Source organism: Corallococcus sp. CA041A, assembly GCF_003612075.1.
In the GTDB taxonomy this organism is placed as follows: Bacteria; Myxococcota; Myxococcia; order Myxococcales; family Myxococcaceae; genus Corallococcus; species Corallococcus exiguus.
This window is the reverse complement of the sequence record NZ_RAWF01000035.1, coordinates 1-48,125: the sequence shown is the minus strand read 5'-3', so window position 1 is coordinate 48,125 and position 48,125 is coordinate 1. Positions and strand designations below refer to the sequence as shown.

The following is a 48,125-nucleotide window of genomic DNA, read 5'->3' as shown; positions in this document are numbered from 1 at the left end:
GGGAGGGCGGACGCGGGCGTGGTGTACGCGACGGACGCGGCGCAATCGAAGAAGGTCCGGGTGGTGTTCACGGTGCCGGAGGGGGATGCGCCGCGCATCGTGTATCCGGCGGCGGCGCTGACGCAGGGCAAGGCGCCGGAAGGCGGTCTCGCGTTCGTGCGCTTCCTCCAGACGGAAGGAGCGCGGAAGGAGTTCCGCCGGTTGGGTTTCCTGGACGCGAGCGCGGCGAAGGCGGCGCCGGATGCAGGTGTGCTCCAGAACGCCCCGTCCGGGACTCGCGGCGGGATGCCTGACGCGGGCAAGGGGCATCCCGCGCCGTGATGGGCGAAGGACTGACAGGGCTGGTGCTGTTCACGGTGGCGGTGGCGGCCCTGTCCACGGCGCTCATCCTGGTGCCGGGCGTGGCGGCGGCGTACGCGCTTGCGCGCTGGAAGGGCCCGGGGCGCGGCGTGGTGGAGACGCTGTTGGCGCTGCCGCTGGTGCTGCCTCCGACGGCGGTGGGCCTGGTGCTGCTGGAGTTGCTCGCGCGGGACTCGGCGCTGGGACGGTTGCTGGATGCGCTGGGCGTGGAGGTGGTGTTCACGCCGAAGGCGGTGGTGCTGGCCAGCGCGGTGATGGCGTTCCCGCTGCTGGTGCGCTCCGCGCGCGCGGGCTTCGAGGAAGTGGATCCCCGGCTGGTGGCGGTGGCGCGCACGCTGGGGGACACGCGCACGCGAGCCTTCTTCCGGGTGACGTTGCCGCTGGCGTGGCGCGGGGTGCTCACGGGCGCGCTGCTCGCGTTCTCACGGGCGCTGGGTGAGTTCGGCGCGACGGTGCTGGTGGCGGGCAACATCCCAGGCAGCACTCAGACGTTGTCCCTGGCCATCTTCCAGCGCACGCAGGTGGGGCAGGACGCGGAGGCGCTGAAGCTCGCGGGCGTCTCGGTGGTGCTCGCGTTCGGGGCCATGTACGTGACGGAAGTGGTGACGCGGCGGCGCGGAGCGCGGGGGCTCGCGTGAAGCCCAGGCAATCCGGGCCGGCGGCTTCGAGACGCCACATGTCCGCGGAGGACGTACGAGGCGCCACGCGAACAGGAGGCGCACGTCCGTGATGGAGCTGTCCCTCAGTCTGCCCCTGGCGCGCTTCACGCTGGAGGTCGAAGCGCGCTTCACATCCGCGTCGGTAGCGGTGTTGGGGCGCTCGGGCTCCGGGAAGACGTCACTGCTGGAGGTGCTCGCGGGCCTGCGGCGAGGCGCCACGGGGCGCGTCGTGGTGGATGACCGCGTGCTGCTCGACACGGCTGCGGGCATCGACGTGCCGCCCGAAGCGCGCCGCATGGGCTACGTGCCGCAGGATGCGTTGCTCTTCCCGCACCTCACCGCCGGACAGAACGTGCGCTTCGGAGTGCGCGCCGGAAGGCCGTCACGCGTGGACGAAGCCGTGCACCTGCTGGAGCTGGAGCCGCTGCTGCACCGCTACCCGGTGACGCTGTCCGGTGGCGAGAAGCAGCGGGTCGCCCTGGCGCGGGCGCTCGCCACCGACCCGGCGCTGCTGCTGCTCGATGAACCGCTGGCCGCACTGGACATCGCATTGAAGGAGCGCGTGCTTCCGTACCTGCTGCGAGTGCGCGACGAAGCCCGCGTGCCCCTGCTCTACGTCACCCATCAGCTCGGCGAAGCACGGGCCCTGGCCCGCGAAGCCCTGCTCCTGGATGGCGGCACGGTGAAGGCCGTAGGCCCCGCGGACACGGTGCTGGGTACCGTGGCGCGAGGCCTGCTCACCGGTGAGCCCGAGGAGAACATCCTCGAAGGCGCGCTGGAGCGTCCCGAATCCGGAGGCACGCGGCTGCGAGTCACGGACGGCCTGTCCCTCTGGGTGCCGGATGCGCCGGAGCTGCCCCAGGGCACCCGTGCCGCCTATGCCATTCCCGCCGAGGACATCCTCCTGTCCACCGGACCGCTGAGCGGCGTCTCCGCGCGCAATGTGCTCGAAGGCACGGTGACGAAGCTGGAGGACGCAGGGGCAGGGGAGTGCGCGACCCACGTGGACGTCACGGGCGTGCGCTGGGTGGTCCGTCTCACGCATGTCGCCGTGCGCGAGCTGCACATCGCACCGGGCCTGCGCGTGTACCTCGCGGTGAAGTCCTCCGCCTGCCGCCGCTTGGCGGGACGGGCTTCCTAGTCCCCGCGCGCTTCCGCCTCGAACCGCCGGTGGGAGGCCTCCATCCGCACCAGCGCGTCCACGAGGCTGCGCTCGATGTCCTCGCGCTGGGCCTGTACCAGGGCTTCCGGAAACCCCATGCGCTCCAGCAGGTTCAGCTGCATGTAGAACTCCTCGCACTGCCGGTGGCCGCTCTTGCTATCCAGGTACTCGCCTGCCCGCAGGAGGAAGTCACCCCAGGCGATGGACCCGTCACGGTGGCGAAGGAGCAGGCTCGCCAGGTGGTCCGCGTCCTCCACGTCCCGCTCCTCGACAGTGGCCAGCTGCGCAATGCCCGGCATGTCGAGGAGCAACCCGTGCGCCCTGTCGATCCCGGGCACCGTGCACAGCTCCAGCAACCAGAGCGGTGGGGCGTCCAGCTTCATCACCCACGCATCCGCCCAGGCGATGAGCCGCTGGAGCCCGATGTGCCCCGTCCTCACCATCACCGCGATCCGCGCGACGGCGACCGGGTCGAACGGGGTGCCATCCCTCACCGCTTCGCTCCCGTCTTCTTCGCCCCGCCGCGTCCCGCCGGCTTCGCGTGGTAGCCCTCCACGCGCATGCCCAGCTCATGGACCACGGACATCGCCGTGTCCTGCGGGATGCGCGTGTCCTTCAGCTTGTTGCGCGCGGGGTCCAGCACCAGGCCCGTGGCCCCGGAGAAGTCCGCCCGGGTCAGCGTGCAGCCGCGGAAGTTGCTGCCGGTGAGGTCCGCGCCGGTGAAGTCCGCGTCCGTCAGGTCCATGTCGAAGAAGTTCGCCTCCCGCGCCACGCAGCGCACGAAGGACGTCTGGCGCAGGCTCAGCCCCACGAACGAGCTGTAGGGCATGGCGCACTCCTCGAAGTTCGCCTCCGGGTTCGCCGCCACGCCCGTCCAGTCGATGCCCATCAGCTTCGAGCCCTCGAAGCGCACGTCCCGCAGCCGGATGGCGTTGAAGTTCGCGCGCGTCAGGTTGCAGCCCTGGAACGCGCACGCCTCCAGCAGCGCCTCCTTCCACCGGCTCTCCTGCAGCTCACAGTTCACGAAGGTGCACCGGTAGAACTCCTTGTCACCCAGGTCGACGTTCTGGAGATCCAACCCCTCGAACGTCTCCTTCTCGAACGAGTCCTCCTGCTGGAGCCGCTTCACCACCGCGCTGTCGTCCTGGGCCATGGCGGCTTTATACCGGCCCGCCGTCACGCGTGCGCGGTGTGCAGCGTCCGCTCCAGCCAGTCGAAGACGCGCTCGTCCCGCAGCGCTGGCGCCGCGGGCTCGCAGTGCCAGCTGGCGCCCTCTGACTCCGTGAAGCGCAGCAGCGTGGAGCCCTTCAGCGCGGCGTGCAGTTCCTCGGACTGGCCCGGCCAGAACTGCTCATGGTCCGGCGAAGTAATGAGCATTGGACAACCCACGCGCGCGAGTATCTCCGCGTCCAGGTGCATCGCCTCCGCCGCCTTGTACGCGTCGAACGGCGAGCGCGTCCCATGGGGCGCCATGCGCCACTGGAGCTCCGCCCGCTCGGCGGGGAAGTCCTTCAGTCCCTCGGCCATGGACGCATCGAAGGTCTCCTTCTCTCCGGCATCCAGCAGCCGCGTCATCTCCGGAGGCAGGTGCTCGCGCCACGAATCCCCCACCCGCATCACGCCGGGATCCGCGACCGCCGCCGCCACGCGGTGCTCGAACGCCACCGCGCGAGGCACCTGGTAGCCCGCCTGGCTGACGCCGAGCAGCGCGATGCGCTGGGGATCCACCTCCGCGCGCGTGAGCAGCCAGTCCATCACCGGCGTCACCACGCGCTCCCAATCCGCGCGGAAGGGCAGCCCCTGCCGGTGCAGCGCCGCGCCCTGGCCCGGCCCGTCGAAGGTCAGCGCGTTCCAGCCGCGCTCCACCGCCGCCGCGCCGCCGTCCTTCCACATCGACGTCACCGGCCCGTCGCTGCCGTTGTTCATGATGAGGGTGGGCCTCGGCCGGACGTGTCCATTCGCTGGCCGGAAGAAGTACCCCTCCAGCGACATGCCTTCGTAGGGAATGGAGACCCGCTCGACGGGCGGCTCGAACAACGCGGCCGCGTGGTCCCAGCAGTCCCGGTGCCGCAGCCACAGCGCGCGGAACCGCTCTGGCCGCGAGGTGCCGGGCGCGCAGGCGGAAGCTTCATGGAAGTAGGTGCTCGCGCGCAGGAACGCCGAGCGTGCACTGGCGCGGTGCCCGTGGGCTGCGCTGGCGTGGGCCTGGCGCTCCAGCCGTTCGGCCAGGGCGGTGAACTCCCGCACCCACGCCTCTCGGTCCCCGTCCGGAATCCCATCCAGCGTGACGAGGACCTCTCCCGCGTCGGAGAGCCCCCGGTACGCGGCGCCCAGCAATCCCAGGCGGGCGAACTCGAACCGTCCATCCTTGAAGTGGCGTTCCATCCCGGGAGGATGGCGCTCCCTCCCCGGCGGGGCCCGCCACGGGCATCAGGGCCCACCAGCGTCCGCCTCCCCGACCGCTCCACCGCGAAGGGCCCGGCCCCCAGGGAGCACCGGGCCCTCCACGGCCTTCACGCTACTTGGCCACCAGCACCAGCACGCCGCGGCCGCACACGCCGTAGCTCGTGGCCTCGCCGCCAATCAGCACCATGCTGGCCGGGTTGAGCACCACCTGGTTCGGGCCCTCGGCCCACGAGCACGTGTCAGTCACGCGGTACCACTGCTTGCCGTTGCCCGGCCACGGCAGCAGGAAGTTCACGTTGGCGGACCAGCCGTTGTACGCGACGTAGATGGCGCTCACCGTCTCACCGGAGAACTCCGTCGCGTCGATGCGGTAGGCCAGCGCATGCTGGGTCGCGTCGTTGAAGTACGCCGCGTCCGGCACGAAGCCGTCCGGCTTGAACCAGCGGTGCTGCTCCATCACGTTCGAGTTGTTGTCGTTCGTCTTGTAGAACTCCGCCGGGCGCAGCGCGGGGTGTGCCTTGCGGAACGCGATGAGGTTCTGGGTGAACGTGCGGAAGTTGGACTGGTCCGTGGTCCACGCGTAGTCCAGCCAGTTCTTGTTCGAGTCCAGGTTGTACACGTTGTTGTTGCAGTACTGCGTGCGCAGGAATTCGTCGCCGCCCGTCAGCATGGGCACGCCCGCGCTCAGCATCATGAACGCCATGCCGTTGCGCGCCGCCTGGCGTTGGAGCGCCGCGTTGCCGCCGTGGTCCCAGCTGTGGTTGTTGTCCTCGCCGCCGTCGGACGGGCCGTAGGGCCACGCCTGGCTGTTGTTCTTGCTGTTGCACGAGTAGATGTCCTTCAAGGTGAGGCCGTCGTGGGCCACCATGAAGTTCACGGACGCCGCCGGCTTGCGGCCGTCATCCGAGTACAGGTCCGACGAGCCCGCGAAGCGCGTGGCCAGGTCCGACGGCTTGATGCTCTCCACGCCCATCTGGTTCTGGTCCTTGCGGAAGGTGTCGCGGAACGCGCCGTTCCACTCGCGCCACTTCGCCGGGAAGTTGCCCACCTGGTAGGAATTGCCGCCAATGGCCCACGGCTCCGCGATGAAGTCCGTGCCCGCGCCGCCCGCCTCCGGACGCGGATCCAGCTGCGTGGTGATTTGGTTGAGCGCCGTGTTCGCGTTGTCGCGGTTGTACTCGTAGCCGCTGTGCGTGGTCGTCTCGTGCTCGTAGATGTTGCCCAGCACCGACGCCAGGTCGAACCGGAAGCCGTCCACGCCCAGCGTGTCCTTCCAGTACGACAGCGAATGCAGGATGACGTTGCGGGCCGTGGGGTTGAACGTGTTGAAGTTGCCGCCCACGCCCGTGTTGTCCCAGTTGAACTTCATGTCCTTCGTCAGGCTGTAGTACGTGGGGTTGTCCAGGCCCCGGTACGACATGACGTTGTACGTGCTCGGGTCGCCGCTGATCCACCCGCCGCCTTCGCCGGTGTGGTTGTAGACCACGTCCACCAGCACCTTGATGCCGGCGTCGTGGAACGCCTTCACCATGCTCTTGAACTCGCGCGTGGGGCCGCCCGGCGTCTGGTCGCACGCGTAGCGGCGGTCCGGCGCGAAGTAGCTGAGGTTCATGTAACCCCAGTAGTTGTCGCCCGCGGTGCTCGCGACCGCGTCGTTGTTGCCGTTGTCCGTCTCGTGCAGCGGCAGGAACTCCACCGCCGTCACGCCCAGCGTCGCCAGCTGCGCGGCCTTCTGGCCCGCGGTCTTGTAGGTGCCCAGGCAGGCGGCATCCAAACCGGAGCCGGTGTCCTGCTTCGTCAGGCCGCGCAGGTGCACCTCATAGACGACGTCGTCCTTGAAGGCGCGCGTGGGCTTGGTGCCGGTGGCCGTTGTGTCCGGCGCGAGCACGATGCCCTTGGGCGCGAACGGACCGCTGTCCTTGTAGCGGTGCAACGGGCCGGACGCGTACACCGTGCCGTCCGCGTTGTTGGGGTTCACCGGGTCGTGCGACAGCTCCAGCGCGTACGGGTCCCACAGGAGCTTGTTCGGGTTGAAGCGGTTGCCCGCGGAGTCCACATCCGCGACGAAGCCCAACGCGCTGTTGGTCGTCGTGTTCCAGGTGGAGACGTACGTCCAGTTGGGGCCCCACGCGCGGTAGCCGTAATAGACGGTGCCGGTGACGCCGTAGCTGTTCTTCAGCGTGGCGACGGAGACGGACTTGGACCAGACCTTGGTCGTCGCGTTCTGCGTCATCACGTACGTCGCGGCCGGACTCGCGCCCTGGGCCGTCTTGTAGATCCACAGCTCGATGCGCGTGGCGCGCGACGAGTAGATGTTGAAGTTGATGTTGGCCTGCGTGGCGTCGTACTTCGCCCCCAGCGTCCAGGAGAGCAGCTCCTGCTCACGCTGCGCGGTGTCCTCCACTGCGGGCGCGGCGGGAGCGGGGACTTCGGCGGGTGTTTCCGGGGAGGCGCAGGAGACCAGCGCCGAGGCGAAGCCCACGGCGACAAGGGGATGCCACCGCGTGAGCCAGGGGCTCCGGCGGTGACGACGGGGAGGGGTCATCATGGATGTGGCTCCAGACGCGGCAAGCGAGGGTCACGACCGCTGCAAGGCCACCGGGCCCGCGACTACCCGGGGCCCGTCCGGTTCACCACCCCCACGACAGTGAAGTCAACCGCACGTTCCCCCACTCGCGCCCCCGGGCCCGCTCGCGTGTGACGCAAGACATGGCCCAGCGCGTCAAGACGTGTGACATCCCTGTTTCAAGAGGGATGTCACACGTCTGGGAAGCCGCTCAGGGGGCGGCGACGCAGGTCTTGCTGGCCCCACACACCAGGTCGAGGGCGCAGTCCTCGTTGCCCACGCACTTCGTGCCCTGGGGGCAGTCGTAGCCGCTGCCGCCGTTCATCCCGCTCACCTTGAAGTTGTTGTTGGCGACCTTCTCCGTCATCGCCTGGTTGCCGATGGAGCCCTTCAGCTTGTGGGCGACGTTCACGGTGATGGAGCCGGTGACGACCGTGGCTCCGATTTCGAACGGCTCCTCCACCGCGTTGATGGCGTCCCGGATGACGAGGGCGATCTGCGTCGCGGGCGTGCCGTTCGCCACGACCACCCGCTGGTTGGCGGCGTTCTTGAGCTTGTTGTCGCGGTCCAGTTCGAAGGTGACCGGCGTGTTGATGCCATCGCTGATGGTGAACGTCTCCTCGTCGACCAGGTTCGAGCTCGCCGTGGCCGTGATGGTGCCCGTCGCAGCCTGGAGCGTCTGCACCTTGCAGTTGGCGCTGCATGAGCCGCAGGCGAGGGTGTTGCCGTCGTCGCAGAGTTCATTCGAGGCGTTGGCGTCCACCACCCCGTCGCCGCAGACGTTGCCCTCGAGCGAGAGGACCGTCTGGCAGTCGTTGCTGCACCGCTTGCAGCTCGCCGTGCCGTAGGCGCAGGCGGTCTCCGTGGTGGTGTTGCCGTCGTCGCAGGCCTCGTTCGCCGAGTCCAGCACGCCGTCGCCGCAGACGTTGCCCGTGACGGAGACCAGTTCCTTGCAGTCGCCGCGGCACACCTTGCAGCTCGCCTGACCGTAGGGGCAGGAGGACTCCGTCTGCGTGTTGCCGTCGTCGCACACCTCGTTCGTGGAGCTGGGGTCCTGCTTGCCGTCGCCGCAGACGTTGCCCGTGAGCGGGAGGAGCGTCTGGCAGTCGCTGCTGCACCGCTGGCAGCTGGCCACGCCGTAGGGGCAGGCGGTCTCCGTGGTGGTGTTGCCGTCATCGCACGTCTCGTGGGCCAGGTCCGCCACGCCGTCGCCGCAGACGTTGCCCTTCACCGCCAGCAGTTGCTTGCAGTCGCCGCTGCACGTCTGGCAGTTGGCCACGCCATAGGGACAGGAGGTCTCCGTGGTGGTGTTGCCGTCGTCGCAGGCCTCGTGGGTCATGTCCCGCTGGTTGTCGCCGCAGACGTTGCCCTGGAGATTGAGCGCCGTCTGGCAGTCACCGCTGCACTTCTGGCAGCTCGCCTGGCCGTAGTCGCACGCGACTTCCGTCTTGGTGTTGCCGTCGTCGCAGGCCTCGTGGTCCGGGTCCTTCGCGTTGTCGCCGCAGATGTTTCCCGTGCGCGACAGGCTCTCCTTGCAGTCGAAGCGGCACACCTTGCAGTTGGCGGTGCCGTAGGGGCAGGCGTCCTCGGTCTCGGTGTTGCCGTCGTCACAGGCCTCGTTGGTGGCGTCCTTCACGTTGTCGCCGCAGACGTTGCCCTGGAGATTGAGCGCCGTCTTGCAGTCGCCGCTGCACGCCTGGCAGGTGGCGGTGCCGTAGTCGCACGCGGTCTCCGTGCGGGTGTTGCCGTCGTCGCAGGACTCCGGGCGGTCCGGTCCGTTGACGTTGACCACGCTGTCGCCGCAGATGTTCGGCTTGCAGGTGCCCAGGCAGTCGTCGTCGTCGCGCGTGTTGCCGTCGTCGCACTGCTCCTTCGCCGCCGTGTTGGTGACGCCGTCGCCGCAGGCCACGGGGGTGCAGTCCACGTCGCAGATGGCGGAGTTGGGCCCGTCGTCGCACTGCTCACCCGCGGCGGTGTTGAGGTACCGGTCGCCGCAGGCCGCGGGCGTGCAGTCCGCGTTGCACGTGCGGGAGTTGCCCGCCGTGTCGCACAGTTCGCCGCGCGTGATGTTGGTGAAGCCGTCGCCGCAGAAGGCGATGGTGCAGTCCGCGTCACAGGCGGGGCTGTTGACGGGGCCGGGGTTGTCGCACTGCTCGCCGGAGGACGTGTTCACCACGCCGTCGCCGCAGGCGCGCAGCGTGCAGTTGGCGTTGCAGTAGGCGGACTCGCCCTTGTCGTCGCACGCCTCGCCCGCGGTCCGGTTGACGATGCCATCACCGCAGACGCGCACGGTGCAGTTGAGGTTGCAGGTGGCGGACTCGCCCTTGTCGTCGCACTGCTCCTCGCCGTCGCGGACGCCGTTGCCGCAGCCTTCCGCGGACCGGCAGTCCGCGCTGCAACCGTCTTCGCTGACGTTGTTGCCGTCGTCGCAGATTTCACCCTTGATGACGTCGAGGACGCCGTTGCCGCACGTCTCGTTGGACTTGCAGTCGGAGCTGCACCCGTCGCCGTTGATGTTGTTGCCGTCGTCGCACTTCTCACCCTTGGCGACGTCCACGTAGCCGTTGCCGCAGCTCTCCTGGGAACGGCAGTCCTCGCTGCACCCGTCGCCGCTGACGGTGTTGCCGTCGTCGCACTTCTCACCCTTCGTGGGGTCGGTGTAGCCGTTGCCGCACGTCTCGTTGGACAGGCAGTCCGCGCTGCAGCCGTCGCCGCTGGCGTTGTTGCCGTCGTCGCACTTCTCGCCCACGGCCGTGTCCGTGACGCCGTTGCCGCACAGTTCGTTGGACTTGCAGTCCGCGCTGCAGCCGTCGCCGTCCCGGGTGTTGCCGTCGTCGCACTTCTCCTTCGTGACCTGGTCCACGACGCCGTTGCCGCAGGTCTCGGTGGATTTGCAGTCGCGGCTACAGCCGTCGCCATCCACGATGTTGCCGTCGTCACACTGCTCGTGGTCCTGGACGACGCCGTCGCCACATTCCGTGGAGATGCAGGTGGCCTGGTTCGCGGCGCACTTCAGGCCGTCCGGACACACCAGCCCGGCGGGGCAGTCCACCGTGGTGGCCTGGAAGCAGGAGGAGAGCAGCAGGAGCGGCGCGGCCAGGAGAAGCAGGGCGCGCGCCATGGAAGAGGGGGAGACGCGTGTCATGCGAGGACCTCTAGAAACGGAACGTGGCCACGGCACCGCCCGAACCCGCGCCGAGGAGCGGCGTGACCTGCACGGTCACCGCCTCCTGGCCCGGTTCGATGCGGTACGGCTTGGGTTGGTTGAGGACGGCGAGCACCGCGCCGGTGACGATGACGGCTCCGCCCACGGCGTACCCGGCGATGGCGCCGGTCTGCATCAGGTTGCCCTGCGAGCGCTCGTCGGCGACGGCGGCGGGCGGTACGCAGCCTCCGCATTCGGTGATGCCGGACTCGAAGGCTCGGAAGTGGTCGCGGGACTGGAGGTGCAGGAAGGTGCTGCCTCCCGCCACGGCCACGCCCGCGCCCATCACCAGCCAGGGCATCGCGGCGGACCAGCGGCGCTTGTAGCGGATGAGATCGTCGGACGTGAAGAGCTTCAAATCCAGCGCCGTCGTCTCACCGGGCAGCAGCGTGCGGCTCTGGTCGCTGGGCACGAAGCCCGCCATCGTCGCGGAGATGCTGTGCGCGCCGGGGCGCACCAGCCCCTCGTAGCGGCCGGGAGCCACGAACAGCGTCTGGCCGTCCATGGTCACCGTGGCGCCGGGCGTGGCGCAGGTGATGTCCACCCGCGCGAGCTGCTTCTCCACCAGCGTCTTGTAGTTGCGGGCGTACTCGTACTTCTCCTTCTCCAGCGGCGCCGGTCCGAAGCGCAGCGCCGCCACCAGGTGTTCGTGCACCTCCACCGGCTGGTCCAGGTTCATCAGCGCCAGCGCGAGGTTGTAGTGGATGGCCGGATGGTCCCAGCGCGCCAGCGCCTGGCGGTACTTCTCCACGGCCTGCACGAAGATGGATTCCTTCAAGAGCGCGTTGCCTTCGCCGAACAGCGCGAGCGACGCGTCCTGATCCGTCTTGGCGATGCCCTTCGCCCAGGGGCGCTCGTCCGCGCCGGGCTGCGAGCCCTCCAGCGTGCTGCTGGCCTGCTCCTGCTGGGACTCCACGGCCTTCGGCGTGGGCGGCGGGGGCATGGGAAGGGACTCGGAGAGGGGCGCGTCCGAGGGGGCCGGCGTGGCCTCGGCGGCGGTGGGCTTGCGCCGCCGCTTCGAGGAACCCGTGCCGGACACCTTCGCCGTGCCGGAGGTCTTGCCCGTGGCCTTCGACGCGGTGGGTTTCTTCTTCGTGCCCCGGGACGCCTTCGTGGTGCCTGTCCGTGGCGCCGGCTCCTGCGCCAGCGCGGGCACCGACTCCAGCGCCAGCAGCACCGACAACACGAACGCGGACCTGCTCATCACCCTGTTCAAGATGCTTCTCACTTCAGGACCTCGATGACCGGACTTCCGAGCTGGGATTGCAGACGGGAGACGCGCTCCTTCTCCCGCTTGAGCAACGTGGAGAGTTCTTCCGCCGCGCGGAGGGCGTCCTCGCGGGCGTCGCGCGCGGAGTCGGCGCTCTCCTCGGCGCGCTTCTTGGCGAACCGGGCGCGCAGCTGCGCTTCCTGGGCCCGCTTCAGCGCGGACACCAGTTCGTCGTTCTTGCTGAGCAGCTCCTGGTTGGCCAGCGCCACCTGCTCGTTGGCTGACTCCGCCGCCTGCTGCGCCTTCTGGCGCTCCAGTTCCTTGGCCTGCACCTCGGCCAGCCGCTGCTTGGCCTCGACTTCCGCGCTGCGGGCCGTGGACTCGGCGGCGCGCGCGATGATCTCCGCCGCCTGGGCCCCCTGGGCCTGCTTCTCGGCCTCCTGCTGCGCGTTGCGGATGACGACGAGCGCCACCACCGCCGCGATGACCAGGAGCCCCAGGAACGTCACGCTGCCGATGAGCAGCACCTGCTTCAGCCGGCGCCCCTTCTTGGCCTGCGCGAACACCGCCGTGAGGAAGTCCTGCTGCAACTGGGGCAGCTCTCCCCGGTAGCGCCGCTGGAAGCGCTGGGCCTCTTCCACCAGCTCACCGCGCCACAGCAGGTGCGCGTCGAAGTTCTTGCCCTGCCACTGCCGGGCCGCGTTGCGCAGCTGCTCCAGGAAAGCGGAGTCCTCCTGGCCCTCGTCCAGCCAGCGCCGCAGCGTGGGCCAGCTGTGCAGGAGCGACTCGTGGACGATTTCGACCGTGGCGCCCGTGGCGCCGCCGCCGGTCTGCACCACCAGCAGGCGCGCCTGCACCAGGTGGTCGATGAGGCGCTGCATCTCCCCCGTGTCCTTCGTCAGCTCGCGCAGCTCGTCCAGGGACACGATGGCTCGCGTGCGCTCCGGAGTGACGAGCCGCAGGAAGAGCGCGCGCACCAGCGTGCGCTCCTGCGTGGACAGGCTCTCCAGCACGCTGTCCGCGTGGCTGGCCAGCGCGCCGGCGATGCCGCCCATGGCCTGATAGGCGCTCTCCGTGAGCAGCCGGTTGGTGACGTCGCGCGCCTCCCACAATTGGGTGGCCGCGAACTGCAACAGGGGCAGCGCGCCCTGGGATGCGTCCAGGTGCTCCAGCATGCTGGACACCATGGCGGGGCTTTCGAACTGGTAGCCCGCGCGCTCCGCGGGCTGCACCAGCGCGTCCTTCAGGCCTTCGCGGGCGGGCGCGGTGAGGAAGAAGAGCCCCTGGCTGAGCTCCGCCATGAAGCGCTCGTCCTCCGGCACGCGGTCCAGGAAGTCTGAACGGATGGAGAGGATGACCCGGATGGGCGTGGTCGCGTCGTCCGCGATGCCGGACAGGCACGCGGTGAAGGCCATCCGGTCCTGGACGTCCGGCACCAGCGTGTAGAGCTCCTCGAACTGGTCGATGAAGAGCAGGATGCGCCGCTTCTCCCGGCGCGCGCGGCTGCGCAGCACGTTGCCCACGTAGCCGGGCTCCGCGCGCAGCCGCTCCACCACCCGCTGCTGCTCCTGGAGGTCGTCCTCGATGGTGGTGGACGAGCTCATCAGCGGCGCGACGATGCTGGCCAGCGCCGACAGCGGACTGCGGCCGGGGCGGATGACCAACGCCTCCCACGGCGTGCCGGACCGCTTGAGCACGGGTACCAGACCCGCGCGCACGAACGACGACTTGCCCGTGCCGGACGGGCCCACCACGGCCAGCAGCGGCCGGTCGTTGATGCGGTTCACCAGCGCGGCGATTTCACGGGTGCGGCCGAAGAAGCGGTCCGCGTCCGCCTCCTGGAAGGAGCTGAGGCCCGCGTACGGGCTCTCATCCACGCGCAGCTCGCGGCTCATGCGGCCGGGGAGGAAGGGCTCCAGCGCGCGCAGCAGCGAAGACGCGTCCGGGTAGCGGTCCTCCTTGCGCTTGAGCAGGCAGCGGTCCACGACGGCCGCCAGCTCCTGCGGCACATCCGGCGCCATGGTCCTGAGCAGGGGCATGGGCTCGTCCAGCATGCCCGTGACCATCAGCTGCGGACCGCGCAGCGGATCCAACGGGTGCTTGCCGGCGAGCATGCGGAACAGCATCAACCCCACGGCCCAGATGTCCGTGCGGCTGTCCACGGCCACGCCAATGCCCCACTGCTCCGGGGACATGAAGGCCATGGTGCCCATGATGGCGCCCTTGCGGGTGAGGTTGGACACGTCCTCGCCCATGCCCTCCACCGAGTGCAGCCGCGGCTGCGCCTGGGGGCCGCCCGCGGGCGCCTCCACGGGCTCGTCACCCTGGAGCACCTTGGCGATGCCGAAGTCGAGCACCTTGATGGCGCCCGAGTCCGTCACGACGATGTTCTCCGGCTTGAGGTCGCGGTGGACGATGCCCTGTTCGTGGGCGCACTCCAGCGCCCGCACCACTGGCACCATCAGCTCCACCGCGCGCGCGGGCGGCAGGCGTTGGTTGCCCAGCACCTTCGTCAGCGGCTTGCCCTGCAGGTACTCCAGCACCATGAACGGGCCGCCGGGGAACTCGCCGACCTCGTAGATGATGACGATGTTCTCGTGGCTGCACCGCGCCGTGGCCCGCGCCTCCAGGATGAAGCGCCGGGTGATGTCGGCGTCCTCGCTGTGCAGGAACTTGATGGCCACCCGGCGTCCCAGCCGCACGTCGCGCGCGAGGAACACCGTGCCCATGCCGCCGGAGCCCAGCTCGCGGATGAGCTCGTAGTGCTGCAGGCGCATGCCCGGGCGCAGCGCGTGTCCCTGGATGGACGGACTGGTGTTGTTGCCGGTGTCACCGGTGTCACCGGTGCCACCCGTGCCCGGACGCGACGGCCCGTCCCAGGTGGACGAGGACCCGGTGTTGGAACGTGACGGCGGCTCCACGGGCGCGGGAGCGGCTCCAAAGAGCGACTCCACGTCCGCGGCCTGTGTCCGGTCCGCGAGGTCCGAGGACACACCCGTTACGCCCACCGCGGGAGGCTCCCGCCGCACGGCACCTGCTTCGTTCTTCATCATGTCCGGCCACTTTTCCCGCGACGCATTCACAGCCATGGCGCGACCCGGACACCTCCGCCCGGTGCATCCATGCGCTGGCTACAGCCCCCCGGCCCTGCCACCACGGGCCGAAATCATACACGGACACTGCATCGCGGACACTTCACGCCCCTGCGTCAGAGGCGTGTCTGTTTTGACCTTGGGGGGGTAGGAAGGCAGACGAGCGCAGGGTGCAACGCCATGTGACATCTGCTCGCACACACGCGCGGAGAGTCATTGCGTCGCCGCGACACGAAGTGTGTCGGCCGCATGCGTGTTCCATAACGCAGGGACTGTTCCCGTGACGCGAGCGGTCAATATCTGGAATCACCAGAGTGAAAGAAGGCGGCTTCCAGTAAAAATCCAATCAATCTGTTTTACTTGATTGAAACAAGGAATCCATGGTTATTTGGATTCCCATGGTTCCTTCCACTCCGACCCAGACGCCCGCATCCGGTCCTTCGCGAGCACGGGGTGTCCCCTGGGTATGGGCGGGTGCGGGCCTGGTGGCCGTGTTGGCGGCCGTGGGGTTGATGTGGCGTGGCGGTGACGACGCGCAGGCGCCAGCGGCGGTGGCGGCCCCCGTTAAAGCCACACAGTCCCGAGGCTCGCAAGGTGGGAGTACGGGCGGGGGAGCGATGGCGGCTGGCGTGGAGGAGGCGGAGGCCGCGGAGCGCCGCTTCTCGGACCAGACGTGCTTCCCGGAGCTGGCGCGCTTCAACGACGGCGTGACGCTGGAGACGTTCCGTGATTGGGCCGCGCCGCTGCTCGCGTCGAAGGATCCGCTCGTCCGCGACTACCTGAAGTCGAAGCTCGCGGAGCTGATTGGCGACGACGCGAAGAAGGCGGGGCAGGTGGTGGACTGGGCCCGGGACGCGCAGGGCGCGGCGTTCCAGGTGTTGCTGTCCGGGCTGCGTGAGTCGGACGCGGTGCAGAAGCCGCAGGTCGCCGCACGGCTGCTGGAGGCGGGGTTGGACAAGGGGCTGCCCATCGAGCGGCGCGCGGGCATGCTCTCCGCGCTCGACACGCAGAAGCACCTGACGCCGGACGCGATGGACCGGATGGCGGAGTTCGCGCGCGACCCGGCGTCCACCGAGGCGGGCTGGGCCGCCACGCGCACGCTGGGCCGCGTGATGGCGCGCGAGTCGGAGAACCTGGGCGACGCGTCGCCGTACCTCGACCGGCTCATCACCATCGCCACGGACGCGCCGGACGAGCAGATCCGCCACCTGGCGCAGACGGCGCCGCTGCACAACTCACCCGTGCTGGACGCGAAGGCCACGGCCCGCTTCGAGCGCATCCTGCGCAGCGAGGGCAACGAGGACGGCCGAGACGCGGCGGCGCAGGTGTTGGCCATGTCCTCCGACAAGGAGAACGTGCTGAAGACGTTCACGGACGCCTTCCAGCGCGAGCAGTCGGTGTGCGTGCGCTGGGCGCTGTTCCGGTTCTCCGCGCGCGTCGCGGGCCGGGACGCCCTGCCGGTGATGGCGAACATGGCGACCGTGGATCCGCGCTTCCAGCCGCTCTACGGCATCTTCGAGACGCTCTACGCCCAGGGCAACGTCGACTTCATCCGCGTCTGGAATGAGCTGCCGGACCAGAACCCCTTCGGCTGCATGGACCGCCACAACTAGGAGCCCCGGCATGTCCCGCTACCTCCAAGGTCTTCGCGCGCTCGGGGGCCTGACGCTGATGTTCGCGTCCCCGGTCGTCACCGCTCAGTCCACGCCCTCCGCCGCGAAGCCCGTGCTGCAGGGAGAGAGCTGTTCGGTCCAGGGGTTGATGGATCAGCTCCGCCAGGGGATGGGCTCCAGCTCCAAGGCCTACCGCGACTACCTCCAGGCCGTGCTGCGCGAGGCCGCCGTGTCGCTGCCCTCTGGCGAACTGCACGCGGCGTTCGACCGGGAGACGGACCCGGTGATGGTGGAGCAGCTGGCCGCGGCGCTGGTGGCGCGCAGCGAGCGCGAGGCGGAGAAGGACGCCATCCAGACCGTGGCCCGCCGCGCCCTAGAGGACCGCGACCCGTCCGTCCGCGCCGCCACCGTCCGCGCCATGCGCCGCACCGGCGCGCTGGAGAAGACGGGGGACATGTACGAGCGGCTCATGCGCGACGGCTCGCCGGAGGTCCGCATGGAGGCGGCGAAGAACCTCATCGAGGACAACGAGCACGTCTATTCCGCCCATCACGGCCCGGCCACGGACATGGCGGTGAACGCGGCGACGGCGTCCACGGATCCGAAGGTGACGGCGAAGATCCTGGAGTCCCTGGACACGCGCAAGATGGGGCCGGAGGCGGGGCAGAAGCTGCTCGGGATGCTGGGCCACGAGAGCGCGGAGGTGCGGCGCTCGGCGGCGCTCGCGCTGGGCAGCGTGCCGGCGGCGCAGATGGGGCCCGCGCGCGAGGCGCTCGTGGGCATGTACCGGGGCGAGCGGGACACGGGAGTGCGCAAGGCGCTGGTGCAGGGCATCGCGGAGCTGGGCTTCGCGGACGCCGTGCCGGAGCTGCGCAAGCTGCGGAGCGTGGACCCCGGCATGGCGCCGGAGATCGACGCGTGGATCCGCGCCCTGGAATCAGGCGTTCAGGAGTGGGGCCTGCTCTTGAGAGAGAAGCAGCGGCAGCAACAGGTCCGTTGAGCGGCACCTCATGGGGCCGGACCCGCCGGCCCGAAAGGAACACCCCCGATGCGTCACATGAAGAAGAAGGCCTTCGCGGCCATCCTGGCCCTCGCGGTTCCCTCGGTCGCGGCTGCGTACTCGTACACCGTGAAGTCGCCCTTTCCGGGCACGGTCACGGCGACGACGAACTACTCCAGCGGCACGTTCCACGGCGCGGTGGACATCTCCAGCGGTCGTTGCAACTACTGGGGCGTGGAGACGGGCGTGGTGGCGTCCCTGTCCTGGAACGTGACCATCCGCACCTCGGGCGTCTATTGCAACGGCACGGGCAGCGGCACGCAGAACGAGGCGAAGCACGCCTTCTCCAACGGCAAGACGTTCCGCCTGTGGCACTTCATCAAGACGTCGGACTCGTTCGACCGCACGTGCAACCGCTGCCAGGTGGGCAACGAGGGCGGTACGGGCAACGCCACGGGCGCCCACGTCCATATGCAGTATGACCAGTCCGGCAGCAACCTGACCGGCTGGTACTCCGGCTACACCACCAAGGGTGAGGCCGTGGACCGCGCGGAGACCATCGGCGTGCTGCAGTAGTTCCGAGGTGACTGCCGGAGGCGGAGCGTCGTGAGGCGCTCCGGCTCCGGTGGGGTCATCGCGGCATGGATGCAGGCACCGGAACCGGAGCGTGTTCCACGCGCGCGGAGGCCGCGATGCAGAGCTGTGCGGCCCAGTACAGCAGCATGACGGCGTAACCCAGGCCTGGCAGGGGCGTGACGAAGAGCCGGATGGAGAGCAGCCCATCGCTGGCGGAGAACAGCAGCGCGCCCAGGAGTGCCAGCCATTGCTCGTGCCGGGGAAGCTCCGGAGCGCTCATCATGGCCGCCGCGCGCCAGCCCATGGTGCAGATGACGGCGACGTAGGCTGTTACCGGTGGCGCCATCCCGCCCAGCCCCGGCCACAGCGCCACGGTGGCGCCCACCGCCAGGAGCAGGAAGGGCAGGGCACGCAGCAGGGACAGGCGCCGCGTCACGGAGACGAACGCGGCGGTGTAGCCCAGGTGGGCCAGCAGGAAGGCGCCCAGGCCCGGAAGGAACAGGTCCGGGCTCACCTCTAGCAGCACGTCGCCGAGCAGAGACAGCGCCAGCCCCGTGAAGATGAACCGCGCATAGCGCCCCCGCGCGGGCCACAGCCACAGCAGCAGGCACACCATGGGCAGCGCCTTGGTGACGAGCCGCGCCTCCCGGAGCCCCACGTCCATGACGAAGAGGAAGCACACCGCGCCCGCGAGGCTCGCCGCCGCCAGGAGCTTCGTCCCACCTGTCCACGACTCGCGCATGGGACTCATGGCTCGAACGTCTGGATTTCAAGTCCGGCGGCGGCGAGCTCCGCCAGCGTGACCTTCTGCTCGAGGTGCTCCAAGGGGCATCCCCAGAGCGCGAGGATGGTCCGGTCCAACTTCTCGGCGAGCTTGAGTGAGGCCCGGGTGTGAGCCATCAGGCTATCCGCGACGTCCTCCGCCATGGGCCGAAGATGCGGCGGTATCTGTCGGTGGAACACCGAGAGTTGGAAGGGGTGGCCTTCAAGAACTCCCGATGCCTCAGAGGCCAGCGCCAGCAGTTTTCTCCGGAAGCGCCAGGCCCGTCCGAGCCCATCCGTGAATGAGGGCGAGTCCATCGCGCCGAGCGCATGCATGAGGTCGCTTCCCAGCGTCGCCTCCGCGAACGCGCGGCGCTGAGGGAGGTGCGCGAGCCCGAACCGTTCGAACAAGGCGAGCCCGAGCGGACGGTACCAGCCCGCCAGATCCTCTCGCTTGATCTCCATCATCCAAGCCAAGTCCGTGCAGATCGTGACGAGGTCCACTGGCTCAAGTGTCGCCTGCGGGTACAGGTAGCAGTAGTCGCGTGGGACGAAAGGGGTCGCTTGCTCCGCAGTCCAGGGCATCCGCCGAAGCTAGCACCCTGAAGCATTCGAGCGAGATGGCCTCAACTCCTTGCATCAACGGCGTGGCTGGAGACTCAAGTGGATGCGCTCCTGTGATGTCTGCGGATAGGTCAGGAAAGACTCGATTGCGGCAAGAATGTTTCCAGTAACTCCTTCCATCACGCAGCCCCGCTGAAGCATACGGACGTCCAGCGGCCCGAGCTGAAGCTTTGCCAGCCGGCCGCTGTTCCAACTCAAAGGGAGAATTTCATGCGTCTGCCATTCGCAGGTCCGCTCGCGCTTACCGCGTTGCTGAGTTGTTCCCCTCCGCCGCTGGAAGAAAGTGGGCCGGCCCCCGCGAACTCTCGCGCGGGTCTGACTGAACCGCAGCCTCAATTGCTTGCGTCCGCAACCAACGCGCCCTCGGACGGACTGGCCTATGTGACCCTCACCGTCACGCCTCGCGACGCGAATGGTGAACCCCTGGGGACGGGGCTCCATGTCGAAGTCCTGAGCAGTGATGGGTCGGTCACGCTGGGTGGCACGGGACCTCCGCCTGCACCGTGAACACGCCGGGCGCGACGTGCCTCACGGCGGTGGACTCTGGCGCGGGGAGCTACGTCGTCACCGCGCGCAGCTCCACGGCGCTGACCGTGCCCACCACGTTCTCCGCCACCGTCACGGACGGCAGCGGCACGACCACGCTGCCGGACACGGCCTCCGTCACGTTCGACTCCACGCCCGCGCCCGCGAGCAACCTGCGCACGGAGCAGTTGGGAGACGGCAGCGCCAACTGTCTGGAGAAGGCGATGGGGCTGGCGCGGCCGGGGGACTCCATCGTCCTCATTCGTGACGCGAGCGACGGCGTGGGTCATGCCCTGGTGCGCAGGCCGGATGGCTCCGTGGTGGACCCCAACCACCCCACGGTGCGCTACGAGACGCTGGGCCAGTGGCAGGCGACGCACCCGCGCTACTCGCAGCCCGTCCCGGTGCCCGCCGGCAAGATGCAGCAGGTCCTCTCCACGCCTCCGGGTCCTCAGCGCGAAGCCCTCATCCAGAAGCTGGGGCTGTCTGGCGTGGCGGACCGGCAGGTGGCGGACGGTGAGCGCTGGGTCTTGCCGAACGGCAACATGAACATCCGGAGTGGGCCGGGCGTGACCTTCGACGACATCGGGGACCTGACGGCGGGCGACAAGCTGAAGGTGATTGGCCAGAACGAGGATGCGTCCTGGCTGAACGTGGAACTGGAGAACGGAACCCAGGCCTGGGTGAAGGCGTCCCTGGTCAAGGAAGAGGTCGTCCCGCCGCCGCCCTATGAGTCCCCCTTCCCCCAATGGATGGCGGATGGCACGCGCCCGCCCGATATCGAGATGCACGTGTGGAACGCGCTGCCGAAGGAGAGCCGCGCGGAGATCATCCAGACCGCCCGCGAGAAGGTGGTGGCGGAGAACTGGCCGATGCCGGAGTTCGACGTCAACGGCCCGCCGCCGCCCTCCTTCAGTTCCATGGCGTGGAGCCACCTGCCCTCGGAGAGCAAGCAGGCCATCTTCCAGCAGGAATGGCAGGCCGCCGTGAGCGAGCAGACCCAGAAGCTCTTCAGTGGTGTGCAATCCGGAGGCGAGGTGCCGGAGCACTCCTTCCTCGGCACGGCCAGCACGCTGGGCCGTGGCAAGGCGGGCGAATGGCGTGAGTTCGCGGTGCATCCCCACTCCGCCGCGCAGTACCTCAACCTCAACTCGATGTGGGGCGGCGACTGGCGCACGGTCCACAAGAACCTGTGCGGCCCGCTGGCCGTGGGCGCGTCGATGGGGGTGCTGCCCCAGGAGGCGTTGACACGCTTCGCGGCCTCCAACGGAGACATAAGCGAGGGCCTGCTCAACACCGGGTACACGACCGGCAAGGACGACCTGATACCGATGTACACGGCCGAGAAATGGACCACGGACTACTCGTCGGGAGACGCGCTGCCTCCCGAGGACTTCGCGCGGTTCCTCGCCGACGGCAAGTCACTGGTCGCGTTGGTCAACATCAACCCGGACGGCGCGGATGGAATGCTGCGCGCCGGGGGCACGGCGCACTTCGTGAACGTCCGCGCGGTGGAGGAGAATGGCAACGGCGACTGGATGGTGCGCGTCTACAATCCCTACCAGAACCGCGAGGAGGTCTACTCGTGGAAGGACTTCAAGGCTTCGTGGACGCAGACCGAGGGCAATAACGCCTACGGCCTGCTCATCGCCACGCCGCCCCCGCCGGACGCCGCGCCGACTCCCTAGCCCGGCGGCGGAGCCCCCAGCGCCACCGCGCCGCGACCCCGACGCTGCTCGCGGACCCACTGCTTGGAGGAGTGGAGCGTGCGCAGCACCCCCCTCAGCGAGGGCTGCTGGCTGGCCATGAGCAGCAGGTAGCTCCACACGGAGCTGCCCCGGCGGTTCAGCAGCGAATGGGCGAACTGGGTCGCGTCCTGGTCCACGTAGCTGGGGACGCTCTCGAACCACTCGGAGCTGCTGCGCGCCGCCAGCTGGATGGCCAGCAGGGAGGCGCGCCGCTCCTCGTCATACGCCTCCAGCGCGGTGGGCACGTCCGGCTGCGTTCGCAGCTGCCGCGCCAGCCCGATGGCGTCCTGCATGGCCAGCTTCGTCCCGGATCCGATGGAGAAGTGCGTGGTGTGCGCGGCGTCCCCCATGAGCACCACGTTGTCGTGGTACCAGCGCTCGTTGGTGATGCGCTTGAAGTTGAGCCACGGCGCCCGGCCCATGCCCTTCAGCTGGTTGAACAGCGACTTGCCCTGGAGCCGGCTCTGGAAGATGCCCTCCAGCTTCCGGAGCGTCTCATCCGGTCCCAGCGCGTCGAAGCCCAACGCCTTCCAGGTCGACTCCTGGCACTCCACGATGCAGGTGCTGGTCTCGCTGTTGAAGCGGTAGCCGTGGAACCAGAGCCAGCCGGCGGGCGTCTCCTCGAAGGCGAAGGTGAAGGCGTCGAACACCTTGTCGGTGCCCAGCCAGATGTACTTGTTGCGTCCCTCCTCCACGTGCGTCTGGAAGTGATGGGCGTGGCGCTGGCGCAGCCGGCTGTTGACGCCGTCACAGGCGACGACGAGGTCCGCGTCCATGAACGCGGAGAGGTCCGTGACGTCGTGCTCGAAACGGACGTCCACGCCCAGCCCCCTCGCCCGGCGGATGAGGATGTCCAGCAGCCGGTCCCGTCCCAGCGCGAAGCCATAACCGCCAATGTGCGTCGCGTACCGGCCTCGCAGGTGCACCTCCTGCGTGTCCCAGCGCGCCGCGGCCTGGGCAATTCTCTGCGCGCTCACCGGGTCGTTGCGGAAGAGGTCGTCCAGCAGGTCATCCCAGAACACGACGCCCCAGCCATACGTCATGCCCGGTGGGTTGCGCTCGACGACGGTGACGTCGTGCTTCGGGTTGGACAGCTTCGCCAGGATCGAGAAATAGAGCCCGGCAGGGCCTCCGCCAACACAGACCATCTTCATCGAATCCCCCCAGCGCGCGAACGGCCCGGATGCTACCGGCCTGTCAGGGAAAACGACGCTGGTCGGAAGCGCTGTCTGTCGTTGCTGGCAGGACAGAAGGGCCAGGGGCGATTCAGGAGCGGACGGAGCGCGGCCTGTTAGGGCATCGCCGCCCGGGCTCAGTGCCCGCGCACCGCGAAGATGGGGTGGGCGAGCTCCCGGGGGAAGTAATTGATGGTCCCGAACTCGTCCCCCAGCTGGTCTCCGCCCACGGCCAGGGGATTGCCGTAGATGTTGCTCAGCATGTTCGCGTCCCGCGAAACCCTCGTCAGCAGCGGGAGGTAGGGATGCTCCTCCTTGTAGACCGCAACGCACAGGTCCTCGTCATAGCGGCGGATGTAATTGATGATCCACAGCCGGTTCATCCGCAAGGAGTAGACGGCATTGCGCCGCGGGTAGCCCGCGTCTTCGTGGGACGTGAACTCAGCGATGTCCGGTTCGATGAGGTGCGCGTCGTGGCTCTTGTCCGCTTCGATGTTGCTTGGGTATTCCTTCAGGTGGAAGAGGAACAGGATGTCCGGCTGGGTTCCGGAGACGTCGTAGACCAGGTGGCAGTGGAAGAGGTCCGCGCGACTGAAGGTGACGGCGCACTTCGTCCAGAGGTGATTGCCGCTCTCCGCCCCGGCCTTCACCGCCTGGAAGAGGCTGACCACGAACGCTTCGATCTTCGGCTGCTTGAACAGTCGCCACTCGGTGCCGACCTTCGCGCCCCACTTGGCGATGTGATTCGCGACGGTCCTCTGCTGGCTGTCCTTCTGCCGGAGCCCCGCGGGGTTGCGCTGGGCGGGGTTGCGATTGCCATCCGCCTCCTGGTCCAGCGCGACGTCGGTGACGACCGTGCTGTGCGCCCCTCCCGCGAGCAGCGCGCAGACCGCGCCAACGTTCGCGTTGCTCAGGGCGGCCATCAGCTCCGCGGGCGGCTTCGGTGGCGTCACCACGTGGACGTAGGCGCTGCTCGTGGACTGCTGCTTCAACAACCGGACGGTGGCTTCCTCGGCCATGGCGTGTCTTCCCTGAAAGGTGAAACGCGCATCATACTCCGAGTGAAGAGGATTTCCGGCTCGCGCGGCGGCGTCTCGCGCCCACGGACCCCGGGGGCAGGTGGAGGTGCTCGTCCAGGAACGCGAGGAAGGCCGCGAGCCGGCGGCCCGGTTCGCGCCCGGCGGTGTGGACCGCGTGCAGGTCGATGTCCGGCAGCGTGAAGCGGTCCAGCGCGGACACCAGGTGGCCGGAGGCGAGCAGTGCCTCCACGTCCCAGGTGGACTTGAGGATGACGCCCGCGCCCGCCAGGGCCCAGTCCTTCAGCACGCCGCCGTCGTTGGCGGTCCGGTCCCCGGACACGCGCACGTGGAAGACGCGGCCGTCCTCGTCGCGGAACGCCCAGCTCGTCTGCGGCGCGCCCGGACGCGCGAGCACCAGGCAGTTGTGGCGCGTCAGGTCCGTGGGCTTGCGAGGCGGCGGGTTGCGGGCCCAGTACGCGGGCGCCGCGCACACCACGCGCCGGCCGGAGACGATGCGCCGCGCAGTCAGCCGCGAGTCCGCCAGCTGCCCGAAGCGCAGCGCCACGTCGATGCCCTCCTCGATGAGGTCCAGCACCCCGTCGCTCAGCACCAGCTCCACGCGCACCCCCGGATGGAGCCGGAGGAATGCGTCCACCAGCGGGGCCACCCGCGCGCGGCCGAAGTCGTTGGTGGCGGTGACGCGCAGGAGGCCGGTGAGGGGACCCTCGCGCCCGCCCACGCCCGCCTCGCTCTCCGCCAGGTCGGTGAGGATGCGCTGACAGTCCGCGCGGTAGCCCTCGCCCTCGGGTGTCAGCGACAGCCGCCGCGTGGACCGGGCGAGCAGCCGCACCCCCAGCCGTGCCTCCAGGCGCTGGAGTCCCAGCGTCACCGTGGAAGGCGCCACGCCCCGGGCTCGCGCGACGGCGGACAAGCTGCCCCGCCGGGCGATGTCGAGGAACAGCTCCATCTCGTCGAAGCGATCCATTGTTCGAAACTATCGAATGCTGGTTTGCACGGCGTGGCCATTGTTTCGGAGGCTCGCGGACCGCATACCCAGGAGCCTCAGGCCGTACTCCTCTTTTCCCGGGACACCCCATGCGCATCGAACTCACTGGAAGGATTGCCCTCGTCACCGGCTCCACGGCCGGCATCGGCCTGGCCACGGCGAAGGGGCTGGCGGCGGCGGGCGCCACGGTCATCGTCAACGGCCGCACGCAGGCGGCGGTGGACCGGGCCATCGCGGCGGTGCGCGAGGCGGCCCCGGGCGCCACGGTGAAGGGCTTCGCGGGAGACCTGAGCACGGCGGAGGCCACCACGGCGCTCGTCGCGGCGCACCCCCACTGCGACGTCCTCATCAACAACCTGGGCATCTTCGGACCGAAGGACTTCTTCGACGTGTCCGATGAGGACTGGAGCCACTTCTTCGAGGCGAACGTGCTGTCCGGCGTGCGGCTGTCGCGCGCGTACCTGCCGGGGATGCAGAAGCAGGGCTGGGGCCGCGTGGTGTTCGTCTCCTCCGAGTCCGCGCTGAACATCCCCACGGAGATGATCCACTACGGCGTCACCAAGACGGCGCAGCTGTCCGTCGCGCGCGGCCTGGCCAAGCGCATGGCGGGGACGGGCGTCACGGTCAACTCCGTGCTGCCGGGGCCCACCCTCTCCGAGGGCGTCCGCACGATGTTCCGCGAGGAGCACGAGAAGTCGGGCCGGTCCTTCGAGGACCTCGCCGTGGACTTCATCCAGGCGAACCGGCCCAGCTCCATCCTCCGCCGCCCCTCCAGCGTGGAGGAGGTGGCGAACATGATTGTCTACGTCGCGTCACCCCAGGCCTCCGCCACCACCGGCGCCGCGCTGCGGGTCGACGGGGGCGTGGTGGACTCCATCGCCTGAGCGCGACGAAAAAGGGACCCTCCGGTCGCGGAGCCGGCGGTGGGGCGTCGCGTGTGCAACAGTGCGGGCAGCCGGTGGGGTTCAGGGACGGGCAGCTCTGGCGATAGTCCATCGCATCCCGCCCCGCGGCTGATTATGCCTGGGGACTCGACTCCCCGGGTGGGACCCTCAGGACTTCATGCCCAGTATGACCCGTCACGATCCCGCGCCATCCCCTTCGTTGAGCGCGGTGGGACGCGCGCTTCCGCCGCACTACGCCAGCCAGGAGCAGCTCATCGCGGCGCTGCGCGACCTGTGGGCGACGAAGCACTTCAACCTGGAGCGGCTGGAGGACCTGCACCGCAACGTGCAGGTGGGCGGCCGGCACCTGGCGCTGCCGCTGGAGGAGTACCCGGCGCTCGCGACGTTCCAGCAGCGCAACGACGCGTGGATCCGCGTGGCCACGGAGCTGTCGGAGAAGGTGGCGCGCGAGGCGCTGTCGCGCGCGGGGCTCACACCGAAGGACGTGGACCATGTCTTCTTCGTCACGGTGACGGGCATCGCCACGCCCAGCGTGGACGCGCGGCTGGTCAACCGGATGGGCCTGCGCGAGGACGTGAAGCGCACGCCCATCTTCGGCCTGGGCTGCGTGGCGGGCGCGGCGGGCCTGGCGCGCGCGTCGGACTACCTGCGCGCGTTCCCGAAGCAGACGGCGCTGCTCATCGCCACGGAGCTGTGCTCGCTCACGCTCCAGCGCGAGGACCTGTCCATCCCCAACATCATCGCCTCCGGCCTCTTCGGTGACGGCGCGGCGTGCGTGGTGCTGCGGGGCGCGGAGGCCCCTGCCGCGGGCCCGCGCGTGGTGGGCTCGCGGTCGGTGTTCTACCCGGACACCGAGCGGGTGATGGGCTGGGACGTGGTGGACACGGGCTTCAAGGTGGTGCTGTCCGCCAAGGTCCCGCAGCTGGTGAAGGAACACATCCGGGGCAACGTGGATGGCTTCCTGGCGGAGCACGGGCTGGCCCGCCAGGACGTGAAGCACTGGGTGGCGCACACCGGTGGCCCCAAGGTGCTGGAGGGCTTCGAGTCCGCGCTGGAGCTGGAGTCCGGCGCGCTGGAGCGCTCGTGGAAGTCGCTGCGGCAGGTGGGAAACCTGTCCAGCGCGTCGGTGCTCTTCGTGCTGGGTGAGACGCTGGAAGAAGCGGACGCGGTGCCGGGCGACTGGGGCGTGGTGATGGCCATGGGTCCGGGCTTCTGCGCGGAGATGGTGCTGGTGCGATGGTGACCGGAACGCAGGCACTGTTCGCGGGCTTCATGGGGCTGCTCGTCGCGGAGCGGCTGTTGGAGCTGGTGCTCTCCAAGCGCAACGCGGCGCGGGCCTTCGCGCGGGGCGGGGTGGAGACGGGGCAGGGGCACTACCGGTTCATGGTCGTGTTCCACACGCTGTTCCTCGTCGCGTGCGTCGCGGAGGTGTTCGGACTCCAGCGTCCCTTCTGGGGCGTGTGGAGTTGGGCGGCGCTGGTGGGCGCGGCGGTGGCGCAGGGGTTGCGGTACTGGGCCATCGGGACGCTGGGCGACCGGTGGAATTCGCGCATCATCGTGGTGCCGGGGCTGGCGCCGGTGACGGGCGGGCCGTACCGGTTCCTGCGTCATCCGAACTACGTGGCGGTGGTGTTGGAGTTGTTCTGTGTGCCGCTCATCCACGGGGCGTGGGTGACGGCGGTGGTGTTCACGGTGGGCAACGCGGCGCTGCTCTACGTGCGCATTCGCGCGGAGGAGGCGGCGCTCGGAGCGGTGTACTCCGAGGCCTTCGCCGACCGTCCCCGCTTCATTCCGGAGGTTCGCCGTGGCTGACATCGTGATGGAGGCGGTGGCGGAGATCCGCCGCATCGCCCGGGAGGAGCTGGAGTTCGAGGGCGCGGTGGAGCCCGCGCACGACCTCTTGCGCGACCTGCACCTGGACAGCTTGGGGCTGACGGTGCTGGCGGTGGGCCTGGAGAATCGCTTCCGGGTGCTGCTGTCGGAAGAGGACGCGCAGGGCGTGCGGACGGTGGAGGACCTGGCGCGGCTGGTGGCGGCGCGGGTCGAGGCCGCGAAGCCGGACGTGGGAGCGCACCCGTGAAGGGGCCGCCCCTGCCGGCGCTGAAGCACGCCACGGTGAACGCGATGCTGAAGGCGACGTCGCACACGTCGCTGGGGCTGGTGTTCGTGGATGCCTCCGAGCACGAGACGTCCCTGCCGTGGGCCCAGGTCTACCGGCGGGCGAAGCGCGCGGCAGCGGGGCTGGCGCGGCTGGGCGTGCGTCCGGGAGACCGGGTGGCGTTGCTGTTGCCCACGTCGCCCGCGTTCATGGATGCGTACTTCGGCGCGCTGCTGGCGGGCGCGGTGCCGGTGCCGCTGTATCCGCCGGTGCGGCTGGGGCGGCTGGACGAGTACCACCGCTCGACGGCGCGCATGCTCCAGCTGACGGGCGCGGTGGTGGTGCTGACGGACACTCGCGTGCGGCTGCTCCTGGGCCCAAGCATCGAGCAGGCGCGGCCCAGGCTGGGCTGTCACACGGTGGACGCGGTGATGCACGGCGACGAGGACCTGGAGGTGGAGGTGGGGCCCGACGCGCTGGGGCTCATCCAGTTCTCTTCTGGCTCGACGGTGGAGCCGAAGCCGGTGGCGCTGACGCACGGGGCGCTGTTGGCGCAGGTGGCGGCGCTGGAGGCGGCGATGCCGGTGGCCCCGGGCGTGACGCCGGTGGGCGTGAGCTGGCTGCCGCTGTACCACGACATGGGGCTCATCGGCTGTGTGCTCGCGGCGCTGTACTACCCGGGCAGCCTGGTGCTGATTCCGCCGGAGACGTTCCTGGTGAAGCCGGCGCTGTGGCTGCGCGCGCTGTCCAGGCATCGGGGCTTCGTGTCGCCCGCGCCGAACTTCGCCTATGGGTTGTGTTTGAAGCGGGTGAAGGACGCGGACCTGCAGGGCGTGGACCTGTCCGGGTGGCTGCACGCGCTCAACGGCGCGGAGCCGGTGTCCGCGGACACGCTGCGTCGCTTCGCGGAGCGGTTCGAGAAGTGGGGCTTCTCCGCGCGGGCGCTGCGGCCGGTGTATGGCTTGTCGGAGGCGTCGCTGGCGGTGACGTTCCCCCCTGCGGGCCGGGGGCCGCGCGAGCTGGGCGTGGATTCGGACGTGCTGGCGCGCGAAGGGCAGGCGCGTGATGGGGCACGCACGCTGGTGAGCGTGGGCACGCCGGTGGCGGGCTTCGAGGTGCAGGTGCGCGGCGAGGACGGCGCGGTGCTGCCGGAGCGTCAGGTGGGTCGCGTGTTCACGAAGGGACCGTCGGTGATGCGCGGCTACTTCGAGGACGCGGAGGCGACGGCGCGAGCGCTGGTGGAGGAAGGCTGGCTGGACACGGGAGACCTGGGCTTCAGCGCGGACGGGGAGCTGTACCTGACGGGCCGCGCGAAGGACCTGGTCATCATCCGGGGCGCGAACCACGCGCCGCAGGCCTTCGAGGATCCGTTGCTCAAGGTGGACGGCGTGCGCACGGGCTGCGCGGTGGCGCTGGGCTTCACGCCCGAGGGCGGCCAGGACGAAGCGTTGCTCATCCTGGCCGAGCGCGCGGAGCGGGGCGCGGACGTGGCGTCGGTGGAGGCGGACATCCGCGCGGCGGTGGTGGAGGCGACGGGTGTGCAGCCGCACACGGTGCGCCTGTTGGAGCCAGGAACGCTGCCTCGAACGTCCAGCGGCAAGCTGCGCAGGAGCGAGGCGCTGCGGCGCTACCTGGCTGGGGAGCTGACGGCGCCGAAGAAGGTGGGCGCGGTGGGGCTCGCGGTGGAGATGGCGAAGAGCGCGCTGGCGATGGTGCGCGCCGAGCACGACTCGTGATGTGGCTGGACACGTGAAGCAGCACGACGTGGTCGTGGTGGGCGGAGGCCCTGCTGGTCTCGCGGTGGCCATCACAGCGGCACGGCGTGGGCTGGACACGGTGGTGCTGGAGCGTGCGTCCACGCCCGTGGACAAGGCGTGCGGTGAAGGCCTGATGCCCTCCGGCCTCGCGGCGCTGGAGCGGTTGGGCGCGCTCGCGCACCTGGACCGGAGCGACAGCTCGCCCTTCGTCGGCATCCGCTACGTGCAGGAGGACGGCAGCACGGCGGAGGGAAAGCTGCCCGCGCCTGGAGGACTGGGAGTCCGCAGGCTGGCCCTGTCCCATGCGCTGGCTTCCCGCGCGCGCGAAGTAGGGGTGGACCTGCGCGAGCACACGCATGTCGTGTCGCACGTGCGCACGCCGGATGGGGTGACGCTGGAGACGCCCGTGGGCCGCGTGTCCGCGCGCTTCCTGGTCGCGGCGGACGGCTTGAACTCACCGCTGCGCAAGGCCGAGGACCTGGACGTGGAGCAGGACGTGCCCCGGCGCTACGGACTGCGGCGCCACTTCCGGCGCGTGCCCTGGACACCCTACGTGGAGGTGCACTTCGCCTCCGGCGTCGAGGCGTACGTGACGCCCGCCGGAGCGGAGCGCGTGGGCATCGCGTTCCTCTGGGAGGACGGAACGGTGCCAGGCCGCGTGGGTTTCGACGCGATGCTGGAGCGCTTCCCCCGCCTCGCGGAGAAGCTCACCGGCGCGGCGCCGGACTCCCAGCCACGCGGCGCCGGACCCCTGGCCCGTGTGGCCCGCACGCGCATCGCGGATCGCTTCGCCCTCGTCGGTGATGCCGCCGGCTACGTGGACGCGCTGACAGGCGAAGGGCTCACGCTCGCCTTCGCCTGCGCGGAGTCCCTGGGCGCGCTGCTCCCGGACGCACTGGCGAAGGGCGCGGGCCGCGACACGTTGCTGCCCTACGAGCACACCTTCCAGCAGGTGTTCCGCAAGTACGCCTGGACCACGCACGGCCTGTTGATGCTCGCGCGCCGCCCGCGTCTGCGCAGGCCCGTGGTGCGCCTGCTGGGCCGAGCCCCCTGGCTCTTCGAGCGCATCCTCGCCGCCGTGGTGACGTGACCTGGAAAGCCCGGACCCCCCGGCACCCGGACGCGGATCCGCACGGCCTGGCCCTTGTTCCACCGCCGCGCGCCGGGGACACTCGTCCCCATGGCATCTGGCCCCGCGGCTTCGCGTCCCTGGTTCGCGTTCTCCCTCGACCTGGCTCCGGCCGCGGCGAGCCGGCACCTGCACGGCCTGCCCCCCGTGCCCGACTTCCCCGAGGGCGAACTCGCCGAGGCCCTGGACGTGGACGTCGTCTATGACGTGCACGTGCCCAACTGGGGCGGCCGGGTCGCACGCCTGGTGGATGCTCCCGGACACCGGCTGTCCGGGCGCCTGCGCCCCGTCGCCACCGAGTCCTGGCCCGTCCTCGCCCGCCTGGAGACCGCGCTCGCCCTGGCCACCGAGGAGCGCCCCGTGAAGGTGCGCACCGCCTCCGGCACCGTGGTGGATGCCCACGCCTTCACCCCCGCCGAGCGCAACGCCTCCACGCAGGGGCCCGTCAGCGAGGCCTTCCTGATCACCCTTGCTGTCGCCGCCGAGCGCGCCCGACTGCCTGCCGCCGTCGTCGAAAAACTCCAGGCCGAAGCCCGCATCGTCCACGCCGTCCAGCACGCCCGGCCCGACGGACACCGCCCTCCGCCCCCCTCGAAGTCCGGCATTAAGTGACAGCCGGGTCCAGCCGGACCGAAAAACGCCCTGCCTGCTGAGAAAAAGGGCGGAGTGACGCAACCGGGTGCCGCGTCACTCCGACGATGAAGAACAGGGGCCCTCCCCGATCGTCACCCCCGCCGGCCCCGAGGACGTTCACCGCATGTCGCTGCGAATCCCGACGGGAGTCTCCACCCCGCGTCCCACGCCCGCGAACGCGGCTGTCCCCACCGCCGCGCCCGCGAACACCGCGGTGCCCGCTGGGGCGGATGCTCCCGTCAGCGCGCCCGCGTCGAATGTCGTGGCGCCCACGGGGGGCAGCTGGAAGCGCTCCGCCACCAAGGAGGTGGCCATCTCCGACCTCCAGCAGAAGTTCGGCTGGACGGACGAAAGCTGGCAGGGGCGCCTGCTGCACGCGGCGGACGAGGGCGTTGATGGAAGCCGGGCCTCGAACGGCCAGGTGTCCGCGGCGGAGCTGGAGTCGTATCTCTCCGCGCCCACGGACGCGCAGTTCCTCACGTCCACGGCCATCCAGCAGCAGCGCGCGGCGCTCGACGCGAAGCTTCAGGGGGGCGCGCAGTCCGCGAAGGTGGACAGCTTCGAAAGCCCCTGGCAGCAGTCCGTGGCGAAGCGCGCGGACCTCCTGGGCGGCAACGGCGATGGTGAGCTCTCCGCGGACGAGCTGACGGCCTACATCAACGCGTCCAAGGCGAACCAGGCCAAGGGCACGGGCACTGCCGCGAACACGCAGTGGGTGCCGGATCAGCAGATGGCCACCTTCCAGAGCCGCGTGGCGGAAGTGGCCGGCGAGGTGGATCCGCTCCAGGGCGTGGGCGGAAGCGGCGCGACGCCCGGCCTGAACCTGGTGAAGGAGTACTCGCGCACGCTGATGGACACGGACAAGAACGTGCCCACGTTCGTGAGCTACATGCTGTCCGCGGCGGACGTGAAGGAGACGCCCGCGGACGTCAGCCGGCTCAACAGCACCTTCGTGCGCGACCCGGAGCTGAAGCAGGGCGGCGTGGTGGACTCCGACTACAACAACACCGGTTTCGACCGGGGACACATGAAGCCGGCCGAGGACTCGCCCACGCAGGCGGCGATGAACGAGAGCCACTACATGACCAACATCGCGCCCCAGCACGGCAACCACAACCAGCAGGTGTGGCGCACGCTGGAGCGCGGCGTGTCGGAGATGATCAAGGAGACCGGCGGCAAGGCCTACATCGTCACGGGCAACCTGTACCTGGACGACAAGGGCAAGCCGCTGCCGCCCGAGTCCCTCCAGACGACGGGCTCGAAGGCCGACCGGCAGATCGCGGTCCCCACGCACAACTTCAAGACGGTGCTCCTGGAGCTGCCCAACGGCAACCTGTCGATGTTCGCGTACATGGTGCCGAACGCGAAGGAAGGCCCGTCCAAGAAGGAGGACATCCTCCCGCTGCTCCAGCAGTCGCGCGTGCCGGTGGACCAGATTGAAGGACTGCTGGGCCAGGACCTCTACGCGCAGCTGCCCAAGGGCGTGCAGTCAAAGCTGGAGAAGGACACGTCCGCCGCGGGCGTCTTCCAGCAGCAGAGCCTCTACGAGTCCGCGACGCTGCTGCGCGCTCCCTGAGCCTCTGTCGGGGGCCGCACGCGCTGGACAGAGGGAACAGGGAAGGCTCAGCGCCGCACGCGGTACCGGAGCCACACGATGCCGGAGTCGCGGCGCTCCACGTGGGTGAGCTCCAGCGCGGCGCCCGCGCCGGTGGAACCCTGGGGCCGGTCGAAGAGGGTCGGAGTGCCGGGCAGGCCGTCAGCGGTGGGGTGCACGAGGAGGCTCACCTCGTCGATGAGGCCCGCGGCGAGGAAGGACCCGTTGATGCCACCGCCGCCCTCCAGCAGCACGGTCTTGATGCCGAAGGTGTCGCCGAGCTTCTCCAGCACGCGGGCGAAGTCGATGTCCTGCTTGCCGCCGAAGACATAGGAGACACCGCGCTCGCGCAGGTGGGCGAGGTGCGCGTCGGAGACGGACTCCGTGAGCACGACGACGAGGTGATCATCGTCGATGGCGCCGGACTCCCAGTTCAGCTTGCCGTGGGCATCCAGGGCGATGGCGTGGGACTCCGCGTCCTTGCGAGCGACGAAGTCCGTGCGGGGCAGGGGAGATGCCGGAGCGGGCTTGGACACGTCCCCTTCCGCGGCGAAGTCCTCCATGGTGATGCGGCCGCACATCCAGGCATCGGCGTCGAAGGTGTCAGCGGTGCGCTCGTATTCACCGCGCATCGACGCCGGGTCGGGCCAGTGCTTGACGACGATGCGCCCGTCGATGGACGAGATCATGTGGCAGATGACATGGGGCTTCATCGGGTGGCTCCGGAGCACGGCCCTCCTTCAGGTGGCGGGCGGCGGAGCGCGGATGGTTCCCGAGGCGCCACGGACTGTCGAACCGATTCCGCGTCGGTCCGTTCACAATCCCGCGAGCCGCTACTGCGTCGCGCCGGGTGAGTCGGAGTCCTCGGCGGTGGAGGCTTCCTTCGACGGAGTGGACTCCCCGGTCTCCGGCGTCTTGAGGGGCTCGGGTTCCGTCTTGCCCACCCGGATGACCACCGGGCCGGATCCAGTGGGCTGGGTCGAGAGCCGGCTCCTTGTGGGCGTCGGACCAATTCCCACGTAGGAGCAGCCGACCAGGGCGAACAGCGGAACAGCGGCGAGCAGTCGGCGCATGAGACGGAAACCCCCGGGACAGGATGGAACGCACGCGCATCCAAGCGGACGTCCTGGTGGGAAGTCCAGCCACGGTGGTGTTCAGCCGGTGGCCGTCGTCCGGGTGAACTCCATCACCCAGTTGGTCTCCCAGGTCTCTCCGTCGAAGGAGAAGGCCTGTTCCCAGCGCGCCCGGTCGTTGCCCAGGCGGGTCCAGTGGAACACGACCTGGACCGTTCGGCCTCCTTCGGTGTCCTCGCCGTAGAAGCGGCCGTGGTCGCCGGTGAAGCCTCCGTGCACGGGTGGCTGGAGCACCGCGTGGCGACTGTCGATCCAGTGGATGGACCAGCGGCGCTCCCGAGCGTCGAACAGGCGCAGGGCCATGCCGGAGAAGCCCCGCTCGAAGACGGTCTCCTCGACGTTGGACAGGCCGCCCAGGTGGGGTTGGCAGCGCATCCTGGACGTGAACTCGTCCCAGTCGTCACTGCCTGTCAGCCGTTGCTTGAGCTTCCGGTTCACGCACGTCCATTCGCCCATGAGGAAGTCGAAGTCGTGCACGTCGCCCGTGGGCAAGGGGGGAAGAGGCTTCATGGAGCGGATCCTTTCAGCGCAGCTCGGAGCGCGCGGTGGGGGATAACGTCAGGTGTTCGAGCGGCGCGCTCAGCCACGGTTGGAGTGGCTCCGCCCAGCCCTTCGCCGCGGATCGGCGGCGCGCATCCGGGAACACGGTGAGCCAGGCGAAGACGTGCTCGCCCGTGCGCACGGGCAGGGCAGGGAAGGTGTTCTCCGCGGGCTCGGTCTGGAACAGGGCTTTCGGCGTGGCGCCCAGCTCCGTGAGCACCGGGCGCACGTGCTGTTCGAAGCAGGTCAGGAATGCTTCATCGGCGGGAGCCTTCAAGTAGCAGAGCGTCACCTCCACCCGGGAGTCCGGACGTGCGTCCGCGCCCGGTGGCGGTCGGGGCGTGCCTGGATGCACGAGGCCCGTGTCCGGTCGCACCGGCCGCAGGAGCAGGACGTTGTCGGAGTCCTGCATGGTCACGTTCGCGGCGTTGCGGTGCTCCTTCCACACCGGGCCGCCGTAGAACGCGCCCAGGGCTTCGCGCCGTGAGGCCATGTCGCGGAAGCCTCGCAGCCACACGAACCGGTCCGGACGGTCCTCGTCGCGGAACTGACCGACGAGGTGCATGCCGGTGGCTTCCTGCGACTCGATGAAGGCCCGTTCGAAGAGCGAGATGAGGACGTCCCGCTGACCGGGATGCAGCGTGTACTGGCGCAGTTCGAGGACCGAGCAGCAGGGTGGCAGGGACGGCATGGGGGCTTCTTGCCAGGGAACTGGTAGGGTCATGAAGACCACTTCCGTCAGAATCGGCCATACCAGTTGAAGACCTCCACCGGCGTCGCGTCATCGCTCCTCCTGCGGCTCGATTCGCGGAGTCATGCGCCGCTCCATGAGCAGCTCTTCGAGGGCATCCGTGCGCGCATCCTCGCGGGGGCGCTGGCACCCGGGCTGCGGCTTCCCTCCTCCCGTCAGCTCGCCACCGAGCTGGATGTGGCCCGCAGCACCGTCCTCCAGGCGATGGACGCGCTCACAGCGGAGGGCTACCTCGTAGCCCAGGCGGGCTCCTGCACACGCGTCGCGCCCGAGCTGCCCATCCTCTCCGGAGACCGGAGCCGTGAACCCGGGCTCGCTGCTGCCGCACGTGCTTCAAGCTCTGGGAAGGGGCCTCGGCTTGCTGCCTCCACACGGGCGTTGAAGGCCTCTCCGGTCGGTGCTCCGCGTCTCGGGGCCGCGCCTCGCGCGTTCCGGCCGGGTGTGCCCGCGCTGGACCTGTTCCCCACCGCGCTCTGGGCCCGCACGGTGTCCCGCGTCCATGCTCGCGCGAGCACGGGGTTGCTCGACGGGGGTGACCCTTCGGGCCATGCGCCACTGCGCGAAGCCGTCGCCATCCATGTGTCCGTGTCGCGGGGCGTGCGCTGCTCCTCGGAGCAGGTCTTCATCACGGCGGGCACCCAGCAGGCCTTCGATGAGGTCCTCCGGCTCGCGCTGAATCCGGGTGACTCCGTCTGGGTGGAGAACCCTGGCTATCCCGGCGCCCGTCGCGCCGTGCTCTCCGCTGGAGGTCGGCCGGTGCCCATCCCCGTGGATGGGGACGGACTCGACGTGGGCGAGGGCCTGGCTCACGCGCCTCGGGCCCGGGTCGCGTTGGTGGCGCCTTCGCACCAATACCCGCTGGGCGTCACGCTGAGCCTGGCGCGGCGGATGGCGCTGCTCCAGTGGGCCGAACGCACCCGCTCGCTGATCATCGAGGACGATTACGACAGCGAGTTCCGCCACCGCGGCCGTCCCTTCACCGCGCTCCAGGGACTCGATGACGCCGGCTGCGTGGTCTACGTGGGCACGTTCAGCAAGTCGATGTTCCCCGGCCTGCGCCTGGGCTTCCTCGTTGTGCCGCCCTCGCTCGTGGACGTCTTCTCCGCCGCTCGCGCCGCCGCGCCCGCGCCCGCCTCCACGCTGGAGCAGGCCGCGCTCGCGCTGTTCCTCGTGGAGGGCCACTTCGCCCGTCACCTGCGCCGCATGCGCGCGGCCTATCGGGAGCGTGGCGAAGCCCTGCTCGAAGCCCTGCACGCAGACTGCTCGGGCGTCCTCACGCCTCGTCCCTGTGACACCGGCATGCAGGTGTGCGCATCCCTTGCCTCCCCACTGTCCGACCTGCGCGTGCGCGATGAGGCCGCGCGTCTGGGCGTGGAGGTCGCGGCCCTGTCCGACTATTTCCTTGGCCGACGCCGCGAGTCCGGCCTCATCTTTGGCTTCGGCGGCGTGCGCCCGGACGCGCTCCGCGAAGGGACTCGCACGCTGGCCCGGGCACTCGAAGCCGCGCGCCTCCGCCCTCCCCAATGGAAAGGACGCACCCGATGAGCGACTCCCTCCCCGTGAAGCTGACCGTCACCCACCGCTTCAAGGACTCCGCCCAGCGCGTCTTCGATGCCTGGACTCATCCCGTGAGGGCCAGCTGCTGGCTCTTTGTCGCGGCGCCGGAGAGGTCGCTGGTGCGCGCGGAAATCAATGCGCGGGTGGGCGGCCGGTTCTGCTTGTCGGACCTGCGCGACGGCGAAGCGGTGGAGCATGTGGGCGAGTACCTGGAGGTCGAACGGCCGCGCCGGCTGGTGTTCACCTTCGCGGTGCCGAAGTACTCGGAGGCTTACGACCGGGTGACGGTGGACATCGTCCCTGACGGAGAAGACTGTGTGCTCACCCTGACCCACGAGATGGGCCCGGACGGCGAGAAGTGGAAGGACAGCACCCAGAAGGGGTGGTCCAAGATGCTGGCTGCGCTGGACTCGTGGCTGTACGAAGCCCCAGCCACCATCCAGTCGCGCTGACATCCCTTCCCGGGCGCGGGCCGTCTACGATGGCGCCATGACCTGGCGTTCCCTCCTCCTCTCGCTGGTGCTGCTGTCCGCATGCGGGCAGCGACGAAGCGACCCCGCGCGCGTGACGGAGGACCTGATGCGCCCCGCGCCCCTGGGAGCCTTCGCCGCGGGCACGCCTCCCGTCTCCACGGAAGACTGCACGGTGCGCACGGCGAAGCAGTGCTTCGACCAGGCGCTCACGCTGCTGGCCACGAACGCGCAAGGCCCGGAGCGGCTGCGCGCGGTGTCCCTGATGGGCAAGGCCTGTGACGGACAGGTGAAGGACGCCTGCTCCTGGCTGTCCCAGCACGTGAAGGAGCCCCGGCGCGTGCGCGGCGGCCCGCCGGACGACCCCGTGTTCCAGGAGGCCTTCGAGCACTGGCGCGAAGGCCGCAAGCACCACGTGCGAGTGACGTGCCGGCTGGTGCAGGGCGGCGTGCCCCAGCAATGCGAGGTGCGGGAAGCGACGTTGCCCCCGGACCTGCTGGCGCAGGCGCTCACAAGCATCCAGGCTTCGCGCTACGCGCTGCCCACCCTCGACGGAGACCCCTTCGAATGCGACTGGACCATCGTCATCAAGTGACGCGGCTGTGGCCGGTGCTGGCCCTGTCGCTGTTCACCGGCTGCTTCGCCGGCACCGTGCACCGGGGTCCGGTGACGGACCACTTCGACGGCGAGTCGTTCCAGAACATCGGTGACGCGCCAAAGCTGTCCCCACTCACGCTGATATCCGCCGTGATGGAGGAGCGGCGCGGCCCCTGGCGCGACTACGCGGAGGAGCCCGCCGGCCCGAAGCCGCCGGAGCGCGTGGGCCCGGGAGCGCTGCGCGTGACGTTCATCAACCACGCCACGGTGCTGCTCCAGGCGGACGGGGTGAACGTGCTGACGGACCCCATCTATTCGGAGCGGGCGAGCCCCGTGTCCTTCGTGGGCCCCAAGCGCGTGCGGCCGCCGGGCATCCGCTTCGAGGACCTGCCGCCCATCGACGTCGTGGTGGTGAGCCACAACCACTACGACCACATGGACCTGCCCACGCTGCGGCGCCTGGAGGCCGCGCACCATCCGCTCTTCCTCGTGGGCCTGGGCAACCGCGAGCTGCTCGTGGACGAGGGCTTCCAGCACGTGGAGGAGCTGGACTGGTGGCAGTCCGCGAAGAGCGGGCCCCATGCGTTGAAGGTGTGGGCGGTGCCCGCGCAGCACCGTTCGAACCGGGGGCTGACGGACCAGGAGGAGACGCTGTGGGCGGGCTACGTGCTGGAGACGTCCGGAGGCCCGGTGCTCTTCGCGGGTGACACGGGGCTGGGTCCGCACTTCGACCGCGTCGCGGAGCGCTTCGGGCCCATGCGCCTGTCGGTGCTGCCCATCGGCGCGTTCCGTCCGCGCGTCCTGCATCCGGTGCACATGGGGCCGGAGGACGCGCTGAAGGCGCACCACGTGCTGCGCTCGGGCACGTCCGTGGCGATGCACTACGGCACCTTCCCCATGGCGTGGGACGGCCAGGACGAAGCGAAGTACCTGCTGTTGCGGCTCCTGCTGAAGGAGGGGGTGCGGCCGCGCTTCTGGGCGCTCGGCTTCGGCGAGGGCCGGGACGTGCCGCCGCTGGCGCCGGGGAATGACGGGCGTGCCGATGCCGGACGCTGACGGCGTGGTGCCGCCGGAGGTGGACGCGAAGGAGAAGATGGACCGGGCGCGCGCGTGCATCCGCGCGGGCGAGGTGGAAGAGGCGATTCCGCTCTGCGACGAGGTGTACCGGCGCTTCACGCTGTCGAAGGTGCCGGCGCTTCAAGTCCAGGTGGCGCGGGCATTGGGGCACCGGGGCGCGGCCATCGCGGAGAAGGGGATGTTCCACGAGGCGCTGGTCCACTTCGACGAGGTGGAGCGCCGCTTCTGGAGCCCGCGCAAGCCGGAGCTCTGGGAGGGCGTCGCGTGGGGGATGTTGTACCGGGCCCGCGGTAACCGTCCGGCCAATGACGTGTCGGCGAGCTTGAAGGCAAGCCTCGGCCGTGCTCGGCGGGCGCCGCGAGTCCCAATGGGGTGAGGTGTCGTGGTGAGGGAGCGTCAGGAGGAGTCGGCGGCGCGAAGCCGCTTCCATTCGTGCGGCAGCAGCTCGCCGATGCGCGCATGCGGGTGTGTCTGGACGCGCAGCAGCACGTCCGCGAGGTACGTCTCGGGATTGACGCCGTTGGCCTCGCAGGTGGCGACGAGAGCGTAGAGGCCCGCGAGGTTCTGCCCCGCGGCCTCATGGCCGACGAAGAGGAAGTTCTTCCGGCCCAGGGCCGCTTTGCGCAGCGCCGCCTCGGAGCGGTTGTTGTCCAAGGGCAGGCGCGCGTCGGAGACGAAGCGCGAGAGGGCGTCCCACTGCTTCAGCGCGTAGGAAAGGGCCTGGCCCATGGGGCCCTTGGGCAGGTGGCGAGGGAGCTGCGATTCGAGCCACGCGCGCAGCGCCGTGAGGACGGGGAGACTTTGCTGCTGGCGCAGCTCTCGGTGCGCGTCCGTGCGCACGACGCCCGCGTCGCGCGCCTGCGCTTCCACCCGGTAGAGGGCGAGAATGAAGTCCAGGGCCTCGCGGGCCTCGGGCGCGGTGGGAAGCGCCTCGAAGAAGCGGCGACGGACGTGCGCCCAGCAGCCGACGCGCACGCGTCCTTCGGGCAGCGTCACCGCGTTGTAGCCGGTATAGGCGTCCACCACGAGGGCACCCCGCGTGCCGCCCAGGACGTCCTTGGGCGTTTTGCCCGCCCGGCCCAGGCTGAAGCGATAGCCCAGCAGCCACTCGCCCTGCTGCGTCTGGGTGAGGAAGGTCCAGAGGTAGCCCTGGCGCGTCTTCTTCACGTCCAGCACGCGCACGGGCGTCTCGTCAGCCCACACCACGTCGGAGGCCGCGATGACTTGCAAGAGGTGCGACGAGAGCGGCAGGAGCACCGAAGCGGCCTGGTGGAAGAGGTCCGTCAGCGTGCTGCGACTCATGGGGACGCCGCCTCTTTCAATCCGCTGCGCCAGCCGATGCAGGGGCATGGCATCGGCGCACTTGGACGTCACCACGTGCGCAAGGAAGCCCGGGCCGTACTCGCCCCTGTCCACCACCCTGGCGGGCGCGGGGGCCGTCACCACGCCCTGGCCGCACACGCACGCGAGGACTTCCTGCACGTGCACCTGGCGCTCGAAGAAGGCGGGCACGTACTCATACACCACCGTCCTTCGGCCCTCGCCCAGCGGCTTCAAGTCCTCGCTTCCGCACGCGGGACAGTGCCGGGCCTCGGGTGGTACCGGATGCCGGACTTCGCGGCTGGGGGCCTCCTCGGCCTTGTGCGCCGCACGCTCGCGCCGGGTCCGCAGGGCCGCCTCGTCCCGCGCTGCTTTCGACGCGGGGCTCACCGCGGCCTGGCGCAGCTCGCTGGCGACGGACGGCATCCGCTCGGCTTTGCGGCCGAAGACGTGGCGTTGCAGCGCCGCCATCTGCCCTTTGAGGGTGTCCAGCTCTCCGCCGATGCGGCCCACCTCGGCTTTGAGTTCCTCGGCTTCTTCCCGCCAGGGGCAGAAGTGGTTCTGGGGCAGCACGCGAGGCACTCTTGAATAACGGCCCGTCCCGGTGCCCCAGTCCGTCTCAGCTGCCCGTGCGCCCGGGAGGCGTCCAGGCGGGCTGCCTCTGCACCTGGGCCACGTCGATGCCGTCCAGCAGCATCGCCAACTGCGTCGAGTCCAGCGCCACCGACTTCGCTTCCGCCTCCACGCGGGGCAGGCGGAATCTTCCCGTCTCCAGTCGTTTGTAGAGCAGCACGAAGCCGCCCCGGCTCCACGTCAGCACCTTGATTCGGTCGCCTCGGCGCGAGACGAAGGCGAAGAGGTGCCCCGAGTAGACGTCCTCACCCCAGGCCGTGCGCACCAGCGACATCAGCCCGTCGATGGACTTGCGCTTATGTGGTGCACCGCATAAGCGCAATTATGCCGAGTCCGGCGTTATGCGGAGCTGAGCGACTCTCCGCGCAGACCACGGTCGATTCTTCCTCGCGTGTCGAGGCCATGAGGGGCTTGGCCAGCTCCGCATAATCGTGAGCCTCCTTTGCCGCCCGCTACGTCGGCGGGCGCAAAGGAGACCTCATGATTAGCGACTACTTCGAAGCACCGTGGCGGCTCGCACAGATGCGCGCCACCTGCGTCGGGCCGTACATCGACGGCTTCTCGACGGCACTCTCCGAGGCGGGCTACTCGCCCTTCACGATTCGCGGCTACCTCCGCGCCGCCGACCACGTCGGACGATGGGCCGATCGCAGCGGCATCGACATCAAGTCGTGGGGCGACGACACCCTGATGCGCTTCGGCCGGCATCTCCCGCGCTGCAAGTGCATCAAGGGTAACAAGGGCATCTTCAGCGATGCCCTTGCAGGAGTGCGCTTGCTGTTGGCCCACCTGCGCGCGTCCGAGGTGATCGCGGCAGCGAAGCCGACGCCGACCACGCCGAAGTACGCGCCGATCTCGGAGCGGTTCGCGGACTGGATGGTGCGCCATCGAGGAGTCGCGCCCAGCACCACGGCGCGCTACCAGCGCACGCTGCAGCCGTTCCTCGGCGCGCTCGGTGACGACCCGGGCCCGTACACCGTGGCCGCCATCCGAGCCTTCGTCAGCGACCAGCTCGGCGACGTCGGTCGCGACGAGACGCGTTCCGCCGTGACGTCCATTCGCGCGTTTCTCAGGTTCCTCGTCGCCGAGGGCCGTGTGCACTCAGGAATCCAGCATTGCGTGCCGACCGTACCCCAGTGGCGGCTCTCTTCGCTGCCTCGCTATCTCGAGGCGCCCGACGTCGAGCGAGTCGTGCAGAGCTGTGACCTGACGACAGGCCACGGTCTGCGCGACCACGCCATCCTGCTTCTGCTCGCGCGGCTGGGCCTACGCGCAGGCGACATCGTCGGGATGACGGTGACCGACATCGATTGGCGAGGCGGTACGCTTCGCGTGCACGGGAAGGGGCGGCGAGAGGTTCGGCTGCCGCTGCCCCAAGACGTGGGTGACGCTGTCCTCGCATACCTTGAGCGCGGACGACCGAGGGCGAGCAGCGATCGCCTGTTCCTCACGGTCTACGCGCCGACGCGCCCCTTCGCCACCTCGGCCACGGTTTCCGACATCGTACGCGTCGCGCTGGAGCGGGCGGAGATTCAGAATCCGCCAAGCCGCGGTGCGCACCTCCTTCGACACTCTGCCGCGACGGCGATGCTCCGCGCCGGCAGCTCGCTCGACACCATCGCGACCGTCCTGCGCCATCGCTCGCCCGAAACGACGGCGTACTACGCGAAGGTCGACGTCGCGATGCTTCAGCAGGTGGCCCAGCCGTGGCCCGGAGGTGCTGCGTGCTGAGCAGCATCGTCGAGCGCCACATCGCGCTACACCACGCGACGGGCTACCTCTTTCGCAAGCAGAGCATCCTCCTGCGCGACTACGCCCGCTTCGCCGAGGCCAAGGGCGAAGACGTCGTGCGCGCAATCACTGCACTCGAGTGGGCTGGCAGAGGACCGTCGGCAGGCACCCGCCACGGCCGGCTCGAGGTGGTCCGTCGCTTCGCGCGGTTGATGCACGCCGAGGACCCGCGTCACGAGGTTCCGCCGGCTGGCGTCTTCGGCAAGCAGGCGCCGCGACGCACGCCGTACATCTACACGCCCAAGGACATTCGCGTGCTGCTCAAGGCCGCGGGCGCACTCGGCCCCCGAAGTTCTCTACGCCCGAAGATGTACGTCACGATGCTCGGCCTCATCGCCGCCACCGGGCTGCGCATCTCGGAGGCTATCGGGCTGCGACTCGGCGACGTCACGACGGCGGGGCTCGTCATTCGGCAGACGAAGTTCCGCAAGAGCCGACTCGTGCCCTTACATCCGACGACTCGTCGCGCCCTCGATTCGTACCTCGCGGTTCGCACCAGGTTCTCTGGCACCGACGACGCCGTGTTTCTCTCCGAGCGCGGCACCGGGTTGCGGTACCCGACCGTCATCTCGACCTTCCTCACACTGGTTCGCAGCATCGGCATCCACCCTGGTCCTGGCAAGCGAGGACCGCGCATCCACGACATGCGCCACACCTTCGCGGTCCGCTCGCTCGAGCAGTGCGCGACCAACGGCGAGGCCGTCGCCCGTCACATGCTGGCACTCAGCACGTATCTCGGGCACGCCCATCTCTTCGATACCTACTGGTACTTGCAGGCGACGCCACGACTGTTGGCCGACGTCGCGGCACAGAGCGAATCCTTGGCGCGGCGAGGTGCTCGATGACACCGCTCGCACCACACCTGACGGCGTTCCTGCGCGAGCGTCTGCCTCGAGAGCGTCACGCGAGCCCGCACACCTGCGATGCCTACGCCTACGCCTTCCAGCTCCTGCTCTCCTTCGCGTCGAAGCGGCTTCGGACCCGGCCGTCTTCGCTGACGCTCGAGCAGTTCGACGTGCCTCTCGTACTGGCCTTCCTCGAAGATCTCGAGACAACGCGGGGCAACGGCGCGCGCACGCGCAACGCGCGCCTCGCCGCCATCAAGTCGTTCGCCCGCTTCATCGAGTTCCGCGTGCCGTCGTGCGTTCAGCAAGCCCACGGCTTGCTCTCCATTCCCTCGAAGAAGACCGATGAAAAGCTGGTCGGCTATCTCACCCGCGATGAGATGCAGGCGGTGCTCGATGCGCCCGACCCACGTACGCGCGATGGCGTGCGTGACCGCGCGATGCTGCTCCTCGCCTTCGCCGCCGGACTTCGTGTTTCCGAGTTGGTCGGACTGCGACTCGACGACGTCACCCTTCAACCGCAGCCCGTCATCCACGTGCGCGGCAAGGGCCGTCGAGAGCGGGTGTTGCCGCTCTGGAAGATCACGACGAAGGCGCTTCGCGCGTGGCTCGCGCTGCGCGGGAGCGCCGCGTGCCCGGAGCTGTTCCTGAACGCCCGGGGTGGGCCGCTCAGCCGAGATGGCTTCGAACACATCCTGGCCAAGCACGTGAGCGCCGCCACGACGACGACGCCGTCGCTCACGAAGAAGCGCGTGTCCCCGCACGTTCTCCGCCACAGTTGCGCGATGCACACGCTTGAGGCCACGCGCGATATCCGAAAGGTCGCCCTCTGGCTCGGGCACGCCTCCGTGCAGACGACGGAGATCTACGTGCGCGCCGACCCGACTGCGAAGCTCGAGGCCATCGACGCGGTGCTGCCGCCAGCTCTTCGACGTGGGCGGTTCCGCGCACCGGACAAGCTGCTCGCCTCGCTCAAGCCCTCGCGGAATGGGGCATGATTATGCGGAGCCGCCGCGCAGGTCTGCTCCTCGGGCCGACGTCCTGCGCGGCGCTCAGCTCCGCATAACGCCGCGCTCGGCATAATTGCGCATGTCCACTGGCTCCGTGGCTAGCACCACGCGCACCGACGCGGGAAGGGTAAACATCGCGGCCTCACTTCCCCAGCGCGGCGACGAGCCGGGCCACGTAGGCCACGTCCGTCCCGACGGAGAAACGCACCCGCGCTCCGCTTGCCGCCACCACCTCCAGCACGGACTCGGACGCCACGGGGGCGTAACTGTTCGCCGTGCCCCGTGCCGACGCCGTGCTGACCCGACCAGGAGGACCGGCGGGAGCGGTCGTCAGTCCTGACTCTTCGGGAGCGTGACGGTGCCCGGGTTCTCAATGGCGGCGAGCGCAGCGCGCCGCAGGTAGTGGCCGGGGTCCTCACCGCGCAGGCGCGCCGTTTCGATGAGCGAGTAGAAGAGCGCGGCCACTTCGGTGCCTCGCTTTGACTTGCTGCCGTAGTGATTCTTCCTACCCATCACCATGTCGCGCATCTGCCGCTCCACGTGGTTGTTGTCGACGGGCACCACGGGGTTGCTCAAGAAGACGGACAGCCCGTCCCACAGCTTCAGCATGTACTCCAGGGCCTTGCGGAACGCGCTGCCGGGAGCGGCTCGCTGGGCCAGGGCCCACTGGCGGATGCGCTCCACCACCGGCGCGGAGTGCTGCTGGCGCACGGCGAGCCGCTGCGCGAGCGCGGACTGACGCTCCTCTCCCGTCAGGGCGTACCAGCCGGGCAGGTCCGCCTCAATGGCATACACCTCGCCAATGAGCGCCAGCACCTCTTCGCAAGCAGGCGCGAACTGCCTGGCCTCGAAGAATTTGCGGCGCACGTGCGCCCAGCAGAAAGCCAGCGTCGCGGGGGCGGGCCCGTCCGGGCCGGACTTCGTCGCCGTCTGGTACGCCGCGTACCCGTCCACCAGGACGACTCCCGCGTAGTCGCCCAGCACCGCCTTGGCCGTCGCACCGGAGCGGCTGGGAAGGATGCGGTGGAAGACGGTGTCCGGCGAGGCCACCGTCCAGGCGTACCATTTGGTACCCGGGCCCTTGTCCAAGAGCAGCCAATGCGTCTCGTCCGCGTGGATGAGGGGCGAGGTGAAGACTTCCGCCAGCAGCGTCTCGTAGGACTTCTGCAGGTGGGCGGCCAGCGCGTCGAGCTGGTCCCAGAGCGTCTGCGCCTCCACCACCAGGCCCTCGCGCAGGTACAGCCGCTGCTGGCGCGCCAGCGGCAGGTGGAAGCCGTACTTCATGAGGGCCACGTAGACGGCGAACTCCAGCGAGTAGCGGCCGCCCGGAATGAGACGCGGTGGCGCGGGGGCCGTCACTGGCGCGCAGCCCTGGTGGCAGCGGTACTTCTGCCGGCGCATGCGGCGCAGCACGAAGCTTCTCTCGACGACGGTGACTTCCTCGCAGTCCTCCGTCTGCCCTTCCCACGCGTGCAGGCCACCGCCGCACAGGCCGCAGACTCGGTCCGCCTCGTCCAGCGGCAGCAGGACTTCTTGCACCTTCAGTTCGGGCTGGGCCGTGGGGCCATGGCCGCGCTGCGGCTTCGTGCGCGGAGGCTTCGCGGGCTTCTCCCCACGCTTCTCGCTGGAGGCGCCGAACAGACGCTTCTGCAGGAGGGCCAGCTGCTGCTTGAGCCCCTCGAGTTCCAGCTGCAGCCGCGCCTGCGCGTCCTCGCCCTTGAGCCGGGCATTCTCGAGGGCGAGGGCTTCGAGACGCTGGTGCAGCCGGGCATTCTCCGCCTCCAGCAGGCTGGCCACCTGCTTCGCTGTCTCCAAGTCTCGCAGCTGCTCGACGCGCGTCATGACTACCCGCTGGGTGCTACAAAGCACTGCCTACCGCAAGGACTTTCTCGTCCACGGCCGGAGGCGACAGCCTCCACCGCCCCGCCAGCTCGCAGCCCTCCAGGAAGAGCGACAGCTCGCTCACCGTCAGCTCCACTGCCTGCGCCCCCTCCTCGCACCAGGGCCTGGCGAAGCGTCCCCGGAAGAGTCTCTTGGTGAGGAGCACCAGGCCCGTGCCGTCGAAGTGCAGCACCTTGGCCCGACGCCGACACCGGCCGACGAAGAGGAAGACGTCGCCCTTGAGCAACTGCTGTCCCAGCTGCTGCTCGACGAGGGCGCTCAAGCCATCGAAGCCCCGGCGCATGTCCACCGGGGCCGCGTACGCGAAGACGCGCACCGCGCGCGTCAGCATCAGCACCCCAGCGTCCCCAAAAGCCGCGCGGCGCTCTCCACGCTCAGGCCTTCGACGCGCCAGCCGCCCGGCGACACCAGCGCCACCTGCTGCACTCCCGCCCCCGCTGCTGCGGCGGGACGCGCGCTGACGCGCACTGGCACCAGGGCCGCGCTCTTCTCGAGGGGCTTCGGACGAGGCCGGCCCTTGCGCCACTCGTAGAGCGTCGGTCCGGACACGCCCAGCTTCTTCGCCGCGTCCGTCACCGTCCCACCCGCCGCCACGGTGTGCTCGGCGTAGCGCACCGCGAAGGCGCGCAGCGCCTCGGGGAACGGCAACGAACCGCTGCGCCGTCCGGCCTTCAACCGCTGCGCCTCCTGACGAAACTGCTCCAACTCCTTTTCCAGCTCCACGGACCACCTCCTGGCGTGTGGCCGCTGGAGGTCTCACGAGATGCAGGGGCCCGTCACGACGGGGCACGGCGAGGTCTTACACGGGGGCCGTCGCCACCTGCACCGGCAACAGTCGCACCGGCTCACCGCACGCCGTCGCGGCCCGCCGACGCCGGTACACCCAGGACTGCAACGTGCTCAGCCTCACGCCTCGCTGCTGCGCGAATTCCCGTTGCGCCAGCCCGCTCGCTTCAAATGCTTCCGCGACGCGCTCCCACTCCGGCTTCTCCACCTGCTTCGACATGCCCAGCAGCGTCCGCCGCGCGCCGCCGCCCCTGCAATCCCTCACGGCACGTCGTTGGCCGGACGGTTACGGCCCGCGTGCTCCTGGAGATGGACCAGGAGGACATGAGCCGCAACTGGCTGGAGCGGATGCTGAGCCGCTTCAAGGCGTTCGCGCAGCGGCCCGACCTGCGCATCCCGGTGGAGATGGCGCGAACGGTGGTGGTCGCCACCCACAACCAGGGGCTGCGCTTCGAGGAAGCGCTGAGCCAGTCCGAGGCGCTCCTGAAGGAGTACGACGGCAACACCGAGCCGTTCCTGGTGGAGCAGACCGCGGTGGCGATGTTGGGGCGGGCCACCGCGCTCCAGGGGTTGGGGCACGTGGACGAAGCGCTGGAGGCGTTCGACGAAATCGACGTGCGCTACTGCGAGGACACGGACCCGAGGATGCGAGCCCTGGTGTCCACCGCGCTCATGGGCCGTGCCCTCGTGTTGCTCCGGGAAGAGCTGCTCCCGGAGGCGCTGGGCGCGATTGACGCCATCCTGGAACACGCGGGCCCGAACGTAACCGTCCGGCCAGTGACGTGCCGGGACGCTTGAAGACAGGCCCCGACCGTGCTCGGCGAGCGCCGCGAGGAGTGAGCTGTTCAGGGACTGGGCTGGAGGGGTGACTCGGGCGGGTCGGCGGTGC

Annotated in this window: 46 protein-coding genes; 24 read left to right on the top strand and 22 right to left on the bottom strand. The window is 69.6% G+C overall.

Annotated elements, in window-relative coordinates; genetic code table 11:
• From D7V77_RS09215 to modC, 3 genes are all read left to right on the top strand, one after another.
• On the top strand, window positions 1–321 hold a 321-nt coding region (locus tag D7V77_RS09215; protein WP_233596773.1), incomplete at its 5' end, for a substrate-binding domain-containing protein.
• The gene (modB, locus tag D7V77_RS09210) at window positions 321–998 is read left to right on the top strand and encodes a molybdate ABC transporter permease subunit (protein WP_120575903.1); all 678 of its coding nucleotides are present in this window, start codon (window positions 321–323) and stop codon (window positions 996–998) included. The genes D7V77_RS09215 and modB, both read left to right, overlap by 1 nt.
• A 91-nt stretch (window positions 999–1,089) precedes the next feature.
• Window positions 1,090–2,160, top strand: coding sequence for a molybdenum ABC transporter ATP-binding protein (modC, locus tag D7V77_RS09205; RefSeq protein ID WP_120575902.1), 1,071 nt, complete (start codon window positions 1,090–1,092; stop codon window positions 2,158–2,160).
• On the opposite strand, the gene D7V77_RS09200 is transcribed toward modC, so the two are convergent.
• From D7V77_RS09200 to D7V77_RS09170, 7 genes are all read right to left on the bottom strand, one after another.
• The gene (locus D7V77_RS09200) at window positions 2,157–2,675 is read right to left on the bottom strand and encodes a hypothetical protein (protein WP_120575901.1); all 519 of its coding nucleotides are present in this window, start codon (window positions 2,673–2,675) and stop codon (window positions 2,157–2,159) included. The genes modC and D7V77_RS09200 overlap by 4 nt on opposite strands.
• Window positions 2,672–3,334, bottom strand: coding sequence for a pentapeptide repeat-containing protein (locus tag D7V77_RS09195; protein WP_120575900.1), 663 nt, complete (start codon window positions 3,332–3,334; stop codon window positions 2,672–2,674). The genes D7V77_RS09200 and D7V77_RS09195 overlap by 4 nt, the downstream gene beginning before the upstream one ends.
• Window positions 3,335–3,357: 23 nt before the next feature.
• Window positions 3,358–4,566, bottom strand: a complete 1,209-nt coding sequence (locus tag D7V77_RS09190) for a S9 family peptidase (RefSeq protein ID WP_120575899.1) — start codon at window positions 4,564–4,566, stop codon at window positions 3,358–3,360.
• A 133-nt stretch (window positions 4,567–4,699) separates the two neighbouring features.
• Complete coding sequence (locus tag D7V77_RS09185) at window positions 4,700–7,135, bottom strand: isoamylase (protein WP_120575898.1); 2,436 nt, start codon at window positions 7,133–7,135, stop codon at window positions 4,700–4,702.
• A 229-nt stretch (window positions 7,136–7,364) separates the two neighbouring features.
• Entirely contained in the window at window positions 7,365–10,298 is a 2,934-nt protein-coding gene (locus tag D7V77_RS09180) for a DUF4215 domain-containing protein (RefSeq protein ID WP_120575897.1), read from the bottom strand.
• Between the two features lie 10 nt (window positions 10,299–10,308).
• Window positions 10,309–11,562 (bottom strand): hypothetical protein, encoded by a 1,254-nt coding sequence (locus tag D7V77_RS09175; protein ID WP_120575896.1) that lies wholly within the window; start codon window positions 11,560–11,562, stop codon window positions 10,309–10,311.
• Between the two features lie 20 nt (window positions 11,563–11,582).
• On the bottom strand, window positions 11,583–14,621 hold the full coding sequence (locus D7V77_RS09170) for a protein kinase (RefSeq protein WP_233596772.1): 3,039 nt from the start codon (window positions 14,619–14,621) through the stop codon (window positions 11,583–11,585).
• Between the two features lie 656 nt (window positions 14,622–15,277).
• Between D7V77_RS09170 and D7V77_RS09165 the strand changes: the two genes are divergently transcribed.
• Genes D7V77_RS09165 through D7V77_RS09155 form a run of 3 tightly spaced genes read left to right on the top strand, consistent with a single transcriptional unit; the run spans window position 15,278 to window position 17,849 of the window.
• On the top strand, window positions 15,278–16,273 hold the full coding sequence (locus D7V77_RS09165; protein WP_233596771.1) for a hypothetical protein: 996 nt from the start codon (window positions 15,278–15,280) through the stop codon (window positions 16,271–16,273).
• Window positions 16,274–16,283: 10 nt separating this feature from the next.
• On the top strand, window positions 16,284–17,273 hold the full coding sequence (locus D7V77_RS09160; RefSeq protein ID WP_120575893.1) for a HEAT repeat domain-containing protein: 990 nt from the start codon (window positions 16,284–16,286) through the stop codon (window positions 17,271–17,273).
• Window positions 17,274–17,321: 48 nt separating this feature from the next.
• A complete protein-coding gene (locus tag D7V77_RS09155) occupies window positions 17,322–17,849 on the top strand; it encodes a hypothetical protein (protein ID WP_120575892.1) in 528 nt (175 codons plus the stop codon).
• A gap of 55 nt (window positions 17,850–17,904) precedes the next feature.
• Here D7V77_RS09155 and D7V77_RS09150 read toward each other — a convergent pair whose 3' ends face one another.
• Both D7V77_RS09150 and D7V77_RS09145 read right to left on the bottom strand, forming a co-directional pair.
• Entirely contained in the window at window positions 17,905–18,600 is a 696-nt protein-coding gene (locus D7V77_RS09150) for a lysoplasmalogenase (RefSeq protein ID WP_233596770.1), read from the bottom strand.
• On the bottom strand, window positions 18,597–19,079 hold the full coding sequence (locus D7V77_RS09145; RefSeq protein WP_147452024.1) for a hypothetical protein: 483 nt from the start codon (window positions 19,077–19,079) through the stop codon (window positions 18,597–18,599). The genes D7V77_RS09150 and D7V77_RS09145 overlap by 4 nt, the downstream gene beginning before the upstream one ends.
• 659 nt (window positions 19,080–19,738) lie before the next feature.
• On the opposite strand from D7V77_RS09145, the gene D7V77_RS09135 reads away from it, so the two are divergent.
• On the top strand, window positions 19,739–21,448 hold the full coding sequence (locus tag D7V77_RS09135; protein WP_147452023.1) for an SH3 domain-containing protein: 1,710 nt from the start codon (window positions 19,739–19,741) through the stop codon (window positions 21,446–21,448).
• Here the strand turns inward: D7V77_RS09135 and D7V77_RS09130 are convergent.
• The 3 genes from D7V77_RS09130 to D7V77_RS09120 all read right to left on the bottom strand — a co-directional run bounded on the left by D7V77_RS09130 (window position 21,445) and on the right by D7V77_RS09120 (window position 24,687).
• Window positions 21,445–22,662 carry an FAD-dependent monooxygenase gene (locus D7V77_RS09130; RefSeq protein ID WP_120575887.1) on the bottom strand — a complete coding sequence of 406 codons (1,218 nt, stop codon included), beginning with the start codon at window positions 22,660–22,662 and terminating at the stop codon, window positions 21,445–21,447. The two genes, D7V77_RS09135 and D7V77_RS09130, sit on opposite strands and share 4 nt — an antisense overlap.
• 158 nt (window positions 22,663–22,820) lie before the next feature.
• Window positions 22,821–23,702 carry a hypothetical protein gene (locus tag D7V77_RS09125; protein WP_120575886.1) on the bottom strand — a complete coding sequence of 294 codons (882 nt, stop codon included), beginning with the start codon at window positions 23,700–23,702 and terminating at the stop codon, window positions 22,821–22,823.
• 31 nt (window positions 23,703–23,733) lie between these two features.
• Complete coding sequence (locus D7V77_RS09120; RefSeq protein WP_120575885.1) at window positions 23,734–24,687, bottom strand: LysR family transcriptional regulator; 954 nt, start codon at window positions 24,685–24,687, stop codon at window positions 23,734–23,736.
• Window positions 24,688–24,797: 110 nt separating this feature from the next.
• On the opposite strand from D7V77_RS09120, the gene D7V77_RS09115 reads away from it, so the two are divergent.
• The 8 genes from D7V77_RS09115 (at window position 24,798) to D7V77_RS09080 (ending at window position 32,806) form a co-directional block, all read left to right on the top strand.
• Complete coding sequence (locus D7V77_RS09115; protein WP_120575884.1) at window positions 24,798–25,592, top strand: SDR family NAD(P)-dependent oxidoreductase; 795 nt, start codon at window positions 24,798–24,800, stop codon at window positions 25,590–25,592.
• 178 nt (window positions 25,593–25,770) lie between these two features.
• Window positions 25,771–26,856 carry a type III polyketide synthase gene (locus D7V77_RS09110; RefSeq protein WP_169821482.1) on the top strand — a complete coding sequence of 362 codons (1,086 nt, stop codon included), beginning with the start codon at window positions 25,771–25,773 and terminating at the stop codon, window positions 26,854–26,856.
• Window positions 26,850–27,425, top strand: a complete 576-nt coding sequence (locus D7V77_RS09105; protein WP_120575882.1) for an isoprenylcysteine carboxyl methyltransferase family protein — start codon at window positions 26,850–26,852, stop codon at window positions 27,423–27,425. The genes D7V77_RS09110 and D7V77_RS09105 overlap by 7 nt, the downstream gene beginning before the upstream one ends.
• Window positions 27,418–27,693, top strand: a complete 276-nt coding sequence (locus D7V77_RS09100) for an acyl carrier protein (protein ID WP_120575881.1) — start codon at window positions 27,418–27,420, stop codon at window positions 27,691–27,693. Before D7V77_RS09105 ends, D7V77_RS09100 begins: the two co-directional genes overlap by 8 nt.
• The gene (locus D7V77_RS09095) at window positions 27,690–29,447 is read left to right on the top strand and encodes a fatty acyl-AMP ligase (RefSeq protein ID WP_120575880.1); all 1,758 of its coding nucleotides are present in this window, start codon (window positions 27,690–27,692) and stop codon (window positions 29,445–29,447) included. The genes D7V77_RS09100 and D7V77_RS09095 overlap by 4 nt, the downstream gene beginning before the upstream one ends.
• Before the next feature lie 13 nt (window positions 29,448–29,460).
• Window positions 29,461–30,558, top strand: coding sequence for an NAD(P)/FAD-dependent oxidoreductase (locus D7V77_RS09090; protein ID WP_120575904.1), 1,098 nt, complete (start codon window positions 29,461–29,463; stop codon window positions 30,556–30,558).
• Between the two features lie 90 nt (window positions 30,559–30,648).
• On the top strand, window positions 30,649–31,209 hold the full coding sequence (locus D7V77_RS09085; protein WP_120575879.1) for a gamma-glutamylcyclotransferase: 561 nt from the start codon (window positions 30,649–30,651) through the stop codon (window positions 31,207–31,209).
• 145 nt (window positions 31,210–31,354) lie between these two features.
• Entirely contained in the window at window positions 31,355–32,806 is a 1,452-nt protein-coding gene (locus D7V77_RS09080) for a DNA/RNA non-specific endonuclease (RefSeq protein ID WP_120575878.1), read from the top strand.
• A gap of 47 nt (window positions 32,807–32,853) precedes the next feature.
• Here D7V77_RS09080 and D7V77_RS09075 read toward each other — a convergent pair whose 3' ends face one another.
• The 4 genes from D7V77_RS09075 to D7V77_RS09065 form a co-directional block, all read right to left on the bottom strand.
• Window positions 32,854–33,537: a RibD family protein gene (locus D7V77_RS09075; RefSeq protein ID WP_120575877.1), complete on the bottom strand. Its 684-nt coding sequence runs from the start codon at window positions 33,535–33,537 to the stop codon at window positions 32,854–32,856.
• A gap of 120 nt (window positions 33,538–33,657) precedes the next feature.
• Window positions 33,658–33,897 (bottom strand): hypothetical protein, encoded by a 240-nt coding sequence (locus tag D7V77_RS43225; protein ID WP_147452022.1) that lies wholly within the window; start codon window positions 33,895–33,897, stop codon window positions 33,658–33,660.
• 81 nt (window positions 33,898–33,978) lie between these two features.
• Window positions 33,979–34,467: a hypothetical protein gene (locus D7V77_RS09070; protein WP_120575876.1), complete on the bottom strand. Its 489-nt coding sequence runs from the start codon at window positions 34,465–34,467 to the stop codon at window positions 33,979–33,981.
• A 13-nt stretch (window positions 34,468–34,480) separates the two neighbouring features.
• Window positions 34,481–35,188: an NIPSNAP family protein gene (locus D7V77_RS09065; RefSeq protein WP_120575875.1), complete on the bottom strand. Its 708-nt coding sequence runs from the start codon at window positions 35,186–35,188 to the stop codon at window positions 34,481–34,483.
• Window positions 35,189–35,254: 66 nt separating this feature from the next.
• On the opposite strand from D7V77_RS09065, the gene D7V77_RS09060 reads away from it, so the two are divergent.
• Genes D7V77_RS09060 through D7V77_RS09040 form a run of 5 tightly spaced genes read left to right on the top strand, consistent with a single transcriptional unit; the run spans window position 35,255 to window position 39,325 of the window.
• Window positions 35,255–36,793: a PLP-dependent aminotransferase family protein gene (locus D7V77_RS09060; protein WP_120575874.1), complete on the top strand. Its 1,539-nt coding sequence runs from the start codon at window positions 35,255–35,257 to the stop codon at window positions 36,791–36,793.
• Window positions 36,790–37,257 (top strand): SRPBCC domain-containing protein, encoded by a 468-nt coding sequence (locus tag D7V77_RS09055; RefSeq protein WP_120575873.1) that lies wholly within the window; start codon window positions 36,790–36,792, stop codon window positions 37,255–37,257. The genes D7V77_RS09060 and D7V77_RS09055 overlap by 4 nt, the downstream gene beginning before the upstream one ends.
• A gap of 37 nt (window positions 37,258–37,294) precedes the next feature.
• Window positions 37,295–37,870 (top strand): hypothetical protein, encoded by a 576-nt coding sequence (locus tag D7V77_RS09050; protein ID WP_120575872.1) that lies wholly within the window; start codon window positions 37,295–37,297, stop codon window positions 37,868–37,870.
• Window positions 37,843–38,928, top strand: a complete 1,086-nt coding sequence (locus tag D7V77_RS09045) for an MBL fold metallo-hydrolase (protein ID WP_120575871.1) — start codon at window positions 37,843–37,845, stop codon at window positions 38,926–38,928. Before D7V77_RS09050 ends, D7V77_RS09045 begins: the two co-directional genes overlap by 28 nt.
• Window positions 38,915–39,325 (top strand): hypothetical protein, encoded by a 411-nt coding sequence (locus D7V77_RS09040; RefSeq protein WP_120575870.1) that lies wholly within the window; start codon window positions 38,915–38,917, stop codon window positions 39,323–39,325. Before D7V77_RS09045 ends, D7V77_RS09040 begins: the two co-directional genes overlap by 14 nt.
• Window positions 39,326–39,345: 20 nt before the next feature.
• On the opposite strand, the gene D7V77_RS09035 is transcribed toward D7V77_RS09040, so the two are convergent.
• Both D7V77_RS09035 and tnpB (D7V77_RS09030) read right to left on the bottom strand, forming a co-directional pair.
• The gene (locus D7V77_RS09035) at window positions 39,346–40,842 is read right to left on the bottom strand and encodes an IS66 family transposase (protein WP_120575869.1); all 1,497 of its coding nucleotides are present in this window, start codon (window positions 40,840–40,842) and stop codon (window positions 39,346–39,348) included.
• 46 nt (window positions 40,843–40,888) lie between these two features.
• Window positions 40,889–41,224 carry an IS66 family insertion sequence element accessory protein TnpB gene (gene tnpB, locus D7V77_RS09030; RefSeq protein WP_255424563.1) on the bottom strand — a complete coding sequence of 112 codons (336 nt, stop codon included), beginning with the start codon at window positions 41,222–41,224 and terminating at the stop codon, window positions 40,889–40,891.
• Window positions 41,225–41,382: 158 nt separating this feature from the next.
• On the opposite strand from tnpB (D7V77_RS09030), the gene D7V77_RS09025 reads away from it, so the two are divergent.
• The 3 genes from D7V77_RS09025 to D7V77_RS09015 are packed head-to-tail and all read left to right on the top strand — an operon-like array spanning window position 41,383 to window position 44,536.
• Window positions 41,383–42,633, top strand: a complete 1,251-nt coding sequence (locus D7V77_RS09025) for a tyrosine-type recombinase/integrase (RefSeq protein ID WP_120575867.1) — start codon at window positions 41,383–41,385, stop codon at window positions 42,631–42,633.
• The gene (locus D7V77_RS09020) at window positions 42,627–43,538 is read left to right on the top strand and encodes a tyrosine-type recombinase/integrase (protein WP_120575866.1); all 912 of its coding nucleotides are present in this window, start codon (window positions 42,627–42,629) and stop codon (window positions 43,536–43,538) included. Before D7V77_RS09025 ends, D7V77_RS09020 begins: the two co-directional genes overlap by 7 nt.
• Window positions 43,535–44,536 (top strand): tyrosine-type recombinase/integrase, encoded by a 1,002-nt coding sequence (locus D7V77_RS09015; RefSeq protein ID WP_120575865.1) that lies wholly within the window; start codon window positions 43,535–43,537, stop codon window positions 44,534–44,536. Before D7V77_RS09020 ends, D7V77_RS09015 begins: the two co-directional genes overlap by 4 nt.
• Window positions 44,537–44,878: 342 nt before the next feature.
• Here D7V77_RS09015 and D7V77_RS09010 read toward each other — a convergent pair whose 3' ends face one another.
• The 4 genes from D7V77_RS09010 to D7V77_RS08995 all read right to left on the bottom strand — a co-directional run bounded on the left by D7V77_RS09010 (window position 44,879) and on the right by D7V77_RS08995 (window position 47,501).
• The gene (locus D7V77_RS09010; protein WP_120575864.1) at window positions 44,879–46,390 is read right to left on the bottom strand and encodes an IS66 family transposase; all 1,512 of its coding nucleotides are present in this window, start codon (window positions 46,388–46,390) and stop codon (window positions 44,879–44,881) included.
• Window positions 46,391–46,406: 16 nt separating this feature from the next.
• Window positions 46,407–46,781, bottom strand: coding sequence for an IS66 family insertion sequence element accessory protein TnpB (tnpB, locus tag D7V77_RS09005; RefSeq protein WP_233596774.1), 375 nt, complete (start codon window positions 46,779–46,781; stop codon window positions 46,407–46,409).
• The gene (locus tag D7V77_RS09000) at window positions 46,781–47,173 is read right to left on the bottom strand and encodes a transposase (RefSeq protein ID WP_120575862.1); all 393 of its coding nucleotides are present in this window, start codon (window positions 47,171–47,173) and stop codon (window positions 46,781–46,783) included. Before D7V77_RS09000 ends, tnpB (D7V77_RS09005) begins: the two co-directional genes overlap by 1 nt.
• A 76-nt stretch (window positions 47,174–47,249) precedes the next feature.
• A complete protein-coding gene (locus tag D7V77_RS08995) occupies window positions 47,250–47,501 on the bottom strand; it encodes a hypothetical protein (protein WP_233596769.1) in 252 nt (83 codons plus the stop codon).
• A 59-nt stretch (window positions 47,502–47,560) separates the two neighbouring features.
• Between D7V77_RS08995 and D7V77_RS08990 the strand changes: the two genes are divergently transcribed.
• Window positions 47,561–48,034 (top strand): tol-pal system YbgF family protein, encoded by a 474-nt coding sequence (locus D7V77_RS08990; protein ID WP_147452020.1) that lies wholly within the window; start codon window positions 47,561–47,563, stop codon window positions 48,032–48,034.
• Window positions 48,035–48,125 lie beyond the last annotated feature (91 nt).

What these genes read in the sequence shown, in the direction of transcription:
- modB (WP_120575903.1), top strand. Translation starts at nt 321, where the DNA reads ATGGGCGAAGGACTGACAGGGCTGGTGCTGTTCACGGTGGCGGTGGCG.
- modC (WP_120575902.1), top strand. Translation starts at nt 1,090, where the DNA reads ATGGAGCTGTCCCTCAGTCTGCCCCTGGCGCGCTTCACGCTGGAGGTC.
- D7V77_RS09195 (WP_120575900.1), bottom strand. Translation starts at nt 3,334, where the DNA reads ATGGCCCAGGACGACAGCGCGGTGGTGAAGCGGCTCCAGCAGGAGGAC.
- D7V77_RS09190 (WP_120575899.1), bottom strand. Translation starts at nt 4,566, where the DNA reads ATGGAACGCCACTTCAAGGATGGACGGTTCGAGTTCGCCCGCCTGGGA.
- D7V77_RS09185 (WP_120575898.1), bottom strand. Translation starts at nt 7,135, where the DNA reads ATGATGACCCCTCCCCGTCGTCACCGCCGGAGCCCCTGGCTCACGCGG.
- D7V77_RS09180 (WP_120575897.1), bottom strand. Translation starts at nt 10,298, where the DNA reads ATGACACGCGTCTCCCCCTCTTCCATGGCGCGCGCCCTGCTTCTCCTG.
- D7V77_RS09175 (WP_120575896.1), bottom strand. Translation starts at nt 11,562, where the DNA reads ATGAGCAGGTCCGCGTTCGTGTTGTCGGTGCTGCTGGCGCTGGAGTCG.
- D7V77_RS09170 (WP_233596772.1), bottom strand. Translation starts at nt 14,621, where the DNA reads ATGATGAAGAACGAAGCAGGTGCCGTGCGGCGGGAGCCTCCCGCGGTG.
- D7V77_RS09165 (WP_233596771.1), top strand. Translation starts at nt 15,278, where the DNA reads ATGGCGGCTGGCGTGGAGGAGGCGGAGGCCGCGGAGCGCCGCTTCTCG.
- D7V77_RS09160 (WP_120575893.1), top strand. Translation starts at nt 16,284, where the DNA reads ATGTCCCGCTACCTCCAAGGTCTTCGCGCGCTCGGGGGCCTGACGCTG.
- D7V77_RS09155 (WP_120575892.1), top strand. Translation starts at nt 17,322, where the DNA reads ATGCGTCACATGAAGAAGAAGGCCTTCGCGGCCATCCTGGCCCTCGCG.
- D7V77_RS09150 (WP_233596770.1), bottom strand. Translation starts at nt 18,600, where the DNA reads ATGAGTCCCATGCGCGAGTCGTGGACAGGTGGGACGAAGCTCCTGGCG.
- D7V77_RS09145 (WP_147452024.1), bottom strand. Translation starts at nt 19,079, where the DNA reads ATGATGGAGATCAAGCGAGAGGATCTGGCGGGCTGGTACCGTCCGCTC.
- D7V77_RS09130 (WP_120575887.1), bottom strand. Translation starts at nt 22,662, where the DNA reads ATGAAGATGGTCTGTGTTGGCGGAGGCCCTGCCGGGCTCTATTTCTCG.
- D7V77_RS09125 (WP_120575886.1), bottom strand. Translation starts at nt 23,702, where the DNA reads ATGGCCGAGGAAGCCACCGTCCGGTTGTTGAAGCAGCAGTCCACGAGC.
- D7V77_RS09120 (WP_120575885.1), bottom strand. Translation starts at nt 24,687, where the DNA reads ATGGATCGCTTCGACGAGATGGAGCTGTTCCTCGACATCGCCCGGCGG.
- D7V77_RS09115 (WP_120575884.1), top strand. Translation starts at nt 24,798, where the DNA reads ATGCGCATCGAACTCACTGGAAGGATTGCCCTCGTCACCGGCTCCACG.
- D7V77_RS09110 (WP_169821482.1), top strand. Translation starts at nt 25,771, where the DNA reads ATGCCCAGTATGACCCGTCACGATCCCGCGCCATCCCCTTCGTTGAGC.
- D7V77_RS09105 (WP_120575882.1), top strand. Translation starts at nt 26,850, where the DNA reads ATGGTGACCGGAACGCAGGCACTGTTCGCGGGCTTCATGGGGCTGCTC.
- D7V77_RS09085 (WP_120575879.1), top strand. Translation starts at nt 30,649, where the DNA reads ATGGCATCTGGCCCCGCGGCTTCGCGTCCCTGGTTCGCGTTCTCCCTC.
- D7V77_RS09080 (WP_120575878.1), top strand. Translation starts at nt 31,355, where the DNA reads ATGTCGCTGCGAATCCCGACGGGAGTCTCCACCCCGCGTCCCACGCCC.
- D7V77_RS09075 (WP_120575877.1), bottom strand. Translation starts at nt 33,537, where the DNA reads ATGAAGCCCCATGTCATCTGCCACATGATCTCGTCCATCGACGGGCGC.
- D7V77_RS43225 (WP_147452022.1), bottom strand. Translation starts at nt 33,897, where the DNA reads ATGCGCCGACTGCTCGCCGCTGTTCCGCTGTTCGCCCTGGTCGGCTGC.
- D7V77_RS09070 (WP_120575876.1), bottom strand. Translation starts at nt 34,467, where the DNA reads ATGAAGCCTCTTCCCCCCTTGCCCACGGGCGACGTGCACGACTTCGAC.
- D7V77_RS09065 (WP_120575875.1), bottom strand. Translation starts at nt 35,188, where the DNA reads ATGCCGTCCCTGCCACCCTGCTGCTCGGTCCTCGAACTGCGCCAGTAC.
- D7V77_RS09055 (WP_120575873.1), top strand. Translation starts at nt 36,790, where the DNA reads ATGAGCGACTCCCTCCCCGTGAAGCTGACCGTCACCCACCGCTTCAAG.
- D7V77_RS09050 (WP_120575872.1), top strand. Translation starts at nt 37,295, where the DNA reads ATGACCTGGCGTTCCCTCCTCCTCTCGCTGGTGCTGCTGTCCGCATGC.
- D7V77_RS09045 (WP_120575871.1), top strand. Translation starts at nt 37,843, where the DNA reads ATGCGACTGGACCATCGTCATCAAGTGACGCGGCTGTGGCCGGTGCTG.
- D7V77_RS09040 (WP_120575870.1), top strand. Translation starts at nt 38,915, where the DNA reads ATGCCGGACGCTGACGGCGTGGTGCCGCCGGAGGTGGACGCGAAGGAG.
- D7V77_RS09025 (WP_120575867.1), top strand. Translation starts at nt 41,383, where the DNA reads ATGATTAGCGACTACTTCGAAGCACCGTGGCGGCTCGCACAGATGCGC.
- D7V77_RS09015 (WP_120575865.1), top strand. Translation starts at nt 43,535, where the DNA reads ATGACACCGCTCGCACCACACCTGACGGCGTTCCTGCGCGAGCGTCTG.
- D7V77_RS09010 (WP_120575864.1), bottom strand. Translation starts at nt 46,390, where the DNA reads ATGACGCGCGTCGAGCAGCTGCGAGACTTGGAGACAGCGAAGCAGGTG.
- tnpB (WP_233596774.1), bottom strand. Translation starts at nt 46,781, where the DNA reads ATGCTGACGCGCGCGGTGCGCGTCTTCGCGTACGCGGCCCCGGTGGAC.
- D7V77_RS08990 (WP_147452020.1), top strand. Translation starts at nt 47,561, where the DNA reads ATGAGCCGCAACTGGCTGGAGCGGATGCTGAGCCGCTTCAAGGCGTTC.